This window comes from Marinomonas sp. 63XJN7_9_ISO-PGPR-S23-217, from assembly GCF_056173515.1.
This window is the reverse complement of the sequence record NZ_CM149678.1, coordinates 5,105,001-5,160,101: the sequence shown is the minus strand read 5'-3', so window position 1 is coordinate 5,160,101 and position 55,101 is coordinate 5,105,001. Positions and strand designations below refer to the sequence as shown.

At 45.4% G+C, this 55,101-nt stretch carries 66 protein-coding genes and 1 pseudogene (2 of these 67 running past the window's edge); 29 read left to right on the top strand and 38 right to left on the bottom strand.

Features of this window, described 5'->3' with window-relative positions; translation table 11 throughout:
- Positions 1-1,060: pseudogene (locus AC0VYI_RS23990) on the bottom strand (IS110 family RNA-guided transposase) (it extends 94 nt beyond the left edge of the window).
- 143 nt (positions 1,061-1,203) lie between these two features.
- On the opposite strand from AC0VYI_RS23990, the gene AC0VYI_RS23985 reads away from it, so the two are divergent.
- The 4 genes from AC0VYI_RS23985 (at position 1,204) to AC0VYI_RS23970 (ending at position 5,426) form a co-directional block, all read left to right on the top strand.
- Positions 1,204-3,054, top strand: a complete 1,851-nt coding sequence (locus tag AC0VYI_RS23985; RefSeq protein WP_475446102.1) for an ATP-binding protein — start codon at positions 1,204-1,206, stop codon at positions 3,052-3,054.
- A 33-nt stretch (positions 3,055-3,087) separates the two neighbouring features.
- Positions 3,088-3,873 (top strand): hypothetical protein, encoded by a 786-nt coding sequence (locus AC0VYI_RS23980; protein ID WP_475446100.1) that lies wholly within the window; start codon positions 3,088-3,090, stop codon positions 3,871-3,873.
- A 135-nt stretch (positions 3,874-4,008) separates the two neighbouring features.
- Positions 4,009-4,644 (top strand): AbiV family abortive infection protein, encoded by a 636-nt coding sequence (locus AC0VYI_RS23975; RefSeq protein WP_475446098.1) that lies wholly within the window; start codon positions 4,009-4,011, stop codon positions 4,642-4,644.
- Positions 4,645-5,150: 506 nt separating this feature from the next.
- A complete protein-coding gene (locus AC0VYI_RS23970) occupies positions 5,151-5,426 on the top strand; it encodes a hypothetical protein (protein WP_475446096.1) in 276 nt (91 codons plus the stop codon).
- Between the two features lie 12 nt (positions 5,427-5,438).
- On the opposite strand, the gene AC0VYI_RS23965 is transcribed toward AC0VYI_RS23970, so the two are convergent.
- The 5 genes from AC0VYI_RS23965 to AC0VYI_RS23945 all read right to left on the bottom strand — a co-directional run bounded on the left by AC0VYI_RS23965 (position 5,439) and on the right by AC0VYI_RS23945 (position 9,223).
- Positions 5,439-5,825 (bottom strand): hypothetical protein, encoded by a 387-nt coding sequence (locus AC0VYI_RS23965; protein ID WP_475446095.1) that lies wholly within the window; start codon positions 5,823-5,825, stop codon positions 5,439-5,441.
- 52 nt (positions 5,826-5,877) lie between these two features.
- Complete coding sequence (locus AC0VYI_RS23960) at positions 5,878-6,486, bottom strand: metallophosphoesterase (RefSeq protein WP_475449844.1); 609 nt, start codon at positions 6,484-6,486, stop codon at positions 5,878-5,880.
- 150 nt (positions 6,487-6,636) lie between these two features.
- The gene (gene istB / locus AC0VYI_RS23955) at positions 6,637-7,359 is read right to left on the bottom strand and encodes an IS21-like element ISVch3 family helper ATPase IstB (RefSeq protein ID WP_475443426.1); all 723 of its coding nucleotides are present in this window, start codon (positions 7,357-7,359) and stop codon (positions 6,637-6,639) included.
- 10 nt (positions 7,360-7,369) lie between these two features.
- A complete protein-coding gene (gene istA / locus AC0VYI_RS23950; protein ID WP_475443424.1) occupies positions 7,370-8,902 on the bottom strand; it encodes an IS21 family transposase in 1,533 nt (510 codons plus the stop codon).
- Positions 8,903-9,031: 129 nt separating this feature from the next.
- Positions 9,032-9,223: a hypothetical protein gene (locus tag AC0VYI_RS23945; RefSeq protein ID WP_475446094.1), complete on the bottom strand. Its 192-nt coding sequence runs from the start codon at positions 9,221-9,223 to the stop codon at positions 9,032-9,034.
- A gap of 128 nt (positions 9,224-9,351) precedes the next feature.
- On the opposite strand from AC0VYI_RS23945, the gene AC0VYI_RS23940 reads away from it, so the two are divergent.
- From AC0VYI_RS23940 to pyrB, 3 genes are all read left to right on the top strand, one after another.
- Complete coding sequence (locus AC0VYI_RS23940) at positions 9,352-9,630, top strand: helix-turn-helix domain-containing protein (RefSeq protein ID WP_475446093.1); 279 nt, start codon at positions 9,352-9,354, stop codon at positions 9,628-9,630.
- A 538-nt stretch (positions 9,631-10,168) separates the two neighbouring features.
- Positions 10,169-10,957, top strand: a complete 789-nt coding sequence (locus AC0VYI_RS23935; protein ID WP_475446091.1) for an SGNH/GDSL hydrolase family protein — start codon at positions 10,169-10,171, stop codon at positions 10,955-10,957.
- A 366-nt stretch (positions 10,958-11,323) separates the two neighbouring features.
- Positions 11,324-12,376, top strand: a complete 1,053-nt coding sequence (pyrB, locus tag AC0VYI_RS23930; RefSeq protein WP_475446089.1) for an aspartate carbamoyltransferase — start codon at positions 11,324-11,326, stop codon at positions 12,374-12,376.
- 23 nt (positions 12,377-12,399) lie between these two features.
- On the opposite strand, the gene argE is transcribed toward pyrB, so the two are convergent.
- The 5 genes from argE to AC0VYI_RS23905 form a co-directional block, all read right to left on the bottom strand.
- Positions 12,400-13,545, bottom strand: a complete 1,146-nt coding sequence (argE, locus tag AC0VYI_RS23925; protein WP_475449843.1) for an acetylornithine deacetylase — start codon at positions 13,543-13,545, stop codon at positions 12,400-12,402.
- 16 nt (positions 13,546-13,561) lie between these two features.
- On the bottom strand, positions 13,562-14,236 hold the full coding sequence (locus tag AC0VYI_RS23920) for a DUF1028 domain-containing protein (RefSeq protein ID WP_475446087.1): 675 nt from the start codon (positions 14,234-14,236) through the stop codon (positions 13,562-13,564).
- A 13-nt stretch (positions 14,237-14,249) separates the two neighbouring features.
- A complete protein-coding gene (locus AC0VYI_RS23915; protein WP_067342213.1) occupies positions 14,250-14,666 on the bottom strand; it encodes a RidA family protein in 417 nt (138 codons plus the stop codon).
- Between the two features lie 11 nt (positions 14,667-14,677).
- The gene (locus AC0VYI_RS23910) at positions 14,678-15,937 is read right to left on the bottom strand and encodes a flavin-containing monooxygenase (protein ID WP_475446085.1); all 1,260 of its coding nucleotides are present in this window, start codon (positions 15,935-15,937) and stop codon (positions 14,678-14,680) included.
- Between the two features lie 170 nt (positions 15,938-16,107).
- Positions 16,108-17,022: a LysR family transcriptional regulator gene (locus AC0VYI_RS23905; RefSeq protein ID WP_067020041.1), complete on the bottom strand. Its 915-nt coding sequence runs from the start codon at positions 17,020-17,022 to the stop codon at positions 16,108-16,110.
- Between the two features lie 396 nt (positions 17,023-17,418).
- Here AC0VYI_RS23905 and AC0VYI_RS23900 point away from each other — a divergent pair, with 396 nt between their 5' ends.
- The 4 genes from AC0VYI_RS23900 to AC0VYI_RS23885 all read left to right on the top strand — a co-directional run bounded on the left by AC0VYI_RS23900 (position 17,419) and on the right by AC0VYI_RS23885 (position 21,542).
- Positions 17,419-18,939, top strand: coding sequence for an amino acid ABC transporter permease/ATP-binding protein (locus tag AC0VYI_RS23900; RefSeq protein WP_475446082.1), 1,521 nt, complete (start codon positions 17,419-17,421; stop codon positions 18,937-18,939).
- 22 nt (positions 18,940-18,961) lie between these two features.
- Positions 18,962-19,834 (top strand): phytanoyl-CoA dioxygenase family protein, encoded by an 873-nt coding sequence (locus AC0VYI_RS23895; RefSeq protein WP_475446081.1) that lies wholly within the window; start codon positions 18,962-18,964, stop codon positions 19,832-19,834.
- A gap of 27 nt (positions 19,835-19,861) precedes the next feature.
- Positions 19,862-20,713 carry an ABC transporter substrate-binding protein gene (locus AC0VYI_RS23890; protein ID WP_199478015.1) on the top strand — a complete coding sequence of 284 codons (852 nt, stop codon included), beginning with the start codon at positions 19,862-19,864 and terminating at the stop codon, positions 20,711-20,713.
- A gap of 484 nt (positions 20,714-21,197) precedes the next feature.
- Entirely contained in the window at positions 21,198-21,542 is a 345-nt protein-coding gene (locus AC0VYI_RS23885; protein WP_475446079.1) for a hypothetical protein, read from the top strand.
- Positions 21,543-21,568: 26 nt separating this feature from the next.
- Here the strand turns inward: AC0VYI_RS23885 and AC0VYI_RS23880 are convergent, their stop codons facing one another.
- The 23 genes from AC0VYI_RS23880 to AC0VYI_RS23770 form a co-directional block, all read right to left on the bottom strand.
- A complete protein-coding gene (locus tag AC0VYI_RS23880) occupies positions 21,569-21,763 on the bottom strand; it encodes a phage holin (RefSeq protein WP_475446077.1) in 195 nt (64 codons plus the stop codon).
- An 8-nt stretch (positions 21,764-21,771) separates the two neighbouring features.
- Positions 21,772-21,912, bottom strand: coding sequence for a hypothetical protein (locus tag AC0VYI_RS23875; protein ID WP_199478196.1), 141 nt, complete (start codon positions 21,910-21,912; stop codon positions 21,772-21,774).
- Positions 21,909-22,391 (bottom strand): structural protein, encoded by a 483-nt coding sequence (locus tag AC0VYI_RS23870; protein WP_475446075.1) that lies wholly within the window; start codon positions 22,389-22,391, stop codon positions 21,909-21,911. The genes AC0VYI_RS23875 and AC0VYI_RS23870 overlap by 4 nt, the downstream gene beginning before the upstream one ends.
- Positions 22,391-22,744 (bottom strand): phage tail fiber protein, encoded by a 354-nt coding sequence (locus AC0VYI_RS23865; RefSeq protein WP_475446073.1) that lies wholly within the window; start codon positions 22,742-22,744, stop codon positions 22,391-22,393. Before AC0VYI_RS23865 ends, AC0VYI_RS23870 begins: the two co-directional genes overlap by 1 nt.
- Before the next feature lie 47 nt (positions 22,745-22,791).
- Entirely contained in the window at positions 22,792-23,187 is a 396-nt protein-coding gene (locus tag AC0VYI_RS23860) for a hypothetical protein (protein ID WP_475446071.1), read from the bottom strand.
- Positions 23,184-23,978, bottom strand: a complete 795-nt coding sequence (locus AC0VYI_RS23855; protein WP_475446069.1) for a hypothetical protein — start codon at positions 23,976-23,978, stop codon at positions 23,184-23,186. The genes AC0VYI_RS23860 and AC0VYI_RS23855 overlap by 4 nt, the downstream gene beginning before the upstream one ends.
- The gene (locus AC0VYI_RS23850) at positions 23,975-24,568 is read right to left on the bottom strand and encodes a hypothetical protein (protein WP_475446067.1); all 594 of its coding nucleotides are present in this window, start codon (positions 24,566-24,568) and stop codon (positions 23,975-23,977) included. Before AC0VYI_RS23850 ends, AC0VYI_RS23855 begins: the two co-directional genes overlap by 4 nt.
- Positions 24,555-24,941: a hypothetical protein gene (locus AC0VYI_RS23845; RefSeq protein ID WP_475446065.1), complete on the bottom strand. Its 387-nt coding sequence runs from the start codon at positions 24,939-24,941 to the stop codon at positions 24,555-24,557. The genes AC0VYI_RS23850 and AC0VYI_RS23845 overlap by 14 nt, the downstream gene beginning before the upstream one ends.
- Entirely contained in the window at positions 24,938-25,171 is a 234-nt protein-coding gene (locus AC0VYI_RS23840; RefSeq protein ID WP_475446064.1) for a hypothetical protein, read from the bottom strand. Before AC0VYI_RS23840 ends, AC0VYI_RS23845 begins: the two co-directional genes overlap by 4 nt.
- Positions 25,172-25,254: 83 nt before the next feature.
- Positions 25,255-25,401: a hypothetical protein gene (locus AC0VYI_RS23835; protein ID WP_475446062.1), complete on the bottom strand. Its 147-nt coding sequence runs from the start codon at positions 25,399-25,401 to the stop codon at positions 25,255-25,257.
- A gap of 1 nt (position 25,402) precedes the next feature.
- Positions 25,403-25,738 (bottom strand): hypothetical protein, encoded by a 336-nt coding sequence (locus AC0VYI_RS23830; RefSeq protein ID WP_475446060.1) that lies wholly within the window; start codon positions 25,736-25,738, stop codon positions 25,403-25,405.
- 8 nt (positions 25,739-25,746) lie between these two features.
- Positions 25,747-26,535, bottom strand: a complete 789-nt coding sequence (locus AC0VYI_RS23825; RefSeq protein WP_475446058.1) for a major capsid protein P2 — start codon at positions 26,533-26,535, stop codon at positions 25,747-25,749.
- 273 nt (positions 26,536-26,808) lie between these two features.
- Positions 26,809-27,501 carry a hypothetical protein gene (locus AC0VYI_RS23820; protein ID WP_475446056.1) on the bottom strand — a complete coding sequence of 231 codons (693 nt, stop codon included), beginning with the start codon at positions 27,499-27,501 and terminating at the stop codon, positions 26,809-26,811.
- Complete coding sequence (locus AC0VYI_RS23815) at positions 27,498-27,995, bottom strand: hypothetical protein (protein WP_475446054.1); 498 nt, start codon at positions 27,993-27,995, stop codon at positions 27,498-27,500. Before AC0VYI_RS23815 ends, AC0VYI_RS23820 begins: the two co-directional genes overlap by 4 nt.
- Positions 27,992-28,417: a hypothetical protein gene (locus tag AC0VYI_RS23810; protein ID WP_475446052.1), complete on the bottom strand. Its 426-nt coding sequence runs from the start codon at positions 28,415-28,417 to the stop codon at positions 27,992-27,994. Before AC0VYI_RS23810 ends, AC0VYI_RS23815 begins: the two co-directional genes overlap by 4 nt.
- The gene (locus tag AC0VYI_RS23805; protein WP_475446050.1) at positions 28,410-28,628 is read right to left on the bottom strand and encodes a hypothetical protein; all 219 of its coding nucleotides are present in this window, start codon (positions 28,626-28,628) and stop codon (positions 28,410-28,412) included. The genes AC0VYI_RS23810 and AC0VYI_RS23805 overlap by 8 nt, the downstream gene beginning before the upstream one ends.
- A gap of 14 nt (positions 28,629-28,642) precedes the next feature.
- On the bottom strand, positions 28,643-30,409 hold the full coding sequence (locus AC0VYI_RS23800) for a replication endonuclease (protein ID WP_475446048.1): 1,767 nt from the start codon (positions 30,407-30,409) through the stop codon (positions 28,643-28,645).
- The gene (locus AC0VYI_RS23795; RefSeq protein ID WP_475446046.1) at positions 30,406-30,618 is read right to left on the bottom strand and encodes a hypothetical protein; all 213 of its coding nucleotides are present in this window, start codon (positions 30,616-30,618) and stop codon (positions 30,406-30,408) included. The genes AC0VYI_RS23800 and AC0VYI_RS23795 overlap by 4 nt, the downstream gene beginning before the upstream one ends.
- A gap of 205 nt (positions 30,619-30,823) precedes the next feature.
- Positions 30,824-31,219 (bottom strand): hypothetical protein, encoded by a 396-nt coding sequence (locus AC0VYI_RS23790; protein WP_475446044.1) that lies wholly within the window; start codon positions 31,217-31,219, stop codon positions 30,824-30,826.
- Positions 31,216-31,386 carry a hypothetical protein gene (locus AC0VYI_RS23785; protein ID WP_475446043.1) on the bottom strand — a complete coding sequence of 57 codons (171 nt, stop codon included), beginning with the start codon at positions 31,384-31,386 and terminating at the stop codon, positions 31,216-31,218. Before AC0VYI_RS23785 ends, AC0VYI_RS23790 begins: the two co-directional genes overlap by 4 nt.
- 2 nt (positions 31,387-31,388) lie before the next feature.
- Positions 31,389-31,709, bottom strand: a complete 321-nt coding sequence (locus AC0VYI_RS23780) for a DUF3850 domain-containing protein (protein WP_475446041.1) — start codon at positions 31,707-31,709, stop codon at positions 31,389-31,391.
- Entirely contained in the window at positions 31,706-32,005 is a 300-nt protein-coding gene (locus tag AC0VYI_RS23775; RefSeq protein WP_475446039.1) for a helix-turn-helix domain-containing protein, read from the bottom strand. Before AC0VYI_RS23775 ends, AC0VYI_RS23780 begins: the two co-directional genes overlap by 4 nt.
- Before the next feature lie 9 nt (positions 32,006-32,014).
- The gene (locus AC0VYI_RS23770; protein WP_475446037.1) at positions 32,015-32,260 is read right to left on the bottom strand and encodes a hypothetical protein; all 246 of its coding nucleotides are present in this window, start codon (positions 32,258-32,260) and stop codon (positions 32,015-32,017) included.
- Positions 32,261-32,385: 125 nt separating this feature from the next.
- On the opposite strand from AC0VYI_RS23770, the gene AC0VYI_RS23765 reads away from it, so the two are divergent.
- The 6 genes from AC0VYI_RS23765 to AC0VYI_RS23740 all read left to right on the top strand — a co-directional run bounded on the left by AC0VYI_RS23765 (position 32,386) and on the right by AC0VYI_RS23740 (position 39,996).
- Positions 32,386-33,024: a S24 family peptidase gene (locus AC0VYI_RS23765; RefSeq protein ID WP_475446035.1), complete on the top strand. Its 639-nt coding sequence runs from the start codon at positions 32,386-32,388 to the stop codon at positions 33,022-33,024.
- A 9-nt stretch (positions 33,025-33,033) separates the two neighbouring features.
- Positions 33,034-34,035: a phage integrase gene (locus AC0VYI_RS23760; RefSeq protein ID WP_475446033.1), complete on the top strand. Its 1,002-nt coding sequence runs from the start codon at positions 33,034-33,036 to the stop codon at positions 34,033-34,035.
- 175 nt (positions 34,036-34,210) lie between these two features.
- Positions 34,211-34,792 carry a DNA endonuclease SmrA gene (smrA, locus tag AC0VYI_RS23755; RefSeq protein WP_199478016.1) on the top strand — a complete coding sequence of 194 codons (582 nt, stop codon included), beginning with the start codon at positions 34,211-34,213 and terminating at the stop codon, positions 34,790-34,792.
- Positions 34,793-34,965: 173 nt separating this feature from the next.
- Positions 34,966-37,887 (top strand): insulinase family protein, encoded by a 2,922-nt coding sequence (locus tag AC0VYI_RS23750; protein ID WP_475446031.1) that lies wholly within the window; start codon positions 34,966-34,968, stop codon positions 37,885-37,887.
- 240 nt (positions 37,888-38,127) lie between these two features.
- A complete protein-coding gene (locus AC0VYI_RS23745) occupies positions 38,128-39,237 on the top strand; it encodes a 1-acyl-sn-glycerol-3-phosphate acyltransferase (RefSeq protein ID WP_199478018.1) in 1,110 nt (369 codons plus the stop codon).
- A gap of 18 nt (positions 39,238-39,255) precedes the next feature.
- Complete coding sequence (locus tag AC0VYI_RS23740) at positions 39,256-39,996, top strand: lysophospholipid acyltransferase family protein (protein ID WP_199478019.1); 741 nt, start codon at positions 39,256-39,258, stop codon at positions 39,994-39,996.
- Positions 39,997-40,112: 116 nt separating this feature from the next.
- Here the strand turns inward: AC0VYI_RS23740 and fabB are convergent, their stop codons facing one another.
- Positions 40,113-41,327 carry a beta-ketoacyl-ACP synthase I gene (fabB, locus tag AC0VYI_RS23735; RefSeq protein WP_199478020.1) on the bottom strand — a complete coding sequence of 405 codons (1,215 nt, stop codon included), beginning with the start codon at positions 41,325-41,327 and terminating at the stop codon, positions 40,113-40,115.
- 26 nt (positions 41,328-41,353) lie between these two features.
- Positions 41,354-41,869, bottom strand: coding sequence for a bifunctional 3-hydroxydecanoyl-ACP dehydratase/trans-2-decenoyl-ACP isomerase (fabA, locus tag AC0VYI_RS23730; protein ID WP_067020020.1), 516 nt, complete (start codon positions 41,867-41,869; stop codon positions 41,354-41,356).
- 298 nt (positions 41,870-42,167) lie between these two features.
- Here fabA and AC0VYI_RS23725 point away from each other — a divergent pair, with 298 nt between their 5' ends.
- Positions 42,168-43,097: an alpha/beta fold hydrolase gene (locus AC0VYI_RS23725; RefSeq protein WP_475446029.1), complete on the top strand. Its 930-nt coding sequence runs from the start codon at positions 42,168-42,170 to the stop codon at positions 43,095-43,097.
- A gap of 62 nt (positions 43,098-43,159) precedes the next feature.
- Here the strand turns inward: AC0VYI_RS23725 and ispB are convergent, their stop codons facing one another.
- Positions 43,160-44,140, bottom strand: a complete 981-nt coding sequence (gene ispB / locus AC0VYI_RS23720; protein ID WP_199478022.1) for an octaprenyl diphosphate synthase — start codon at positions 44,138-44,140, stop codon at positions 43,160-43,162.
- 281 nt (positions 44,141-44,421) lie between these two features.
- On the opposite strand from ispB, the gene rplU reads away from it, so the two are divergent.
- The 5 genes from rplU to AC0VYI_RS23695 all read left to right on the top strand — a co-directional run bounded on the left by rplU (position 44,422) and on the right by AC0VYI_RS23695 (position 47,869).
- Positions 44,422-44,730, top strand: coding sequence for a 50S ribosomal protein L21 (gene rplU, locus AC0VYI_RS23715; protein WP_067020013.1), 309 nt, complete (start codon positions 44,422-44,424; stop codon positions 44,728-44,730).
- Between the two features lie 35 nt (positions 44,731-44,765).
- Positions 44,766-45,023, top strand: coding sequence for a 50S ribosomal protein L27 (gene rpmA, locus AC0VYI_RS23710; protein WP_012071897.1), 258 nt, complete (start codon positions 44,766-44,768; stop codon positions 45,021-45,023).
- A 107-nt stretch (positions 45,024-45,130) separates the two neighbouring features.
- Positions 45,131-46,318, top strand: a complete 1,188-nt coding sequence (gene cgtA, locus AC0VYI_RS23705) for an Obg family GTPase CgtA (protein WP_199478023.1) — start codon at positions 45,131-45,133, stop codon at positions 46,316-46,318.
- Positions 46,319-46,353: 35 nt separating this feature from the next.
- A complete protein-coding gene (proB, locus tag AC0VYI_RS23700) occupies positions 46,354-47,478 on the top strand; it encodes a glutamate 5-kinase (protein WP_199478024.1) in 1,125 nt (374 codons plus the stop codon).
- Between the two features lie 28 nt (positions 47,479-47,506).
- Complete coding sequence (locus tag AC0VYI_RS23695; protein ID WP_199478025.1) at positions 47,507-47,869, top strand: diacylglycerol kinase; 363 nt, start codon at positions 47,507-47,509, stop codon at positions 47,867-47,869.
- A gap of 81 nt (positions 47,870-47,950) precedes the next feature.
- On the opposite strand, the gene rpsT is transcribed toward AC0VYI_RS23695, so the two are convergent.
- Complete coding sequence (rpsT, locus tag AC0VYI_RS23690) at positions 47,951-48,214, bottom strand: 30S ribosomal protein S20 (RefSeq protein ID WP_199478026.1); 264 nt, start codon at positions 48,212-48,214, stop codon at positions 47,951-47,953.
- Between the two features lie 228 nt (positions 48,215-48,442).
- Between rpsT and murJ the strand changes: the two genes are divergently transcribed.
- The 6 genes from murJ to ispH all read left to right on the top strand — a co-directional run.
- A complete protein-coding gene (gene murJ / locus AC0VYI_RS23685) occupies positions 48,443-50,026 on the top strand; it encodes a murein biosynthesis integral membrane protein MurJ (RefSeq protein ID WP_199478027.1) in 1,584 nt (527 codons plus the stop codon).
- 131 nt (positions 50,027-50,157) lie between these two features.
- Entirely contained in the window at positions 50,158-51,087 is a 930-nt protein-coding gene (gene ribF, locus AC0VYI_RS23680; protein ID WP_475446026.1) for a bifunctional riboflavin kinase/FAD synthetase, read from the top strand.
- Between the two features lie 32 nt (positions 51,088-51,119).
- Entirely contained in the window at positions 51,120-53,942 is a 2,823-nt protein-coding gene (gene ileS / locus AC0VYI_RS23675) for an isoleucine--tRNA ligase (RefSeq protein ID WP_475446024.1), read from the top strand.
- Positions 53,942-54,448 (top strand): signal peptidase II, encoded by a 507-nt coding sequence (lspA, locus tag AC0VYI_RS23670; protein ID WP_199478030.1) that lies wholly within the window; start codon positions 53,942-53,944, stop codon positions 54,446-54,448. Before ileS ends, lspA begins: the two co-directional genes overlap by 1 nt.
- A complete protein-coding gene (locus AC0VYI_RS23665; RefSeq protein WP_475446022.1) occupies positions 54,445-54,876 on the top strand; it encodes an FKBP-type peptidyl-prolyl cis-trans isomerase in 432 nt (143 codons plus the stop codon). The genes lspA and AC0VYI_RS23665 overlap by 4 nt, the downstream gene beginning before the upstream one ends.
- A protein-coding gene (gene ispH, locus AC0VYI_RS23660) for a 4-hydroxy-3-methylbut-2-enyl diphosphate reductase (protein WP_199478032.1) crosses the window boundary here: on the top strand, positions 54,873-55,101 show its start. Its footprint extends 722 nt past the window's final position; only the first 229 of its 951 coding nucleotides appear in the window; it begins with the start codon at positions 54,873-54,875; its stop codon lies off the right edge, out of view. Before AC0VYI_RS23665 ends, ispH begins: the two co-directional genes overlap by 4 nt.

The following is a 55,101-nucleotide window of genomic DNA, read 5'->3' as shown; positions in this document are numbered from 1 at the left end:
GCTATTGCGATTACCACTAGATTGTAATGTTTGCCTTTTTTAATGAGTCGTTGATAGCGTTTACATAGCCTTAACTGTGCTTGCCAAGCGATATCGACAACTTCTTTTGGAAGCCCTTCTTGCCGTATTTGTAAATCCGTAGAGATATTTGCTGGGTAGCGATAAGAGTGAGCCCCTTCGACGAGAAGGCGCCTTGCTCGTCCACTTCCACATTTTGTAATGGCTCCAATATGGCGTTTACCACCGCTGGAATATTCAGAAGGAACCAGTCCCAGATAGGCCATAATTTTTCTTGGATGATCAAAACGGTTCAAGCCGCCTAGCTCAGCAATCACGCCTGTTGCAACGAGCATTCTCACACCACGAAGAGCTTGTATCGCTTTAACAACAGGATAATACCGCCATGTTTTTACTTGATGAGATAGCTCATTATCTAATCGCTCCAACCTTGACATACGTTCAGTGATGGTTTGTATGGCTTCTTGTAAAACGATTTGCTGGGCGGGGTGAGGTAATACCAGTTCTGTTAACCATCTTAGGTGTTTCAAAGACCAGTTTGCTGTCCCTTCATAATGAATATTGTGCGCAGGAATAAGGCTTTGAGTTGATACTTTGCATCTTTTAAATCTTTCATAGAAGTTTCCCGAGCACGAGAGAGATCTCGAACCGCTTCGTCTTCAGGTTCGGGAACGTAGATAGGCGTTAGGTCTTCTGATTTGAGCAACTTTGCTAACTTGATCGCATCACGCTTATCCGTTTTTATCTTTTCACCGGGCTTTTTAGGGATAAGAGAAGGGGCCACGACGTAACAGCAGTGTCCTAAGCTGGTCAGCAGTCGATAGATCCAGTATCCACATGGCCCCGCTTCATAAACAAAATGGAGTGTGGCAGAGGGATACTTAGCTTGAAATTGGCGGGCAAACTTTTTGATAGTCACCTTAGAGCTTGATATACGCCCGAAATGAATAGGTGTCGCTCCGCGCTGATCCTCGATATAGGCAATTTCAATAAACTCTTTATGAGTGTCCAACCCAATAAAAACTATGCTATGTTCAATCATGCTAGCCTCCATGATTTAGTTGTTGACACACTAATTATGGCTCTGGTTTTACACTAACCCACGGAATTGGAGGCTAGCCTCGTGGGGAGTCATTATGTCTAACACTGTAGTTCACACGAGAGCATTGATTAAGGATTCAATGGATGAAACTAGAACAAGTAAAAATAAAGAATTTCCGCTGCTATAGAGAAAAAATATCAATACCTTTAACTGACTTAACAGCTCTAGTAGCAAAAAATGATGTAGGAAAGTCTTCTATCCTTGAAGCGCTAGATGCGTTCTTTAATGCTGAGAAGCTAGAATCTGGTGATCGTTCCGCAGGCTTAAGTAATACAGAAAACATAGAAATAACCTGTATTTTTAAAGAAATTCCAGAACAGTTAATAATAGATACAGACAACCTTATATCGCCAGCAAATGAGTATCTTTTAAATACTGATGGCAAGCTCGAAGTTAAGAAGGTTTTCCAAGGTGCGACTCCAAAGTGTGAGGAAATTTTTATTCGCGCCTTTCATCCAACGGCTGAAAACTTTAATGACTTGTTTTCATTAACAGTCGCACAACTTAGGACAAGGGCTAGATCTTTAGGGGTCGGCCTGGATGAAGTGAATGAAACCATAAAGTCCGCTTTGCGCCATGCTATATGGCTAAGTGTTCCTGACATAGATTTAGACAAGCAAGTAGTTGAGTTAGAAGTAAAATCCAAAATTTGGAAGCATATTCAGAATATTCTTCCTCTTTTTCAACTATTTAAATCAGATCGCCCTAGCTCTGACCAAGACGCCGAAGCGCAAGACCCGATCAAATTTGCTATTAAAGAAGCTCTTAGGCAAAAAGCAGATGAACTAGAAATTATAGGTGAGCATGTAAAAAGACAGGTTGAAGAAGTCACTAGGCTAACCATTGAAAAGATTAGAGAAATGGATCCTGACTTGGCAAGCCAGCTAAATCCTAACTTCTCTAGTTTCAATTGGGGTAAGGTGTTTTCAGTATCGCTCACGAATGAAGATCAAATACAGCTGAATAAGCGTGGTAGCGGAGTAAGACGTCTTTTCTTGATAAACTTCTTTCGAGCTAAAGCAGAGCAACTAGCAGATGAACGTGAAGTGCAAGACGTAATCTTTGCAATTGAAGAGCCAGAAACATCTCAGCATCCAAATAATCAATTGTTACTACTTGATGCGATTAAAGAGTTAGCACTTGAAGATTCAACCCAAGTAATTTTTACAACTCACAATCCAATCCTCGCAGGTAGGATTGACCGAGGTTCAATTAGGTTCATTGAGAAAGCAGAAGATGGAACACGCGTCTTAGCAGAAAATGATGACGACACTTTGCTAAGAATTAAGGCAAGTCTTGGGATATTTGCAAACCACAACATTAAGGTCTTTGTAGGCGTTGAAGGGCCTAATGATATTGAGTATATCAGCGGGATATCTTCACGCTTATCACAAGAAGACCCCAGTATTGTAGATTTACGAAATGCTGAGCAGCAAGGTGAGTTGGTTTATATACCTATGGGTGGTTCGACTCTTGAACTATGGACTAATAGGCTTGAAGGACTTCAAGTTCCAGAAGTTCATGTGTTAGATAGAGACAACCCTCCACCTGAGCCAGCTAAGTACCAAGATGCTGCTGATAGGGTAAATGCCCGGGGTGATAATTGTTGTTCTTTAATCACCAATAGAAGAGAGATGGAAAATTACATTCATTTCGAAGCTATTAACGAAGAGTTCGGAATTATTCTAAATGCGAATTTCCAACCTTTTGATGATGTACCTACGTTAGTGGCAAAGGCTGTTCATGAGGCTTCAGGATCACCAACAGCTTGGGAAGAGCTAGATGAGAAGAAGCAAAGTAAAAAAGAGAGCAGGGCTAAAAAACGCCTAAACCGTGGAGCTATTGAAAATATGACGTTAGAGCGGCTTAATAATGTTGATTCAGACGGGGAAGTTTTATCATGGATCAATACAATAAGCGCCCACTTGCGGTAAAAGTGTTAACAAGTCAAAGCACTTGGACGCAGCGTGGCTGCACCGATGTTTGAAACGTTAGAATTTATGAGAAACGTTATGACGTATAGAATAATTAGAAAAAATCTGGATGATAACGAAATATTGTGGCGCTATATGGATTTGCCAAAATTTTTATCATTGTTATCTAGTGAAAGCATATGGCTGGCTCGCTCAGACACTTTCAAAGATAAGCGAGAGGGGCTATTTCATTCTGTAATGAGGTCAGAATTGGATAGAATATACGCAGATCTAGAGAGAAAAGGTGAAATACCAAGAGATGCTCAAATAAGAAACACGTCGGACTATCAGCGATATCTGAGCGACAATACATATATTTCATGTTGGCACAAAAACGCTGCTGAAAATATGGTTATGTGGGAAATCTATGGTCAATCTGAAAATTCGGTAGCAATAAAGACAACCGTTGAACGTTTAGAAAGTTCCTTTGATTTAACTAATGTTTATGAATACGCGTTGGAGTTTGCACTTGATGAGGTTCAATATATAGAACATGATACAGCCCCATCTGAAAGCAGCCCCAGACAACCATTTTTTCTAAAAAGACCGCATTTTTCATTTGAGAAAGAAGCAAGGCTATATTTATTCGCAAGAGACCGAAAATCGAGAGGAGAATCACCATCTGGGTATAATATAAAAATAAATATTAAAAAATTAATTGAAAGTGTATATGTTCATCCTGACTCTGAAGAGTGGTTTTTAAATTCAATAAAAAACCTTGTTGTTAAATATAATTTAGAAGTTCCTGTTAAACGTGGAAATTTTGGTAATAAATTATAACAAACAATTTAAGAGTGATTCGGCACGCGTGGCATTTTTACTATGCGTCGGTTTTAGTGATAAAGGTTGTATGCGACGGCATAGGTATTGCGCGCTTCACACCTTAATTGGGCGTTAACTTCACGGAGGCAGCAAATGTCGCTAAATATCACTCAAATTGATGAGTACATGGCAGCGTTAGTAACTAACGCAAGAGGGCTTATCCGAGAATCTGAGCTACTTTTTAAGAAAAAGTCATATGCACGCTCTTACACACTGTCTCATATAGCGAGAGAAGAATTAGCAAAATGCCAAATTCTATACGGGGTTGGTCGTAGAATGATTGCTGGGATGGACGTTAATTGGAAACAAACTATGAAACGTCTCAGAGATCATAAGTCCAAATTGAACCAAGAAACCATAAATAATGCAGCATTGTGCTTTATTGGTGGAAATGAACAGGTTTACAATGATGCAATGCAGTCAGTAAAGGTATCTTCAGACCTACGTAATGACTACAAAAACAACTCGTTATATGTAGGAGTGTCCGATGAAGGCAGCATTTTGTGCCCAAATAATGTAATAGATCAGGCAAGGGCTCAACGTAATTTAGAATTAGCCCGTTTTGCGCTTTCAGAAGAAGTTAACTTTCAAAGCAAGGTTGGGAAAATATCTAAAATGGATCCCAACAAATTGCCAGACATTTCTAAAGTGGATTCAATGACAAACGATGAGTGCAAAGCGGTACTAGAGCAAGCCGCAGATACTTTCCGGAACACGTGTAAAAAGTGAATTTAACAAGCAATTTAAGAGGGATTCTCAACGCTTGGCATTTTTGCCTCTACTTCAATCTAGTGTTTATGGCACAATGTTTTAGGTTGGGTGGAGGCGTTGTTCATCCATTAATTGGGCGTTATATGTAAAGGCATTGGTAGCCAAATATTGAAAACTGTTATTGAACTTGCGTACCAAAAGTCATTGCCTATATAAGCTTTGTTACTTGCAAGGAAACCGAGTGGGGCAACTGTATAAAAGGTTAGGCTTTGAGCGAGTTCTTTGGCTATGAAAACGCAAGCTACATTAGTGGTTTTTCTAAGCTCCTTACCGCTAATACACGTATATCTTACGTAATCAACAACACAAAACTGATTGACGAAATTGCTATAATCAAACGTCAAACAGGAGGGCTTACATCAGACACAACAGAGAACGCAATCTACCGAATTCTGCAATCCTGCGCATTTGATCTACATTTACGACGTTAGCGTAGTAGATTGGATATATGTAGAGGACAAGTTTTGCAATGGCTCAAAGCAAATGGGTTTGAACCTCAAGTTAAGTATTCGTCAGGTCTTTTCTTGTGGGTAAAAAGTCCTGTACCCCCTGAGCTATTTGCAGAAATGGCATTGGAAAAAGGTATTATCCTTGCCCCAGGGTCTATGTTCAGCGAACACCCTGAAGATCAGCAATGCATGAAGTTCAACATTCCTCATACAGTCGGCGATGAGATTCAAAATGCATTGAGCCTGATTCTAGAGAAGATGCAAGATATCTTATCAACACAACATATTTAGCTATATCTATGTTTATTCCGCCTCTGGAGGCCTATAGTAAATTTTAACTTTACCTCTAACTACAGAGTAGACCCATGCTCCATCACTGAATTTTCGTTTTGCTTCGCTCATAGAAAATTCTTCAGCAGATGTCCATTGTTCACGAGCACTGGCTAACGCATGTTCAAACTCATCACGGTAAGCACCGAGTTTACCCTCTTTATTATGGTATAGAACAGTGTCTACGTTTGGTTCGCTATTCCACATAAATTCTTCGGGCCCATATTTAACATTCTTCTTAATATCTACCTGTGACCAATACGCATTGCTATCAGTACAGATAAAAATTCTATATTCCTCGTTATTATCATTGTCCATCAATCTGGCTAGAGCCCAGCCATTGGTTAGCTTAAATGGCATGTGTTTACCTCTCCGAATGGTTCATAAATAAATCTACTGTGAGTTGTAGATTTCATACTGCTATCATTAATCGGTCATCAAACCTGTTATTCCATTCGGTAGGATAACCTCTAGGGTTGCACACAACTCGACATTGACCAATTTCATAATCCGATGAGTTATGAATATGCCCATGCAGCCATAGATTTGGTTGATGTCGTATAATGAAATTATCTAGGTTGCTGACATATGCGGGAGTTAGCAGATTTCCATGATATTTCATTGGCACCGAATGCATGCTAAGAGCGTGGTGGCTGATGATGACATTTTTTTCTCCACGGTGTGCCTCTAACATATTCGCGAAAAACTCTATTGAATTACTGTGGATCGTTGCTGTATCTATCGAGCGTATTTTACTGTACCTAGGTTCGATATGAACCCGTTTGTAATCATTCAAATACTCCTGACAATGCCCTCCTGCTATTCTAGGATCACCGTACAGTTCGAAATTTGTCCATAACGTTGCACCTATAAAATTCACCCCATCAATTGTGATTAGGTCGTTTTCCAGAACATGAACATTTGTTCCCTGAGTAAATTCTTTCAGTTTTCGAACAGCTTTTGGATAAGATGTTCCATAGAACTCATGATTCCCTAGAACATAGATAACTGGGGTACCCAGAATGTTTTCTAATGCCCAAATCGCACCATGTTTTTTAGTGTGTATGTCTCCAGTGCGTATTTCGGTGATTGCGAACGCTCATTTCGGTTTATTCCGAACACCTGAACCTACTTTTTTTCTCTTTCCTTATTTTTACTCTAACTGTTCGGATTACGCCAGTTTTCTCATTGACTCACCTCCTAATTCTATTCGATGACTATTGTGTACCAATCGATCCATTAGGGCGTCTGCTACAGTGGCGTTGTCGATCATGCTGTACCACTCTTTTACAGGAAGTTGACTGATGACGATGGTGCTGCTGTTTTGGTAACGATCCTCAAGCACTTCCAGCAGATGACCTGAGTGCTCTTGAGTCAGTTTTTCCATCCCCCAGTCGTCGAGGATCAGTAAGGTTTTTTTAGCCAGAGACTGAAGCTGTTTTTGATAGCTGCCATCGAGACGACCTGCACTTAGGTCATCAAGCAAGCGAGTTAATCGATAGTACCTAACGGTGTGTTGTTGATCGCAGGCACTGGTTGCCAGTGCACAGCCTAGATAGGTTTTGCCTGCGCCCGTTGGGCCTGTTATCAAGATGTTCTGATGTTTGTGTAGGTAGCTGCCAGTGAGTAATTCGCTCATTTGTTTTCGGTTAAGGTTTCGCCTTTCTTTATAGATAAGTTGACTCGGTTGTGCGTCCATTCTTAGCTTGGCTTGTCGTTTTAAGCGTTGGATTTTGGTCTGGTTACGATTCAATATCTCACTTTCTAGAAGCAGACTTAACCGTTCCTCGAAGTTCAGTTCTGCGTAGGTGGTCAGTTGCTCTTGTTGCTGCTCTAGTGCTTTCGCTGCATGGCTCAAGCGGAGGGTTTTTAGTTTCTCGTCGAGTGCGTTCATTTATCTTCTCCTAGTGATAACAGTTCGGGCCACGGACATTGCTATGAACAAGGTTAGGTGTGCTCGTTTTGCCTTTATCCAGTTGTCCTTCGCGGTTGTTTTTAAGCAAGTTACTGATGAAGGTGTAGTTAGGTTTTGTTAGCATCAAGGCATCGTTACAGGCTTGCTCTAAACGCGACTCTCCATGCACTTTACTCAGATTGAGCAACCCCAGACTGGAACGATAGGATTGCTCTGGATGAGGCTTGGAGTGGAGCATTTTGTTAATGACTTCTCGGGTCGCTGGTCCTATGTTCGCTCCCCAGTTGAGCAAGCGCCCAGGTGACCACTTTTGATATTGATGATGACTTGGCATGTGCTCGGGTTGTGTGCTGTTTCCGCGCTCCCTTTGACTGCGTGGGTGCTGAGCCACCAAGTTACCTTGGTGGTAGATCTGCACTAGACGATTAGAGGCTTCCAGTTCAACATGATGGCCGACCAGTTGATGGGGAACGGAGTAATAATGGCGGCGATATTCGATGTGATAGTCCGGCCCAACTTTGGCGCGTTTGGTTTCGGTATACAGATAACGCTGTTTGGGCAATGGTTTTAACGCTGGCTTATCGAGTTTGTTGAACAATGCTTGGCGACTCGCACCGTACTGTTTCATCTCTCGCTGATTTAGCTCATTCATAAGTTCGCGGATGGCTAGGTTCAGTTCTTTGAAGGTATGGAAGGTTTGGTGACGCAATCGCATCATGATCCAACGTTCCACTAGGAGCACGGCATTTTCAGCCTTGGCTTTGTCTTTTGGTTTGTAAGGGCGAGCTGGCATCACCGCGGTTTGATAATGATTCGCCAGTTTTTGATAGCTGTCATTAAGCCTTGGCTCATAGCGGTTCGCTTTGGTGACCGCGCTGCGCAGATTATCGGGGACTAAAAGTTGGGGAACACCGCCGAAGTGTTCGAACGCATTGGCATGGGCTTCTAGCCAATAGGATTTACCTTGGCTTGGGAAGGCTTCAACATAAGTGTAATTGGACGCACCTAAGGTCGCCACGAACACTTCCGCTTCTCGCACTTCGCCTGTGTCAGGGTTGACCACCTGAAGCCTAGGTCCACAATAGTCAATAAACAGCTTATCCCCCGCCACATGAAGCTGACGCATGCTGCGCTTTTGGGTTTTGAACCAGCGAATGAAGTACTCGCAGAACTGAGTGTAAGCGTAAGCTTGCTCTTGATATTGTTCATGATATTCCTGCCAGAGCAGCATCTTCGTCATGCCTTTACGCCTGAGTTCGACAGCGTACTGAACGAAGTCCGGCATGACTTTATGACGACTGGCTTTCTTTGAGTGATAAAGCGCTTGATTGAGATCGGTATCGCTACAGTCTTCTGGGAGGGGCCAACCTATCTGACTTTGCTTAAAGCGCGCGATAAGTTCTGAGACAGTTGCAAGGCTGACATTGAGGCAACTAGCGATATGACGATAGGACAGACCGCAGTCGTATTTGAGTCGTAATATCTCTTTGATTTTTTTCATTGGAGTTCTCTTTTTAGCCATGGTCGCTTCCTTACCTTCTGATTTGAGAGATAAAGAATAGCGAGTGATTGATTTAAAAGAGAAAAAATTAGGATTTCGGACATTCCGAACGGGCTTTTCGCTATTCCGAACGCTGATTTCGGAGTTCGCCTAAAAGTGTTCGGATAATCGCGGAATGTGCGTTCGGATTAAACCGAAATAGGTGTTCGGTTCATTCCGAAATGGCTGTTCGGAATGCTCCGAAATATGCACTCCAGCGAGCACTACAACATCACAGTCTGTTGGCTGGTATTCATAGGACTCAAATTCTAGGTGCAAATTGCTCAGCAACTGGATTTTCATTGAGCAACTCCACAACTAGTCATAAGCTTCCTCTCAACGTTTTAGCCATAAATTATTTTTGTCATATATTATGTTGAATAATTATATGAATTTAGTTGGGTGGCAATTGTCCCTAAATTGGGGACAAAATGCAATGGCTTCATAATGCTGAGATGATTAAACATATTAACGACCAGCGTTATGAGGCACTGATAAAATGGCTTATAAACGCAAGAAAGCAGCAGGGGCTAACAGTACGTCAGCTCGGAGAAGCTATTGGCGAATCGCATCAATTTGTGAACAAAATAGAGACATGTCAGCGAAAGCTGAATGTTTATGAGTATGTGCAGTACTGTGATTTTTTAAAGCTTGACCCAGAAGACGGTCTGAAACTTCTAAAAAAGAAAAAAGCTAAGCTGTCTGGTTAGGGGGGCTGCGCTGAGAGATATACTTAAGTTTAAGGGGGCTCAAAATTATTACGAGCCTTTTGTAATTTCTGATTTATGCGTTGGATAGCTAGGCGGCTGCTAAGTAAGTTACAATAGAAAGTAGTTCTATTATCTTATGAGTGTCAAGAATTCCCACTAAACAGCATAAAACTTGACTAAATAGTTTACGTTTTATGTTTATTTTTTTGTTTATTGCCATGAATGCAAAGAGTTTCACTCACTCACTTGGTTACACTAAATAGTCTCAGGTAAAATTAACCTTTTTAGCGTTTGCCTGAGATCAAAAGTGCAAAATTAAAATTGTTTAAAAATTTGATTGGAGGCCGCTATTTTAGCGGCTTTCTTTTTAGCGTAGCTTCATTAGATCGCGTGATATACTTTATTATCGTTTTGTTTTACTTTGTAGAGGGGGCGCTTGGTTTGTAGCAAAGTACGTAGCTATCTCTGCTCTATCTGTTTGCTGTTTCGCTCCAGTGGTATATAAAATCTAATTGAGTCAGTGATGAGATACTGTTCAATGTTTAAGAAATCGCTTCTGGTACTTGCCCTGCTGCTACCTTTTGCATGTTATGGGCAGGGCGTTATGGCATCCGCTCCCAATGCACCCATGGTGGGGGATAATCATCAGGTTATTTTCTTCGGGGACTCTTTTACCTTTTTCAATGACAATATAAATAACCGTCTTCGGGATTTGGTGCGTTCTTTAATGCCTCTGGTGTCCAAAGATTACCATTTTCGGGCGGCAACTATTTCCAGTGCTCATTTGGGAGATCTGAAACCGATTTTAGTCAGTGAGAATAAATTGCGTCACTGGGATACGGTAGTGTTACAGGGGAATTCCACTGGGCCGATTTCCCGTAAGGATGCTGTGCGGCGTCGGTTTGTTCATTCGGCCATTGAAATGGCGAAGATTGCCCATCAAGCAGGGGAAAAGGTAGTGTATTTTATGACCTGGGCTTATCGGGATCGTCCTTGGCAGACAAAAAAATTGGCCCTTGCCTATAATCGCATCGCCAAACACACAGGTGGTTATGTGGCACCAGTTGGCTTGGCTTTTGCCAACGCTCGCCAAGCGTATCCTAAGATTAACCTTTACTATGTGGATGGCAAACATCCGTCACTGGCTGGAACCTACTTGGCCGCTTGTGTTTTTTACAGTGTTTTGTACCACCGCTCGCCGGAGGGTGCTGCACCGCCTGTTGGTGGCTCCATGCCAAAAAGTGAAGCACTAGCTCTGCAAAAAGTAGCCTGGCAAACCGTGCAGGCTTATCAAAAAGGTTCACTTGACCATGTGTTCAGCGCTTAATAATGATTAAGACTGTTGGTCGTCAATGGAAGGAGATATGGATATCGTTTTTCGACGAAAGGGATGACAAGGCATACCTCTATTGATCGAAGCGTTAACGTATGCCTTCTTTCCGCTGATGACTCAGTTAAAAGAGCAAGGCCATTACTCATACATTTTATTTTAATGAAGACTTTAAGATTGCCAGCTTTCACTTTTCCATTACTGACCTAAATTTACTCTAGCAACCAGCTGGGAGGGGATAACGCGATCAGGTTGTGATGATTATGACATGGTGCGAATGCTCGTTTCCCCGTATTATTCCACGCTAATGAGCTTTTGCGTGTGGCTCTAACATTGACTTATAGCGCTGATAAGGAACCTAAGATGTTAACGGGTAAGCATATTCTGAGTTGTGACTGTATTGATAATGACGATCTTCATCGATTGTTCGAGCTGGCGGATCTCCTTCAGCCAGTAGCGAAGGGGTTAAAGTATACTCGTATATTGGAAGGGGCGATGTTGTGCAGTTTGTTCTTTGAGCCAAGTACCCGTACTCGTCTTAGCTTTGATTCGGCTTTTATGCGCCTTGGTGGATCGGTTTCCAGCACAACGGGCTTTTCCTTTTCTTCCATTGCCAAGGGGGAATCCCTTGAAGATACCAGTCGTGTCGTGAGTGGCTATGGGGATATTCTCGTTGTTCGCCATCCTGAGGAGCAGGCAATTTATGACATTGCTGCACAAACCTATGTTCCCGTAATCAATGGCGGTAATGGTGCTGGTGAACACCCCACGCAAGCCTTGCTTGATTTGTATACGTTAGAGCGGGAGTTGCAACGAACAGATCGTTGTTTGCAGAAAAGCGTGATTGTGTTGGCAGGGGATCTGCGGTTTGGCCGTACGATTCATTCTCTGGTGAAGCTATTGGTGCGTTTTTCGCCTCGCAAATTGATTTTTCTGTCGCCAGAAAACTTGCGATTGCCGGAGAACCTTAGAGATATGCTCGCAAAGCAAGCCATAGACGTGGAGGAAACTCAGAAAGTGGGTGAGGCGTTGAGGCAAGCGGATGTGATTTACACAACCCGAGTGCAAAAAGAGCGTTTTCCTGAGAATGAGTTAGCGGAAAACTACTCCAGCGACTTTCGCATTGATGCGGCGTTGTTTGAGCGCTTTGCCTCACCCAATACCTTGATCATGCACCCTTTGCCCCGGGACAGTCGTGACGGAGCAAACGACTTATCGGCTGACCTGAACTTCGATTCACGTCTAGCCATCTTTCGTCAGACCGATGCCGGTGTGCCGATTCGTATGGCGCTTTTCGCCTCCGTGATGGGCGTGGCTGATCACGTGCAGAATAGCTTACAGGAAGCTAAGTGGTTCACTCCTCGTTACACGGGCGTCCAGGATGCGGCTTTTTATGAGCGAAACCCTGCTAAGTAATAGGGTTATATTTGATGTTTTGTTTAAAGTGTTTGGTCACTCATCCATTCACACAAATTGGTGAGCATGTTTTTACACTGTTCTAATTGATCAATTTGAACAAACTCGTCTGGTTTGTGGCCTTGCTCCATACTGCCTGGGCCACATACCAGGGTGGCAACACCCGCTTCATCAAATAGCCCGCCTTCTGTACCAAATGCGACGGTATCGAATTCAGCGCTGTTACTCCATTGCGCTAACCATTGGGCAAAGTCGGATTGTGGGTCTGTCAGTAAAGGGGGGTAGGTCGCAAGCGTTTCAAACTGGATCTTGGACTTCCCATGGATGCGTTGCATCTCAGGCTCTAAACAAGAGGAAGCGTAGTGCTGTAGTGTCTCAAAAGTGGCTCTGGCATTGCTTTCTGGTAGATAACGCATTTCGACATCAAATTGGCAGAACTCCGGCACAATATTGAGTGCGGCTCCCCCTTGAATCAGTCCTGTTTGTAATGTGCTATAAGGTGGATCAAAGCGCTCATCTTGCTCCTCTTTTAACGGAGTAGAAAGTTCGGTTACTTTATTGATGAGCTTAGCCGCATACTCAATGGCATTGACGCCCGCAGGGGCATAAGCGGAATGGCAAGCATGGCCATGTACTTTACAGCGCATGGCGATTTTCCCTTTGTGACCATAAACGGGCTTCATGTTCGTGGGTTCACCAATAATACACATAGCGGGTTTATCGGGAGACGCTCGCAAGTGTTCAATAAGGCTGCGAACCCCTAAGCAGCCGACTTCTTCGTCGTAAGAAAAAGCCAGATGAAGGGGGAGGGTGAGGTGACTTTCTTGGAATAAAGGGATGACATGCAGCACACAGGCAATAAAGCCCTTCATGTCAGCACTGCCTCTGCCAAAGTATTTATTGTCCTGCTCGGTGAGTTGAAAAGGCGGAACAGACCAATTCTGCCCATCAACAGGCACCACATCCGTATGACCTGATAACATAACGCCGCCATTTCCAGGGGGACCAAGGCGAGCGTAAAGGTTCGCTTTGGTGCCCTCAGTGTTAAAAATCAGCGTCGAGTCAATATTCAACGCGTTAAGATAGTGTTGAATAAATTGAATGAGCTCGATATTCGACTCTCGGCTGGTGGTATCAAAGCGGAGTAATTGACTCAGGATATCCCGAATAGAGTGGGAGGCAGGACTACTTATCCCCCGGTACTCCGTAGCTAGGGGCCTGTCTAGGGTCTAGTGCTCGAGTAACATAGGCTTGCATTTGTGGTTCGTAATCTTGCCACAGCTTGCTAAGTTCCCCGACAGGGTCTTCGTCTGCCCAATCGACACGTAAATCAACAATTGGCCATGTATAGTCATCCACCACTTTTACGGCAGCAGAATGTTCTGGTCCAGCCTCGCCACCTTGATTGACACCAGCCGTAAGTGCGTCAATTAAACGGGTTGTTAATTCGCCGGAACTGGCTTCAAAGGCCTGTATCATAGCGTCAATTACATTTGACTGAGACAGCATATTACCCGCCGCCACGCAGTGGTGACCTTTTGCCATATGATGGATGCCTAGGGTTTCGGTGCCGCTAAAACAGGCTGTTTGTCCATGGGTATCAATGACGGCTACTTGACGATAAGCGCTGAACTTATCGTCTGATAGTGAGGCTTTTAAGGCTTGATCTGGTGTGAGCCCTGTCTCCATGCGCGCTAGAATTTTTTGCCCTAGTGCAGGCAACGTGATGTTTTGGCTGGAAACGGCCCCCACTCCAGACAACAGCCAGGGGCAGCGAGCTCCTACTGCAATGCTGGAAGAACTGATTGCAATACCCAGTTGTCCGCTCTCTGGGCAGAACGCGGTAATAGATATAGTCATATTCTCTCCTTAGTTACTTCTTCTCTGGTATTACGGCAATGACATCGATTTCCATAAGCCACTGTGGTTGCGCCAAGCCAGCCACTACCAAGCCTGTTGAAATGGGAAAAACGCCTTTTAGCCATTTGCCCACTTCGCGATAAACGGGTTCGCGGTAGCGTGGGTCGGTAATGTAGGTGGTGGTTTTTACTATGTGGGACAAATCACTGCCCGCTTCTTCGAGCAGCTGCTTGACGTTTTTCATGGCTTGTTCCGCTTGTGCTTGCGGATCCCCTAGGCCAATGAGATTACCTTCAAAATCGGTACCGACCTGACCGCGAACATAGACCGTATTACCCGCCACAACGGCTTGACATAAATCATTATCAAGTGATTGATTAGGATAGGTTTCTTTGGTGTTAAACATGCGAATTCGTGTGTGTGTCGGCATGATGCTGGCCTCTAAACGTTATTTGGATAGTACTGGTATTGGCGTTGAATCACGATTTGGTCTGCGATGTATTTTGCATCGTGCCAAACGCCCCAGATAAAGGTAGAACCACGACGTGATAACCAAGGTAAGCCTAAAAAGTACATACCTGCTTCGCTGGAAACACCGCGATGGTGTTTAGGTTGATGGTTCTCATCAAAGGCATTAACCTTCAGCCAGCGGTAATCCGTGGCGAAACCTGTAGCCCAAATAATCGTATTGATGCCCGCTGCTTTCAGGTTAAGCTTGGCGGTAGGGTTGGTCATGCACTCAGGATCCGCTAGGAAGTGCCGAGCGTCTGGTTCCTCAGGTAAGTCCAGACCGTGTCGAGCGACGTATTCATCCGCGCGGTCTAGCAGAGAAAGGTAGTTATCATCACCTGCACGAATATTCTTTGCCAAATCACCATCAAAGTATACGTCGCCATTTTCAAATGCACTGGTGCGACCAACAAGGTTCAGCCCCTGTGATGCTAACTCTCGAAAGTCGATGGTTTTGCCGCCTTCTGCACCGCTTACGGCAATGGTGACATGCTCTTTGCCTGGCTCATTGGCTGCCGCATCCCATAACCCCAGTACGCCAAGCCACCAAACAAAGTCACGGCCTCGATAGCTACGAGGTGGTCGATCATGAGGGCCTACCGAAAGAAAGACTTGTTTGCCAGCACGGTTTAGTTCGTCTGCAATTTGTACGCCGGAAGACCCTGCTCCCACGACCAATACGGCGCCTTCAGGTAACTGCTCGGGGTTATAATATTTTGCAGAATGAATCTGGTAGAGCTCAGGGTCGGTCGGCGCAATGGATGGAATGATCGGAATTTGAAACGGTCCGGTGGCGCTGACAATACGTTGCGCTTTAAAGGAGCCTTCTGATGTTTCGATGATGAAACCGCCGTTACCTTCATCGCGGACCGCACTAAAGACTTCAACCCCCGTTTTGACAGGAGCATCAAATTTCTGGGCATAGGCTTGGAAATAGTCAGCGACTTTGTCTTTTGAGACAAAGCTGTCTGGGTGAGCCCCTGGGAATGTCATGCCAGGGAAGCGGTCATGCCATGCGGGGCCATTTGCAACAAGGGAGTCCCATCGATGGCTTCGCCATGCTTCGGCAATACGGTTTTTCTCGAGTACGATATGCGGTACTTCTTGGCGAGTTAAGTGCTCGCTCATGGCAATACCTGCTTGGCCTGCCCCGACAACCAGTGTGTCGATGTCTGTAATAGTCACTGTCATGTGTAAATGCCTTTATTGCCGGATGTTAATTGCCCAAAAGGGATGAACTCAGCTTATGGCAGTGAATAAAGACAGTAAAATATTATAAATATACGATCTAAATAGAAAAAATATCGATGGCATAAAATGTTTTTAATTTGTTCATCGAATTATGTTTAAGTTTGTTCTATTTACTCTTCTTTATTATCAAGATCGACACTGCGGCAATAATCCATAAATAAGCGCGCAGGATGCGTCGGTTCATTGGTTTTCAAATACGCCATGATTAAGGTTGAGCTTTCCATTTCATCTTCAATATCAAGATACGCCAGTTCTTGACCGTCGTAGGTAATATTGGTGCAGGGCTTGGTAACCAGCACAGAAAATCCTTGTCCCTGGCCCACCATACAGCGGACCATTTCTATAGAGGGGGAAGCGTATGCAATCTCTGGATGCAGACCTTTCTCGGTAAACAGGCTTAAAAAATAATTTCGGCTGGGGATGACATCCAATATAACCATCGGTTCGCGACTTAGCTCAGCCAGTGTTACCGAGCGTTTTTGTGCTAGTGGATGCTTGGCAGGCAGAAGTGCATAAGGCTTATGTGGCGCATTTAAGGTTTCTTTGCGAATCGAATTATCCAGTTGCAGGTCATATAAAAAAGCAAGATCGAATTGACCCCGATGTAATCCCACCATGATTTCATGTTGTTCACCATCGTGCAGTTGAATTTCTATATCCGGGTACTGCTGTTTAAAACCTGCGATCAACTTTGGAATGTAAAGAGGCGCAACCGATTCAAAACTCCCAATGGAGATTTTGCCACTGGCGATGTCGCTTGCCGCCAGTGTATTTTGTTCAAACTCATGGGAGAGTCTGAGTAGTTCTCGCGCCTTATCATAAAATCGTCGCCCGCTGGGCGTCAGCGAAACCCCTTGTGCGTGATGTCTGATCAAAAGCTGCTGCCCGAAGGAGTCCTCAAGATTTTTGATAGCAATCGAAATAGAGGGTTGGGCGATATGCAATTTACGAGACGCTTCTGCAATGCTTTCGGTTTCGACAACCGTTGCAAAATAGTAAAGCTGCTTTAAGGTGAAATACCGCATGGAAAAGTACCTATAGAGAAATTATTGTTTGTTTTGATTAGTTTATAGTCTTTATATTGCAAGCGGTATGCCATCCGCTTGTTACCTTTCTATTTTCCAACAGATAGAAGGCCCTCTTGAGAAAGTCATTAAAAAAGTAACGTAGATAAATTAAATTTATGCACCATTTTGGTGTGATTTTTTGTTTGTGTTTGGTGCGATAAATAAAAGTACTTGTATTTATTTAAGTTAGTAGATGAAAGGGTGCTTTATTATGAGGCGAGTGGCTTAGATAGTTTTTTTAAAACTAGAAGAGAAAAAAATAATAATTGCTAGGCGTCTAGATCTCCCTACATAGTGATGACACACATTTTGAGAGTTCGCTCTTATTCACTTATGAAGACAGGTCGCCATTCTATGACGTTTGATTGGAATTACTTTTTCAGCTTATTTCGCTTAGCGGATTTTTGGTGGGCAAGCTTGACGGTGATAAAACTCAGCTTGGCCAGCTGGCTATTAAGTATTGTATTCGGCTTTGTTTTAGCACTTGGAAAACAGTCTCGTTTTGTACTTTTAAATGTTCCAGCGAAAATTTATATATGGTTTTTTCGCAGTTTACCGCTCCTTGTGTTGCTCATTTTTGTTTACAACATGCCGCAGATTTTTCCCGCTAGCAGCACGGTTCTGGCGAGTCCTTTTTGGGCGGGATTGATTGCCATGGTGCTGTGTGAAAGTGCCTATATTGCTGAAATTCATCGTGGTGGCTTGCTCTCTATTACGAAAGGGCAGGGGGAAGCGGCCAGAGCGTTGGGCATTCGCTTTGTCGGGATTCAATGGCTGGTGGTGATTCCGCAAGCTATCAGAGTTGCCTTACCCGCTTTAACAAACGAATACATTTCGATTGTGAAGTTGACGTCTCTGGTCTCAGTGATTTCCTTAACCGAAATTTTAATGGTAGGCCAACGTCTCTATACCCAGAATTTTTTGGTATTGGAAACCATGGCGGCGGTAGCGGCTTATTACGTCATGATTGTGACAGTGTTTGATTTCTTATTAAAACAACTCGAAAACTACTTAGATGTGACAATGGGGAAAAGTGCTCGTCAGCCATCGGTTGAACTCATGGAAAGTGTTCGTCGTGCCCCTGCCCATCCAGTGGTGCCACAGGCGGAGTTTGATGGACCCGCTCTGAAAGCGTCAAGACTGCACAAAAGTTATAACGATATAGAAGTGTTGGGCTCAGTCAACATGAGCGTGAATAGTGGGGAGGTCGTCTCTATTATTGGTCCTTCTGGCTCTGGTAAGACCACTTTGATCCGCTTGTTGAATGGGCTTGAGCAGTTGGACAATGGGGAAATTGATATTAATGGCAGTCCATTCTTGAAGCTATTGCGTCATGGCGCGGATAAATCGCGGTTTATTGAGCATTCAGAGCACAGAACCAAGATAGGAATGGTGTTTCAAAGCTTTAACTTGTTTCCGCATTTAAAAGTCATCGACAACCTATTACTTGCGCCGCGCTATCACAAAATGGGGAGCCGTACTGATCTGGAACTTCAGGCGTATCAACTGCTCGATAAGGTAGGCATGCTGGAGCACGCTTGGAAATATCCGCACCAATTATCCGGCGGTCAACAGCAGCGTGTCGCCATCGCGCGAGCTCTAATGATGCGGCCGCAAATCATGTTATTTGATGAACCCACTTCCGCTTTGGACCCCGAAAAAGTCAACGAAGTGCTGCAAGTCATCGAAGACTTGGCCCGCGAAGGCATCACGATGGTGATTGTTACCCACGAAATGAACTTTGCCTTCAAGGTTTCCGATCGAATTGTCTTTATGGAGCAAGGGCGAGTGGTGTGTGATGACGCGCCGCAGGTCTTGAGGGAAGGGAGAAATCCTCGGGTAGAGGCCTTTCTGAAAGATGTCTCTTTGGCTTGATTGCATACTGACGGAGTCGCTCGTGATAGAACAATGGCAAATAGATCAGTACCACGAACAGGGTTTTCTCGTGGTGGATAACGTAGTGTCTGAATCGGAAGTGGCTGCCCTTCAAGCAGACTTTGATGCATGGGTTGAAGACAGTCGCCACTATGCAGAGCCTTGGGGAGAAACCTTAGACGGGCGGGCGCGGTTTGATATCGAAAGCGACCACCGCTCAGATCATCCCTCATTGCGTCGCGTTGCATCGCCAACTGAAATTTCAGCGGCATTCAAGCACACGGCGTTGGCGTCTAAAGTGGCACACATTGCGGGGCAATTAGTCGGCCACCGTGGCACCCGTTTGCATCATAGTAAAATCAATTCTAAGTTGCCGCACACGACAACTCAGGTGAAATGGCACCAAGATTTTCTCTTTACGCCACACAGTAATGATGACTTGGTAACCAGTCTCTTAATGATAAGTGATGTCACCCCTGACAATGGGCCATTACAAGTAATTCCAAGAAGCCATAAGGGACCACTTTTCTCACATTGGGATGGTGAGCGTTTTATGGGTTCAGTGAGTGCTCAAGTGGAGCAAGAAAATTGCCAGGCCCCCGTCGCCTGCTACGGCAAAGCAGGCTCAGTGTGTTTTATGCACACGCGCTTGTTGCATGCCTCTAGTCCCAATGAAACGGAATTTCCTCGAACTTTATTCATCAGTGTTTATGCCGCAGAAGATGCCTTGCCTTATGGTGACAATCCTTTGCCAAGCATTCATACCGGAACGCTTGTTTGGGGGACCGGTAGCGGTGAAATTCGCAGTACCGCGAACCAATTGAAATTGCCACAAAAACCCAAAGGTGCCTCCTTCTTTGTCCAACAAGCAGGAAAAGACCTTATCGGCGCTTGATCCATTAAACTAACGAGAGGATTTCTTATGACGTTATATACCTGTGTTAAACGCTCGACTATTCGTTCTGTCGTAACTGGTGTCGTGGGAGCGAGCATCTCTTTTGCTTCCTGCAATGCATTGGCTGATTTCAAAGAGCCTGGAAAGTTAATTGCGGGGTCGGATATGACTTTCTATCCCTATGAATACATGAAAGATAACACCCCAAAAGGATTTGATATTGAGTTTCTAGCCGGCCTTGGCAAAGTGATTGGTCGTCAGGTCGTCGATGTGGATACTCGTTGGGCGAACTTGATCCCGGGGTTACGTGGTGGCCGTTTTGACATTATCAATTCTTCAATGTACATCACAGCCGATCGCTTGAAAGTCATTGATATGATTCCCTACCTAAAAAGTGGGGATGCTATCTTGTCCATTAAAGGAGCGGCCTATCAACCTAAAGTGCCTGAAGATTTTTGTGGGCATAAAGTTGGCTCCATGGCGGGGACTGCGTGGCTGAAACCGCTTAAAAAACTGTCAAAAGACTATTGTGAAGCGAAGGGTTTGAAACCCATTTCAATCAGTGAATACCCAACGGACCCTCAGGCAACCCAAGCTATGTTATCTCATGCCGTTGAGGCACAAATTACCGATGCCGCTGTGGCGCGAGGCGTAGTAGAAAAAACGGGTAATAGAGTGGTGATTTCTTCCGATACTCTGATCTACCCCGTGTTAAATGGTTGGGGGGTGAAAAAAGGCAACGAGGAGGTTCGTCAAGCCTTAATCAAAGGCTTAAAGGCGTTCAGTAAAACGCCTGAGTACGCTGCTTTGCTGAAGAAGTACCACTTCCAAGCGCCGACTGCAGAAGATATTGCGCAGTTAATGCCGAAACAGCCTTAGAACCACAATATAAGAGGGCATGATTCCCTCTTATGCGTGACGGTATCACTGATGGATTCGTCTCGCCTTCATCCGCTTAATGTTCATCATTGAGCGGGTACTTCCTCTGTTTATCATAGATAAAGCGACCGATCACGTTGTAGAACTATCCACATTTCCGTAAACTCCTACCTTTATTTAATAGGCTTATAAGATGTTTTTAGGCATCTTCTCTATGGACAGGCACCAAAATAAGCAATTTTTTGAGCGTTATCGTAACAAAGGCTCCTAATCGGGGCCTTTCCCTAGCCAGTAAAAACGCTGTATATAGCGGTTTTACTGGCTTTTTTGTTTTTATTTAATGTCTTTTAGCGTCTATTAATGTGGTCTTTGTGGTCACTATATGGACACTAAAATGCTCTTATTTTATTTAGTGTCAACATTTTGTAATTCTTATGTTTTAATGCGTTTTCTCAATGACAAAAATTAGGGACGTTAGGACGTTATGAAGAAGATATCCATTTTACTAGGAACCTTCATTCTTGGTGGTTGTGCTCAACAACCTATCCTTGGAACTGTTACACCGATGAAAGAAGGTTACACAGCCGAAGCAAGTGTTGATGATGGTGATGTGGCAACCGCTAAAAAGATTGCGCTAAACACTGCTAAGCATGAGTGCATGAAATACAACAAAGGCTTTTATGTGATCGATGAGAAGACGGACGCTAAGAACGATTATGATGTTGACGACGACACATCAAGCATGGCCAACACGGCCTCTAATTTCTTACTTGGTCACTCAGTCTTGGCGCAAAATAGAACAGTAACACTTACGTTTGATTGTAAGTAACCAAGACACAAAAAGGGCTGATTAATTCAGCCCTTTTTTTCTGCTTCTTGCTCTGCGTTTCGCCTGGCGATTTTTAGATGCTCCCGTTTGAAGTAACAGTTTACAGCGAATGTTGCTACGCCGACCATCAAGCCGCCGATCATTGCTACATCGTTTGTCGTCATGCCGCCAAATAGTGCCACAAATGACGATCCGTAAGCGGTTGTTGTCAGTCTATCCATGTTACCTCTTAATCTACTAAGTCTTGAGATTGATCACCAAGCCAATTAGCAATAGGGGCGATTGCGACACTAGGTAATGGTGTGTAAAAGCCTAGAGCAACGGTAACAACCGCCGCTACGATTGAGCCTACGATACCTTTCTTTTTCATGCTAATAGTTCCTTTACGCTGTTTTTGATGTACCACGTTGAGAACGGCACCGCGCCAATCTCAAAATGAATTATTGCCTTACATAGCTGTACTAAGCTGCCTTGCACGTCTAGCGGTTGTGTTGGCGATACGCCTAGATAATCCGCTACGTGCTGCACATAGGCTGTGGTCGGGTTGTCGTCACTTGGTGGCGCGTAACGATTGATTAAGCCCTGTACCGTGTTTAAGCCGTAAAGCTTGTTATAGTTCACAAGCAATTTCGCACCCGCTCGGATACCGTCCGAGTAGTGTTTAAATTCCTCAAATACGGGGTCGAGGTTTTGGCCTGTCTCCCCATTCCACAAAATAGACGAGTCTTTCACGTTCATTGGGTTGTGGTTGCGCATGCCGCGCACGTTATCGACTGCTAACATTCTGCTTGTCCTGTATATTGCGTAAGCCAGCGCTAGACCGCCAGCGGCCAGCACTAGCTTGTTCATTATGCCGCGCCTTGTGTTTGTGTTACTGGCTCGTAGTCTGGCGCTTCAATTTCGACATCAAAGCGAAGCGTTAACGCGCCGATGATGTCACACGGTGTTTGTGTACCACGCTCAAAAGTGCGAACGATAACCCCGTCGTCTACTTTTTCAGTAGATAGTGAAATGGTTTTATCACCGTTTGCGTCTTCTTTGATGCTTGTCGTCCATCCTTCGGACGCTAAGCCGAGCACCACACCGCCAACCTTGTACACGCCCAATTCTTGGCGAGTGGTCGTCATTTGTGGCTCAGTGCTGTCTTTGTTTGTGCCGTCAGCTAACAAGTTAAGTGCGGCGGTTTTTTGAATTGTTGCCATGTTCTAAAGTCCTGATTAATTAAAAAGTTGATCTAGTAAAGCAGCGGCTAAGCTGCTTTGATAAAGCCGTTTGCGTCTGTGATTGTGTTTCTATCTGTCAGCAGCGTTGTATGTGTATCGCCGTTTTCGTTCGCTTCTCTTGTTAGTATCGAGACACGTCCGCCCCATGCTACAAATAGACCAGCATTCCACTCTGGCCCTTGTGGGAATTGCATATGCATCAACATACCGTATGAATCAAATGGAGCATCGGAAACAGCAGGATAATTAACATGATAAACACCGCTTGGGCGCGGGTCGTGTACACTACCAGAGCTTAAATTCCCAGTTTCAATTTGTGAGACTTCACCAACTTTGATGTTTTTTGCTTCTTCGATTTTCGCTTCTAGACTGATTTGTAAGTCGTTCAAATCATTAAGCGTTGATTGTTTTCCTATGTTCATTTGGTTACCTCAGTTATTAAAATTTTGTCGTCAGCGGCCACGGCTTGAGCCGTTACCGCCCCTATAAAGTTATCTAAGCCAACATACTGACCAGCGCGAAGAGGAACCCCTGCAGCTGTCACCACGTCGGTGTTTTTTTCTGATGCCGTGATAGTGATATCGCGGCGGTTTGTGTTGGTTGGGATCGTGAACGATTCGCCAGCCGTGAATGTCTTTTCAGACGTTTTTATACTCGTCGCGGCTTTTTCTTGCGTACTGACTAGCCCCGCAATTTGCGCCGTGACTGTATTCATCACGTTTGTTTCAATCGTTTCCGTGATCTCTCTAATGTTCAGCGTTTCCGTGATTTGTCGTGTGTTCACCTCCCCTGTGATTTGCGCCGTGACCGTGTTTTCAATATGAGTTTTTAACGTCTCTGTGATCGTTCGAATATTCAGTGTTTCTGTGATTTTTCGAATGTTGAGCACAGAACCAACGAATGATGTCAACGCGCTAACGATTGGATTTGTGATCGACAGCGGGTTGTCAATGCTGGCACGAACGTTTGAGCCATTCGTGTGTGATTGATAAATGCCATCGACGACGAGTACTTCAAATTCAGCACGGATAGTGCCCATGTTTTGCAGTGTCACAGATTCAAATGGCTTGAACGTGTTTTGAGACTCTGGCGGAATCTCAGCGCGCCGACCATCAGCCGTAATTAACAGCGGTTCGCTACCGGACAGATAAACAACGGTTTCACCGCGAGCGGGGATAGTCGTCTCTTGCAATGGCTCTAATACAATTTTCATCGTTTACGACTCCCCAGCATTAATACAAAGCCCAAAACAACAACGGCAAAGACGGCCCCCATTGTGTACACCATTTTTGTTGATTGATTTGCCACATCAGACGCACCGCCTGTTGCCAGCGACTTGGCTAGATCCTTGATGGCTAACGTGGTATTCGCTGAATTTGCCGTGTTTTGATCAACAAGCGTTTTCGACAAATCAAAACCGGACTCAATTGCGTTATCAGCAAAATCGACAGTCCGACCAGCGAGCTTGCTATTTTTATCAATCGCGTACTTTGAGACGTTCTCGTTCGTGTCTAGCGCTTTTTTCGTTACGTCTTTGTTTGAGTCAACAACTTTATCAGCGAGCTCAAGTGCGTTATCACCAAAGCCAAACGCTCTCTTACTTTGATCCTTTGCGAAATCTAATGATCTTTTGCTTTGATCACTCGCAAAATCCAGCGCGCCCTTAACTGCTCCGTGATCCGTGGCAGTCACTGTATTATTGTTACCAGCAATAACTGTCCCGTCGGACTCGATACCTTGTAATGAGTAGTTCGTGACATCGTTTTTGGTTGTATTTGAACTGCTTGAACTACCGCCCATCATTCACCCCCTTGGGCACTACTTGATAGACCCTATCAATCTCTTTTCCACCAAATTGACGATAAAGACGGTCAGTCACTGGGTTTTGTACGTGATAGCGAATAGACACAAAACCAGCTTTAAGGGCGTTATCAATCAAGAATTGCCCCGCTGCTTTAATGCCTACACCACCAATGCACACCACCACCAACTCACGACCCCGTGTTGTTTCTTCGCCACGAGTAGCCATGAGCAAATCAACGGTTTCAGACTCAAATTTGTACAAGTGGCAAATGCCATCCTGTACTTGATTTCGGATTATTTCGAAGTCAGAGCCACATGCCTTAAGCAGCTTTTCTGGTACGTCATAAGGCCAGTTAACACGAGTTACTTTCATCGTCTTTTCTTCCCTTTTGTCATGTACCAGACCACCGCCAGAGCCACCGCGCCGATAATCCACGGCGTGTAGTTTGGGGCGGCGTAGTAGTTACCGAACTTGAAGCCGCCTAGCGAATTATTGCCACCTTTGTTGCTCGCGCTTGACCCCAAATCGGGCGTGATCGCGCCGCCGCCTGAGTTGATACCCAAGCCACCTGCTAATGCTGCTTTTGCAATATCGTCAGCCATCTACAACAACCCCACTTTTTTAGAGACGAAAAACGAGACCACCGCAACAATCAAAGAGCGAAGTAAATAAGGGATCAACTTCATTAGATCACCCCCATTTTATGCGCCGCGAACCAAGCCAGAGCCGCAATAATGAGCCACTTAATCCAGCCAAATGACGAGCCAGCCCACCAACCGCCGACGAATCCAACCGCCCCAGATAAAAGAGGGGCCAATAAAACCAATGGCATGTTATTTCCCCCTCATCATGACAAACAGCATCAACAACACGACTAACAGCACACCGCCGCCAATTAAGTACAGCGGTGTTGAAGAGCTAGCGGTGTATCCTGTCTTTGTGACTGTTGCACCTGTGTTGTTTTGCGCTGTTTGTCGCTGTGGCAGTGCTGAACCCTCGGCCAACTTTTCAGCCGTGGCTTGTTGCTGGTACGTGCTTGGTGCGGCTTCATTGTCTTCTGTAGAGTTCCACCACTCGGATACTGTCCCCGCCGCGCTGTCGTAAGCGCTACTAATGGTGTTTGTTGCACTATCAACAGCACCCGTGATACTTCCCCAGATACCAGACATAAGACCCCCTAAGCTGTTACAGCCACTCGCTCGACTGACTCAACAAGAATAGGAATAGCCCCCGATACACCAACTTCTGCACGAAAAACAAACTCTGAGTTGTGGCCAGTGTTTAGCACGTCAGCCTGCTCATACCCGTACATTGTCGGGTCGAACACAAAGACGCCATCTTGTGGGAAACGTTTAAGTCTGCGTTGTTGGAATGCCTGACCATCTGCTTTTGCGTCAAACAAAATCAGATTGTCTCGCTCAACTTTTAGACGGTTTACAGCCCCTTTAAAGAAAACACGGCGTAGGTTGATTGCAACGCCAGTGGGAAGTGTTGAAAAATCATTCCATCCGTCAGCGTTAGCTTGCATTGTGTGTGTACGAATACGAGTTAACCATTCGCGCTGCGCTAAAGCGGGAGCCTGATAAGTGACTACATCAATTTTCGGCACACCTTCACCGTCCCCGATTTCAATTTCTAGTGTGATGTTTTCACCCGGCACCGTGACTAAACCGCCAAATAAACCACCCGTGTGGTTTTTCGCGTTAGGATTAGTAAACGGAATAACAAAAACACCCGCTTCTACATAGTTCCCTTTGTATCGCTCTAACATTTCCAAGTCTGCACCGCTAACTTGAATAATGGTGTCACCGTTCAATGTGATGGACACTTGGCGTACTTGCGCAGCTGTCAGCGACGTAATCAAATGGATTTCGTTATAAGTCGGACCAGGGGGCAAAGCTAAAGACGCTTTTGCACCAAATGCCACACCATTTAACGAGTTAGCAGGTTTTCGAATTAACAACATAAAAACCTCCTAATTAATCGCCTAAAATGTTTTCGACGGCGTCTACATTGTTAGTTGCCCATACGACGGCGGCAGACACTAGAAGTGCGACCACGATCATAGGAACGTATTTTTTTGTGTTCATAAGTTTTCCTGTTCGAGTTAATGAATAAATGCGTTGAACAGGACGAAATATACGAAAACCGTTTAGGTATCCGTCAAGACGCAAAAAAGCCCCGATACCTAAAGGTATATTGAGGCTATTATTTACACTTTCTTTACATTAGAAGGGCGTTAGGCGGCCAGTTTTCTAAGCTTGCCTTGATCAAATTGGCCTATGTTGTGGTCGGCGGTTTTCATTAGGTAGTGGTATCGCGGTAGCTTGATAATGCTATCAACGGGTAAATCTAATTCGTCAGCCAAATACACCGCGTCTTTTTTGCGCTCTTGGCGGCCAACCCATTTAATCGAACATTGCCCCATAACTGTTTTTGGTACTTCTTGACCACGTTGGAAAATACAAATGGCATGAATACCAAATTTACGGCCACCCGTTAGGATTTCACCAAAGGCACCACGCGCCGCGCCGCTGGTCGTCACACATTTGGCGAGTTCTTCAAAGACGACTTTCAAAGGTTTCTTGTGATTACCATCACCCGCCCCCCAAATCACCCTAGAAAATGCCTCTAGGTTCTTCGCGTTGGCACCATCTTTAGGTGAGTAAGCAATCTTAAAGCCTCTGCCTGTCTCAGTCCTACGAGCAGAAAACAGAGCGCGAGCAAAGGCCGCTAATGACGTGTAGCGGCGTACCTCTCGACCACAAAGCACTTCATAATCACAATAGGGGTCAAACAAGGCGACTTGATCCGTTGCTTTGATCACGCCCACCTGTTTTACCCCTGTGGTTTTACCAGAGCCAGACGAACCGACAAAAAGCGCGTGTTCAGCGCTTAGTCGGTTGTTAGGGTTTTTAGGTTGTAGAATCATGCGGCCACCCGTACACGCTCTTTTTCTTGTGGTTCATTACGGTCTTGGCTGGCATCTTTGGCGGCTTCTTGAGCCTTTAGGCTTTTAGCCGTATCCATGCCCTCGCTTACAAGTTTACCCACGGCCATAGCCGCTTTAATTTCGGCATCGTATGCGCTCAACCATTCCGGCAACAAAGCCCCGTACTTGATCAAGACGGGGCTTAGATTCTCTATGGCGTATTCCTTGGTGCTGGAGGTAAACTCAAACTCAGGGTGAATAACACGACGTAACGCAAACTCAATCATCCCCAAACCGCCCGTTGCTGTTATTTTTGCGGTTTGTGCATCCGTAGCCGCTTGTTTTTCGGCTTCCATTTCCTCCGCTTTTTCTTGCTCAGGGTCGGCACTTTCGGCGGCCTCTTCTGCTTCCAAAGATTTTAAAAAGTCGGCTTGGTCTTGTGGTAGTTCGCCTGTTTGTTGATCATCAATCATGTCTAATTGTTCTTCACTCATGCTGTTTGTCCTTTAGGTTTATTAGATGGCTTACGAGTGGCAAAAATTGCCGTAATTAATGCCGCGATTAACGCCAAAGCACCCAGCAAAACAGGTGGAGCGGTTGGGGTGCCTTTAGGTATATCTTTAGGCTTCTCTTTAGGTATCGTTTCGGTATTGTCCGAAACGCTGGAAGCCGCTTGTTCACTTGGTATAGCGGCGGTTTCTTCGGTATCGGTTTTAGGTGCCGTCTCCAATTCTTCGCGAGTAGCCTTTAGGTTATCCGCTAGGTATTTTTGACGGGCTACGCCGTGCCCTTGGTTAGTGCCACATGCAGGACAAACGGTATAAAGCGATTGACGCTTGCCCGTTGCTTTGCGCACTTCTGCCACTTCGTTACAGTGCCGTTCCGAGCACTGAATAAATCCAATAGTATTAGCCATTTTCTAGGGCCCTCGTTGCTAGTTCAGTGATCACCAGATCATTAAGGTGCGCCACGCTTTCAAATTGCGCGGCCACACCACCAAGGCTTTTAAAGCCGCCCGCCATCAAAGCCATAGGGCTAACCCCGCTTAATCCCTTTAAGGCTTCGGATAGATTGACTTGCGCCTCGGTTCGTTTTTTTAGTAGTGCTTCTAACTCGCTGTTTTCCATTTTTAGTCCTTTCGTTATTGATAAGTTGGTTGGTAATTCCCGCCCCCAAAGGGCGGCGTACAGTTATTGACACGAGTCCAAGAAGATCCAGAACCAGACCCAGACAAAGACCCCTTTTGTATGCGCTGAACAGTCCATTCGTAGAGTCGAGTTTTTACAAACTCACCTGTTAGGGCCGCAAGAACGCCTTTTAGCTTTGGCACAGCTTCGCCAAATTGGTTTTTATCTTCTGTGGTGTAAGAAGGCTTTAGGGTTTGCTGTCTACCCGCAAAAACACCGCCCATTCTTTTGACGAAGTCTTTCCAGTCCGCACGGTTTGCAGCGTGATAAATATCAAGGCAAGCAGTAGGGGCGGCACTCATACCCAAGCGGCGCAATTCGCGCCAAACGGTTACGGAAACACCGCCGAAGAATTGAAACTGTCTAATGCGGTGCATACGCGCCCACGCAATGGCACGAGCGGCACCTTCTTTACCAGACACCGCGCCTTCATGATCTAGGTCTATGTATTCGCCTGTTAGGTTTTTTTGAACGTACTTGAGCAAATAACCGATAATCGAACCTTTGGCCGGATCATCTTTTACAGCCGTAAAACGGTGCTTTTCTGCCCCGTATTCTTCACCGTCTTCTTGTAATGCGTATTCCTCAAACTTATCTAAATAGGCTTGTGCATCATCTGGACGAAGCCAGACAACAAAATGCCAATGCGGACAACCGTCAGCATGAGGCTCCACGGTTCTCAATCCATAGAAAGGCTTATCTTCGCGCTTACACCACGCCCTAAAGCGTCTCCAAACACCATTTAGATACTTATGAGCTTCACGAGGGGAAGGACAACCAGCGGCGTAAAACTTAGGGTTTCTTTTGCCGCCAGTGGTGGCGTGATATTTTGATGGAGCGGTTAGCGTTAGTAGATAGCCAACATGCCCCATATCCTCAGCCAATTCACTAAGGCCACGACTACGAACGGCCATTTCAGCAACTCGGTTTTTAGGGTTTGAAACACCTTTATCTGAAAGCTGCTTTAGTGTGAAAGACTGGCCGCAATCATTAACAGCTTCCCAGCTTTCTAAAAAATTAAGATTATTATGTTGTTGCTGCCTGAATTTATTAATCGCCCATGATGAAACGTAAGGCGATTTGTATTTTTTGACTTCCTGACATTCTCTTAAAATATTCTCTACGGTCATCCACTGTTTTTTAACTTGCCTAACCCACCATTCTTTGGTTTTCATGCGCTTAGACATGGCTTCCTTAATCGCCAAGACATCAATCGTTTTTATCTGATAAGCCAAGTCTTTTAAGTAACCTTTAAAATCGACCCCCGCTTTTTCTATTTCTACTTCCATATACTCAAACGCCGCAGCACTACCAAAGCTGGCTCTTAAGTCTTCAAAGCTACGCATAAACTCGGCGCTTTTTTTATCCGCAAATTGTGATAAATCATCGCCTGATAATTCGGTTATCAGAGAATCCATGTAATGCAGTCTATTAACGGTTTTACGCAACCAGTTCAGCGCCGCTTGCTGGTCTTCTTCCGATCCTGAAAAGCTCATACTTTTGTATTCGCGCTCTATCACAGGACGCAACATAGAAAGCTTATTAAGCAACCGGTAAGCGGGTATCTCTTTTCGCAGCCATGTGTTCGATAAAACATAACCTTCACTTTGGTCTAACTCGTCAAGACGCGAGCGCAGAAAGCCCACGTCTTGAGGGCTTACACCACCTAGTAATTCAGAGCGCCACTTTATGCACTGCGGGGTTGGAGTAGATAAAATCATTTAGCCCACTCACTACAAAAAAACGGCTCCACCAACCACTTACGAATTATCTTTATCTCTCTTTCGTCTAGCTCTTTTATTGCTATGAAGAAATCAAATCCTGACAAGTCGGTACTGCCAAACCACACACCCATGAAGAAGCGCAACATTTGCCCCTCGGTTGCTGGCAATCTAAGCAAGTGCGTTTGTAGGCTTTTCATTTTTGCCATTCGCTCCTCTTGATCCCAAAACCTTTTAAGATCAGGACAGAGAGCCAGCATGTTAAAAAATCGATTTTCGTTGTCTTGGTCTGTCATTTGGCACCCTTAAAATTCATCAACAAATAGGACTGCGATAGATGAGTAAAAACCCGCTCAGGCATGTTAGGCAGAGATAGCAGCACTAAAAGCTGCTTTCTTTGTTCTTCTAGGGCGGTCAAAGTAATTTACTCTCAAGTGAAATTCTCAAAGAGTGCGCCTCTCGACAATTCCGCATTAACTTAAGTTGATGCGTTGCAAGCTCTACTTCTAACGATGTTAATTCTGGATTGAAATTATTTTGCTGGAGTCTTTGTTCAAGCCCCATAATCATTTCGTCCAGATACACCAATTCGCGCCACGCTCTATCATTCTCTTTTACGTCCACAGCGCCTTTCAACTCATCCGCAACAACTTCACAATCAGCAACATAAGCCCTCAAATCGATGCCATTAGGGACAGCAAAAACATAACAAAAAGGATCTTGAGTTATGTTTACCACTTCGAAAATGGCTCCTTTCACAGCCCCATAACATTCATCAACATCCAAATCCCTTAATAGTTTAATTTTCAAAACGGCACCCCCTCGCTTTCGTTCATCTCGTCCAGTTCATCACCGCTTACTAAAAACTCTGCTTGGTGACACTTTGGGCAGACGTGCCAGCCGTCTAAAAAATGATGCTCTGATTCCGCGCCTTTCCAGCCGCAATCAATGCAAACTGACTCGTAAATAGTGTCCATACTTACCCCCAAAACACGTATTTAACGTTGATCCCAAAAACAACAAAGCCGTCTTTTTGCTCAAAGTCGGTTATGTATGTAATTTCGGCTATGCAATACCTACCCGTATATTCTTTTGGTTGTGGTTGCCACTCCCTCAGAATCACCTCATCCCGTGAGCCAAAACTGCGATCATTGCGGCGTATCTCAAACTGCTTTACACCGTTAGCTATATCCTCAAAAAAGACCCTAAATATTTTCAGGTCATGCCTCTGTGGCAGATATCCGAACTTACGCAATCCATCTTCTACAGCCATGAAATATTCATCAAAAACACCACTCACAACCCACCCCCACAACCAAAAAGACACGGCTGATTGTTCTCATAAATATAAAAAGTCACACCACCGCACTCATTGAATTTAATGGAGGCGCGAACCCTAAGAGCTTCAAAAAACATAGCCGCGCGCTGTATCGTTACCGAAATCTCACCACGCTCTATCCTCGCTAACGCCTCAGTCGTCATACCAACTTTTTGAGCCAGATCACTACGACTAACACTTTCTAACCCCCTCACTGTCATCAAGAACAGACCAAACTCTTTTTTAGACCGATCCGCTCGCCCGAATTTGATTTGCATACTTACCCCTTAATACGTTTTCGCTTCGAGTGCTTTTTTCATTTCTGCGATCACGTTAACGAAGATCGTGCCGCCTTCTTTTGGCTGGTAACGAGCAATTTGCCCATCATTCAGACGCAAGCGAACGGCTTCTTTAGTAAGCCCCGTACATTCCGCCCACTGCGCTTGGGTCATGTATGGCGCATTAATCATTAACGGCATGCCTCCAATAATTGCTTGCTTATGTGAATTAGTGTCTTTTGATGTTCTTGCCATTGTTATAGACTCCACTTGTCCTATAAATAATGTCATTTGGTGTTATTTGATCCAATTGGAATAAAACGGATGCTATAGGACATTTTTCTAAAAGTAAATGCCAAAAGTATAAAAGGATGTGAAAAATGGATTCTAATGATGTGATTGAGCGTCTAAAAAGTGTCTACAATTGCCGAAATAACAGTGAATTAGCTGAAGCTTTAGGGATTCTTCCTGCAAATGTATCCAAATGGAAAATGCGAAACAGCACGCCTTATAAAGAAATCTGTGAAACTTCTGTTAAAAAAGGAGTCAGTGTTAATTGGCTTCTTACTGGAGAGGGGGAGGCTAGAGAAGGCGGAGCGGAATATATAAACGTACCGGAATACAAGATTGAAGCGAGCGCCGGACACGGGGCATTAGTCGAAGACGAAACCCCAAGCCAATACATAGCTATCAAGAAAAGCAGCTTAGCCGCTAGCGGTGTAAACACTTCTAATCTGATCATCATGTATGCTCGTGGTGATTCCATGGAACCAACCATTTACAGCGGCGACCCGTTATTTGTAGATAGAACTGTCACCAACATTGCCCCCGACGGCGGCATATACGTTTTCAGCTATGGCACAGAGGTCTTTGTTAAACGCCTACAAATGACTTTCACAGGTGACGTACTGGTGATTTCAGATAATGCCAAATACCCAAGCCAGACAATCCCCAAAACCGACCTTGATCAAATGCGTATTGCTGGCCGTGTCGCGGTATATGGTCGTATCTGCGTGTAAGGGGGAAATATGGCAGCGAAGCAAACAAAAGACGGTTGGAAAGTCGATTTTAGGGTAGGGGGGGCAAACGGTAAGCGCTATCGTAAGACCTGCGCAACAAAAGCCGAAGCGGAACGCTATCAAAAATTCGTTGAAGCCCAACACATCGCAACGGGTAAGCCTTGGAACGACAAACCGACTGACCCGCGCACATTGTCAGAGCTTGTCGAACTGTGGGCGGAGCATTTCGGGCGGCGCCTGATTAACTACAAAAAACGTCGCCAAAAGCTAGACAGAGCCGTCGAACGGCTAGGCAATCCTATTGCATCGAAACTAAACCGCATAGATTACAGCTCATACGCAACGCAGCGAATTGATGAAGGCATAAAACCCGAAACAGTCAACGAGACGCTCAAGTTTCTCAACGCTGTTTATAACGGTTTATACCGTCTTGGTGTTATCGACTATGAAAACCCGCTGAAAGGCACCAGTCGCCTCAAACAAAAACAGACGGAACGACCTTTTTTAACTGTCGACCAAATGAAACGTATTATCACCGCCCTTGAAAGTAGCAAACACCCCGAGGTTGCTTTGATTGTTCGTATTTGCCTATCAACGGGTGCTAGATGGGGTGAGGCTGACAGCATAACCAGTAGTAATCTAGCAAACAACAGTATTACATTTGTTGGCACCAAGAACGGAAAAAACAGAACACTACCACTCAACCCCGACCTATATGCCGATTTACAAACACGAGCAAAAGAAGTAGGCGGCGGTAAACTCTTTAGATTAAAACAGTCATTTGGCCAGTTTAATAAAGCGCTTGAGGTGTCAAAAATTGAGCTTCCTAAAGGGCAAAAAACACATGTTCTTCGACATTCGTACGCCAGTCACTTTATGATGAATGGGGGAAATATACTGACATTGCAAAAGATACTCGACCACTCAGATATTAAACTCACAATGATTTACGCTCACTTAGCCCCCAATCACCTTCAAGAAGCGCTATCATATGCGCCCTTGAATAATTGAATGGTCAAAAAGTGGACTAATTTTTTATGTTTTGTAATAATTTTAATAAAAACAAATGCTTATATTTGTATATAGACCCCTAATCGGGGCCTTTGTTACAACTGAAGGGTGCTGTTAGTCGCCCCTATGAGAATTAAGCTATGCTACAAGCAAGTGGTAAGAAGAGGATAAGACAGTGAAAGACGAAGATGATCCATCTTTGTTTGCTCAAGAAGTAGCGGGAATTAAGCCGCTGGAGAAGGGCGAGGTGTATTTAGGCAAAAAAGGCCCAGCTGTCGATTTTCAGGCTAGAAAACGGGCTGCGGTCATAGCCCAAGAAGCGGATAGTAACCATTTGTCCCACGACTATGTGCAGAAGGTGTCGCCTAATGACATGCTGGAGTATAAACGCCCTGGGGTTCAAGATGGTGTCTTTAAGCGCTTAAGACAAGGCAAATACGCTATCGAGTCGCGGTTAGACTTGCATCGTCGTACGGTGGCTCAAGCTCGAGAACTGGTCTATCAGTTTGCGGAAGATTGTTTGCGTAACGACATTCGTGTGGCGGTAATTGTTCACGGTAAGGGAGACCGTACCCCAGATCCTGATAACCAAGCGACGATTAAGAGCTATATTAACAAATGGTTGAGGGATTTAGACATGGTGATGGCCTTTCATAGCGCGCAACGTCATCATGGTGGCCTCGGCGCCGTGTATGTTCTGTTTAAAAAGAGCGAGAAAGCCCGTCTAGAAAACTGGGAAAAACACCAAAAACGCTAAACTGATCACCTACATCATGGGGCGTTAGCGTCAGTAAATAGAAAAGCTTTGTGTGAAGTTCGTGCAGTAAAACTGACATCTTTGCTATAATTTCAGCATTTTGCTGCCTTGAGTCTTGTCAGGCAGCCCCAAACATTATAAGTCATCGTATTCTAATTCAATCGAGGTAGAGAATGACAAATCGTACCGCGCACCATCCTGCGTTTACCTATTTGCGCAGTGAGTTTATCGAGGCCTTGAACGTGACCGTTCAAGAGTTCGAACATACCGTAACCGGCGCTAAACATTTTCATATCGCATCGGACAACGATGAAAACGTCTTTTTGGTTGGATTAAAAACCGTACCAACAGATTCTTGCGGTGTGGCGCATATTTTAGAGCATACCGTGTTGTGTGGCTCTGAGCGTTTTCCTGTACGTGATCCATTTTTTATGATGATTCGTCGCTCGTTGAATACCTTCATGAATGCGTTTACCTCATCTGACTGGACTGCGTATCCTTTTGCCAGTAAAAATAAAAAGGACTTTCATAACCTGCTAGGGGTTTATCTGGACGCAGTCTTTTTCTCACGTTTGGATGAATTGGACTTCTCCCAAGAAGGTCATCGTTTAGAATTCGCGGAGCCAACTAACTCTGAGTCAGAGTTGACCTTTAAAGGGGTTGTGTTTAATGAAATGAAAGGCGCGATGAGCTCTACCACCTCTGTGCTGTGGCAAACACTGACCAAATATCTGTTCCCCAATAATACCTATCATTTCAACTCTGGTGGTGAGCCGAGTGATATTCCTGATTTGTCTTACCAAGATTTGTTGGCGTTTTACCGGACCCATTATCACCCATCCAATGCGGTATTTATGACCTTTGGTGATATTCCAGCAGAAACGCTACAAGCGGAATTTGAGGAGAAGGTCTTAAGCCGTTTTGAGCGTTTGGATACGCAAGTGAGTGTGCCGAACGCGAAGCGCTATTTCTCTCCTATTCGAGTAGAAGAAGGCTACGCAGCAGACGAAGTGAAAGAAGATGGTAGTCACGTTGTTGTAGGATGGTTGCTGGGTGAAAGCATCGATCTGACGCAACAATTTGAAGCACAGTTATTGTCCAATGTGTTGTTAGACAACAGTGCGTCGCCCTTGCGTCGTGTGTTAGAGAACAGTGACCTTGGTCGCGCGCCGTCGCCTTTTTGTGGCCTAGAAGACAGCAATAAAGAAATGAGTTTCATGTGCGGTTTAGAAGGCGTGAAGCGCGAAAATACGGCCAAAGTGGAAACGTTGATTTTGTCTACATTGGAGGAGATTGCTCAAAAAGGTGTGCCGCAAGAAACGGTCGATGCCATGTTACACCAACTGGAGTTGAGTCAGCGTGAAATCGGCGGTGGCAGCTACCCATATGGCTTGCAATTGATTCTAGCTGGCTTGTCGACAGCCGTGCATTCTGGGGATGTGATCGCGCAATTGGATTTGGATCCGGTGATCGAGGCCATGCGAGAAAAAGTGCGCGACCCGCAATACATTCCAAACTTGATCCAGACTTTATTATTGTCTAACGCCCACCGAGTCACGCTCACGTTAAGTCCTGATGATGCACTGGAAACACGTCGAAATCAGGCGGAAAAAGACCGTTTGAGTAAAATTAAAGCGGCGTTAAGCGATGAACAGAAAGCGGACATTGTCGCCCGTAGTGAGGCGCTCAAAGCCCGTCAGGCACAGGTGGACGATATGAGCATCTTGCCAAAAGTAGGGCTAGAAGATGTACCGGCCAGCTTGCCAGTGTATGACAGCGAGGAAGTCTCAGGCGATTTGCCCATTACTTTTTATCCTCAGGGAACCAATGGTTTGGTTTATCAGCAGTTGGTAATTGATTTACCCGAGCTCGACGAAGAAGAGACGGAGCATTTGCCGCTATTCTCATCAGTATTGACGGAGCTAGGTATCGGCGATCAAGATTATCTTGCCGTCCAAGAGCGTCAGTCCCAGGTATGTGGTGGACTGGGGGCATCAAATTCGATCCGTGCGACCATAGAAGATCGACAAAATATTAATGGCTATTTCATTTTGTCCAGCAAAGCATTGGTGCCAAATGTCAAAGCCATGAGTGAATTATTAAAAGACACCATGATGAATGTGCGCTTTGATGAGGTTACTCGGGTGAAGGAGTTGGTGGCACAGCGTCGAGCTCGTCGAGAACAGTCTATTACGGGCCAAGGGCACTCTCTAGCCATGACAGCCGCCTCGGCAGGCGTGTCAGGGTTGGCAGCAAGACAAGAGCAATGGGGTGGTATGTCAGGCATTCGTTCTGCGATTGCCTTGGATGAAGCAATGAAAGCCGATAACGCCGCTGTTGAAAACGTAATGACTGTGTTCAAACGTTTACATGGTAAATTGCTTACTGCGAAAAAACAGCTATTGTTGGTGGCAGAGCCACAGCACGAAGCAAATGTGTTAGACGATGCGAAGACGGTGTTTGCTGACTTGCCACAAGGAGATCATCAGACAGCGTTTGCTTTAGCGCCTGTGGATAGCAAGGTGAAAACGGCATGGTTAACGGCTACGCAGGTGAGTTTCTGTAGTAAATCATTCCGTACGGTATCGGGGGACCATCCTGATGTGGCAGCGCTCAATGTCTTAGGTGGCTTTTTGCGTAATGGCTTCTTGCACCGGGCTATCCGAGAACAGGGTGGCGCTTATGGCGGCGGTGCGAGCTTTGATGGTAGTAGCGGAGCATTCCGTTTTTATTCATACCGTGATCCACGTTTGACCGAAACGTTAGCGGATTTTGATGCTTCTATTGAATGGATGCTGAATGAAGAGCATTCAGAGGCGGCCCTTGAAGAAGCCATTTTGGGCGTGATCGGATCCATGGATAAGCCAAGCTCCCCCGCAGGAGAAGCACAAAATGACTTTTATGTTAAGTTGCATGGGCGGTCTCTTGAGTATCGAGAAGCTTTTCGTGCCAGTATTTTAGCGGTGACCATTGACCAGTTAAAAGCGGTGACGAAAGCGTATTTGACCAAAGACAATGAAAGCGTTGCCGTTGTCACCTCTAACACGCGACGTGCAGAGCTTGAAAAACTTGGGTTTGCTATTCAGACCTTATAGAAGGCGATGATCGTATTACCAATTATCACAACATTGCTAGGACAATGATAATGGACCTAGTCTTTGGGCTAGGTTCGAAATAAAAAGTTAAATGCCGTTGGCTCGCAAAAAGACTCAAAATACGCAAAGATTGTCTATAAAATCGGTTTTTTGGGTCTAGTTTACTGCCATTTTGGCTATTGGCTTCGAATAAATATTTAAACAACAAAAACGTTATCGTTTTTATTAGCGGAAAATTAAATGGATCAGTTTCATGATATACGCCCTTACAACGACGATGAAGTCGCCGGGGTGTTGCAAAACTTGTTAGAAACACCGGATTTTATTAATACCATTATAGGCTTTCGTTTTCCAGGTTGGCCGACATTCCTTAGAGGGCCGTTATCGCTGTTGGTGAAAATGGCTCTTAAGCGGCAGTTTTCAGGCATTCGTAATGTTCGTGATTTTCAGATGGGTGTAGCGAATTACATGGAACGTATGATCAAAAATACGACCACTGATGTTGAGTACCGAGGCATTGATAAGCTTCAAAAGGATGTGGGGTATTTATTTTTGTCGAATCATCGAGACATTGCGATGGACCCAGCGTTTGTGAATTACGGTTTATACATGGCAGGTCTGGATACTGTCCGGATAGCCATTGGGGATAATTTATTACGTCGTCCTTTTGTTTCTGATTTAATGCGTCTGAATAAAAGCTTTATTGTGAAGCGCTCTGCCAATGGAATTCGTGAAATGATGGCGGCTTTTGGGCAGCTATCTTCCTATATCACTCATTCAATAACCAAAGAGCACTGTAATATTTGGATTGCCCAGAAAGAAGGTCGAGCGAAAGATGGCTTGGACCAAACGGATCCCGCGATCATTAAAATGTTTTACATGAGTCAGAAGAAAGACAAAGTGGCTTTTCCTGAAGCCATGGCCAATCTTAATGTGGTGCCTGTCTCAATTTCCTACGAATACGACCCTTGTGCGTTTGATAAGGCGCGAGAGTTGCATCAAAAATCGACCACAGGTAATTATGAAAAAGCAGAATTTGAAGACATTGATAGCATCAAAAATGGCATTGTGGGGCAGAAAGGTAAAGTGGTTGTCACCTTTGGTGATGTGATTACCACAGAAGGCATTGAGACTCCTGAAGATTTTGTTGAGGAGGTCGACCGTCAGATACTCTCTCATTATGCAATTCAACCAAGTAATGAGTCGGCGTTTGCTATGCAGCAAGGAATGCCCGCGACAGACAGTGCGTTTGAAGTGTATATGCAAACTTGTCCAGAGGCGCTGCGTGAGACGGTGTTGGCTATGTATGCTAACCCGCTAAAACAAAAGCAAAAATATGTAAATGTATAATCAGTAAGGTAATGACTAATGAATATCGGGACGTTGTTAAGATCCTGGGTTGGTTCCACCGTGTTTTTTGTTTATTACGCGTTATCAACCATACTATTTGGGTTGATGGCACCATTCGCTACCATCATCTTGCCTAAGGATGTGCGTCAACCAGTGTTGAATTTGCATAATAAAGGCTTGCTATTTGTTTTTCGGGTTCTATGTGGGGTGAAGATTGAAATCATAGGACGAGAACACATCAACAAAAATCGCCCAGTTGTATTGGTGGCGAATCATCAAAGTGAATGGGAGACATATGTTTTACAGGTTTTGATGGCTCCTGTGTCTACTGTCTTGAAGAAAGAGCTGTTATCTATGCCTTTTTTTGGTTGGGGGCTGCGTATGGTACAGCCAATTGCCATTGATCGATCTAAACGTACTAATGCGTTGAAACAAATTATGAGTCAGGGCAAAGAGCGGTTGGAAGATGGCCGATCAGTGTTGATTTTTCCTGAGGGAACTCGAACTAAGCCAACGGAAGTGAAAGAATTCAATAAAGGGGCTGCTATGCTGGCAACCTCTGCGAATGTGCCGATTTTACCCGTAGTGCATAATGCAGGATACGCTTGGCCAAGTAAGAGTTTTTTGAAAAAACCTGGGGCGATTCGTTTGGTGATTGGGCCTGTGATCGAGTCGGAAGGTAAGAAAACGGGACAATTACATGATGAGATGACCGCTTGGATGCGCGCCGAGATGGCGAAATTGCCAAAAGGGGCATAGACAGTCCCATCGTCATTCTTCTTTTGTTATCACTTTGGTCATTAAAAAAGCCGCAGTCTTACTTCTTAATAAGAAGGAAGACTGCGGCTTTTGTGTATGAGCTTAGCGTTCGGCCGCTATGACTGATATTTCTTGAATACCAAGCTGGCGTTTGTACCACCAAAGCCAAAGCTGTTAGACATAATCAGGTTCAAATCCACATTGTCTTGACGTGTGGTCACGACAGGGATGTGGCCTGCTGCTGGGTCAAGTTCGTCAATGTTGGCGGAGGCCGCAATGAATTTGTTTTCCATCATCAATAAACAATAGATGGCCTCATGAACACCCGCCGCACCGAGGGAATGACCAGATAAGGACTTGGTTGAGCTGACCGCAGGGATATTTTCACCAAAGGTTTCATTCACTGCTTGTAGCTCTTTCATGTCACCCGCTGGTGTGCTGGTACCATGAGTATTGATGTAATCAATTTTGCCATCAATGGTGCTCATGGCCATTTGCATACAGCGAACGGCACCTTCGCCAGACGGAGCGACCATGTCGTAACCGTCCGATGTGGCACCGTAGCCAACGACCTCAGCATAAATTTTTGCGCCACGTGCTTTTGCGTGCTCTAGCTCTTCAAGAACGAGAATACCGCCACCCCCCGCGATAACAAAGCCATCACGGTTTGAGTCATAGGCGCGAGACGCAATTTCAGGAGTGTCATTGTACTTAGACGATAAGGCACCCATGGCATCAAACATACAGGTTTGCTCCCAGCTCTCTTCTTCGCCACCGCCTGCAAACACTACATCCTGTTTGCCTAGCTGGATAAGTTCCATGGCATTACCAATACAGTGAGCACTGGTCGAACAAGCGGAGGTGATGGAGTAGTTTACGCCTTTGATTTTAAAAGGAGTCGCCAAACATGCTGATACCGTACTTCCCATGGTTTGCGTAACACGGTAGGGGCCCACGCGTTTTACGCCTTTTTCTCGTAGGGTGTCTGCCGATTCCACTAGGTTTTGTGCCGATGCACCACCAGACCCTGCAATTAAGCCTGTGCGGACATTAGACACTTGTTCTTCGCTTAAGCCTGAGTCCGCAATCGCTTGCTGCATAGAAACATAAGCATAAGTTGCGGCATCGCCCATGAAGCGACGCGCTTTACGATCAATACTATCGCTATCTAAATCGATACGACCGCAAACATGGCTGCGAAAGCCATGTTCTTTGTAATCTTCAGCGAAACGAATACCAGAACGGCCCTCGCGCAAGGAGTTTAAAACGCTCTCTTTGTCATTGCCAAGACAACTGACAATGCCAAGACCTGTTACTACTACACGACGCATATAATGTGCCTCTTTACCCTTAATCTTTAAAAGTTATCAGTGGTTGTGAACAAACCAACGCGCAAATCTTTTGCAACGTAAATTTCTCGTCCATCAACGGATACGCTTCCGTCAGCAATACCCATCACCAATTTACGTTCGATCACACGTTTCAATTGGATATTGAAAGTGACTTTTTTCGCTGTTGGGAGAATTTGTCCTGTGAACTTAACTTCACCACAGCCCAATGCGCGCCCACGGCCCTTGTTGCCTTTCCAGCCAAGGAAGAAGCCAACAATTTGCCACATTGCATCTAGGCCTAAACAGCCAGGCATGACTGGGTCGCCAGGAAAGTGGCATTGGAAAAACCAAAGGTCGGGATGAATATCCAACTCGGCAATGATTTCACCTTTGCCGTGTTCTCCGCCTTCGGCTGAGATACGTGTGATGCGATCCATCATCAACATGTTGCCTACGGGTAGTTGGGCATTACCTTCACCAAACATTTCGCCGTAGCCACATTGCAATAGTTCGTCTTTTTCAAACGAGGAAGCTCTAGTCATTATAGTCCTATTCCACCTACAGCGAATAACGCGATGGGTTATGCTGAGTTATGTGGTCCTGTTAGCAGTATAAAATCTAGCGGATTATATCGGTTTGAGCGCTTAATATGAATGATTGAACAGAAAAAAAGCGCTAACCTTGCTTAAGAAAGGCATATTTTTAGGTTTGTGTACTGAAAATTGATGCTTTTTTACGGAGCAACATACCAGAAACCGCAATTGGTCGATGGACTAGGGATGTTTTTTCTCGCTCTCAAGACTCATAATGTGACCGATAAAAATAAATTAGAGTAGATGTATGATAGATATTGGTGGCAAACTTTGTGCCCCTTGGCAGTATAGTGTTGATGATAATAAGAATGATTTTTTGGTGGGCTATCAATCGCAGACTGATCATTCGTTAGCCTCGCTGCATTTTCTTCATGGAAACGGCTTTGCTGTGGGGTCCTATCGGCATTTTTTAGCGCATTTCGCCAGTGACTATAATCTGCTTTTGCAAGATGCTGCTGGTCATGGTGAGTCCTCACCGGGTGAGACGTTTGTTGGCTGGAATGAAACGGCTAGTCGATTTGTTCGCTCGTTGCAGTCGCGCTTACCTCAATTGCCTGTGACCGAAAGAATTGGTATGGGACATAGCTTTGGTGGTTGTTTGACAGCTCTCATGAGTGTTCAAGAGCCTGGCTTATTTGATCGGATTGTTCTACTTGATCCCGCAATGTATCCACCCAAAGTGATCTGGATGATGCGTGGTGTGCGTGTTTCTGGGTTGAAACGACGCTTACCGATGGTGCGAAAGGCCTCTCGTCGCCGTACACATTGGGAGAGTCTCGCTAAGGTGAAGGCCAGTTTTAAAGGTCGTGGTACTTTTAAGGGGTGGCAAGATCGATGCTTGGATGACTACATTCGCTATTCTATTCGAGAAGACGAAGATGGGCAATGTTATCTGCGTTGCCCTCCTTGGATGGAGGCCGCCATTTTTTCCTCTTACCCTAAAGGTTTATGGCGACTGATTCGTACGGTAAAGGTGCCAACCTATATTATTCAAGGGGAGTCATCTTATGGCTTTTTTCTCGAGGCCCATCATTTGGCCGCTCGCTTGAATCCGAATATTAAGGTCGTGACGGTAAAAGGGGGGCATTGTTTTATGCAAGAAGACCCAGCTGCCGCTGCACAGCAGGTGAAGGGTTGGTTGGATTCATTTGATCGTGCTACTGAGCATGGCTCTTGAGTATATGGGCAAGCAATAAAGAGCCACTCAGCGTGGCTCTTTTGTTTCGAGGCGATTTGACATCAGTTACGGCGTTTAACGGAGGCGTGAGCTAAGTTAATTAACGCTTCTTTATATTCTGAATCACCGAGAGGGGCTAATGCTGCAATGGCTAGATCAGCCTGTTCCTGAGCGCATTGTTCTGTGTACTCAATGGCGCCACACTCTTGGACATCTCTAATGATGGTGTCTAGCTGTTCTAAGCCTCCGGTTTCAATGGCGTGTCGGACACGGCTCACAGCGTTAGGGGTGCCATGTTGCATGGTGTAGATTAAAGGGAGGGTTGGTTTCCCTTCTGCCAAGTCATCGCCTACGCTTTTACCCATTTCCTCGGCGGTACTGGTGTAGTCCATAACATCATCAATCAATTGAAAAGCGGTGCCTACGTACATGCCATAGTTTTTGAGTGCCGTTTTGATGTCATCATTGGCCTCCGCGATAACTGCGCCACATAGCGCGGCCCCTTCGAATAGCTTTGCCGTTTTGTATTGGATGACTTTCAAATAGTTTTCTTCGGTCGTATCTGGGTCGCCACAGTTAATGAGCTGTTGTACTTCCCCTTCCGCGATGATGTTGGTGGTTTCAGCGAGAATGGCCATACATTCCATGCTCTGAATGCTCACCATTAATTGAAAGGCGCGTGTATAGAGGAAGTCACCGACTAATACGCTGGGGGCGTTACCCCATTCTTCATTGGCGGTTTTTTTGCCGCGACGCATATCGGATTCATCCACCACATCATCATGCAGTAGCGTTGATGTGTGAATAAACTCAATAATGGTGGCCATTTTGATGGCTTTATCGAGCTTGTTATCATCCAAGTGTAGGCTTGCTTTGGCAGCAAGGAGTACCATGAGAGGGCGAAGACGTTTACCACCGTTACTGATAATGTAATAACCGATTTGTTCAATGAGAGGGATGTCACTTTTCAGTTGTGACACTATATATTCGTTTACTCGGCCAAATTCGTTGGCCACAACATCATGTATTTTTGTGGGTTGCATACGATTTCCGAAGCTAAAAAGTACTAAGCTGTAAAGCAAGTCTGTCCCATGCTAGGTAAGCCTTGTGTCAGGGTCAACCCAAAAGATGAAAAATACATAAACACCGTGCTTTTTACTTGTATTGGCTGGTTTGATTTTGTACAATCTCGCGTCCGATTTACCTACATTTTGCTCCCTATCATATGGTAAGTGGATTTTTGTTGTGATCGACAGAAATTTGGTGCCACTAGAAGTAGGTCAAATCCAATTCAGTAGCCGGGTAAATCTCATTGGAGAAGAACATGTTTGCAGTAATCAAAACTGGCGGTAAGCAATACCGTGTGCAAGAAGGCCAAACCCTTAAGGTTGAAAAACTTGCAGTAGAAGAAGGTGGCGTGGTTGAATTTAACGACGTACTTCTTGTTAGCAATGGCGACGACGTTAAAGTTGGCGCTCCAGTTGTAGAAGGCGCTAAAGTAACAGCAGAAGTAGTTACTCATGGTCGCGGAGACAAAGTGAAAATTTTGAAATTCCGTCGTCGTAAGCATTCTATGAAGCGTATGGGGCATCGTCAGTGGTTCACAGAAGTGAAAGTCACTGCGATTAACTAATAAGCGCTAACTAAAATACATTTAAGGAGTAAGTCATGGCTCATAAAAAGGCGGGTGGTAGTACTCGTAACGGTCGCGATTCCGAGTCGAAACGATTAGGTGTCAAACGTTTTGGTGGTCAAGTTGTGATCCCAGGTAACATTCTTGTTCGTCAGCGTGGAACTCAATTCCACCCAGGTGTTGGTGTTCAGATCGGTAAAGATCACACCTTGTTCGCTGTTGTTGAAGGTCAAGTAAAGTTTGAAGTGAAAGGTAAACTTAAGCGTCGTACGGTTTCTGTCGTAGCGGCTTAATTACTGCTAAAAACTTAAAAAGAGCTCCGCGACGCGGGGCTTTTTTTTTGGAAAAATCTTATAATTAGAATCTGTTGATTCTGATAATCCACCGAAGAGGTGAATCTGTGAAATTCGTTGATGAAGCCAGTATCTATGTAAGAGCGGGTAAAGGCGGTAATGGTTGTTTGAGCTTTTGGCGGGAAAAATTTGTTGCCAAAGGCGGTCCCGATGGCGGTGATGGCGGCAATGGCGGCAGTGTGTATTTGGTTGCTGATGAGGCTTTAAATACGCTGATCGACTTTCGCTATACGAAAAAATACATCGCTGAAAGTGGTGAAGGCGGCCAAGGGCGAGACATGACTGGCTCAAAAGGGGCCGATCTTGAGGTTAAAGTGCCGATTGGTACAACAGTGATTGATGAGGACACTGGTGAAACCTTAGGAGATCTGGTGCGCGATGGTCAGCGCTTGAAAGTGGCCCAAGGTGGTCACCACGGTTTAGGTAACACGCGCTTTAAATCCAGTACTAACCGTGCCCCTCGCCAAACGACGAAAGGAACTGTTGGAGAAGAGCGGACTCTAAAGCTGGAGATGAAAGTGCTGGCGGATGTGGGGTTGCTTGGTTTGCCTAATGCGGGTAAATCCACTTTTATCCGTGCAGTCTCGTCGGCTAAGCCAAAAGTCGCAGATTACCCCTTTACAACCTTGGTGCCGAATTTGGGTGTGGTGAAGGTGAAAAAACACCAGAGCTTCGTTGTGGCAGATATTCCAGGCATCATTGAAGGTGCGTCGGAAGGGGCAGGTCTGGGGATTCGTTTCTTAAAACACTTGGTTCGTAACCGTATTTTGCTTCATGTTGTCGATTTGGCTCCTTGGGACGAGATTACGCCAGCGGAAGCGGCACTTATTGCGGTGAATGAATTGCAGCAGTTTAGCCCCACTTTGGCAGAACGTGATCGCTGGTTGGTTCTGAATAAAACCGATATGGTGCCGGAAGACGAGTTGGAAGAGCGCTGCCAGAGTGTTATCGATGCGTTGGGCTGGCAAGGAAGAACATACCGTGTCTCGGCAATTTCTGGCGAAGGGACGGAGGTGTTGTGTTTGGACTTGATGACGGCGCTTGAGACTCAGCGCGAGTTATTGGCAGAAGATCCAGAGGCTCGAGAAAAAGAGAAAGCGATGCGTGCCTTGATTGACGAAGAAGGGCGTCATCGTATTATGGCGTTGCGTGAGAAGCGTCGTTTAGAAGGTAAAATGCTGGATGACGATGATTTTGATGATGACGATTATGATGTCGAAGTAGAATACGTTTAAGCATTGGCTAATTTTGTGGGTGGGTAAGCGGAAGTATGGAAAGGCGAGAAAAGATTGCGAAGGCGCAGCGGCTGGTGGTGAAAATCGGTAGCGCTCTGTTGACGAATGACGGTCAGGGTTTGGATGTCGAGCGCATCGGATTGTGGGTTGAGCAAATAGCTCAATTGCGAGAGCAAGGTAAAGAAGTGGTGTTGGTGTCATCTGGCTCCATTGCCGCTGGTATGAAACGTCTTGGTTTTTCTTCTCGACCGACTCAAGTGAATGAATTGCAGGCTGCTGCCGCGGTCGGTCAAATGGAGCTGGTGGGGGTGTATGAGAGTCATTTTGAAAAGCATGGCCTTTGTACAGCGCAAATTTTACTCACCCATGATGATTTATCTAATCGTCGACGTTATTTAAATGCGCGTTCATCATTACGCACGTTGCTTAGTTTGGGGGTTGTACCCATTGTTAACGAAAACGATACAGTTGTAACCGACGAAATTCGATTTGGTGACAACGACACCTTAGGGGCGCTGGTGGCGAACTTGGTGGAAGCCGATGTGATGATTATCTTGACGGATCAGCAGGGGTTATTTGATAAAAACCCAAGAGACCACAAAGATGCCACCCTGATCTCTCATGTTTCAGCGACCGATGAGCGTTTAGAGTCTATGGCCAGCGGTGGGGCTGGTTTGTTGGGCAGTGGCGGTATGTTGACGAAAGTGCGTGCGGCGCGTTTAGCGGCGCGCTCTGGGGCTGACACTTTGATTGCCTCGGGTCGTGAGGAGAGTGTTATACTGCGGGTAGCTTCTGGCGAGCATTTGGGGACCTGGTTACAGCCTGAACATGGGCGGCTAGCGGCCCGTAAACAGTGGTTGGCTGGGCAGTTAAAAAGTCGTGGGACGCTGGTGCTGGATGAGGGTGCGGTTAAAGCGTTGCGCAAAGGTAGTACCAGTTTGTTGGCTGTAGGGGTGAAAGATGCGCAAGGGTCTTTTTCTCGTGGTGATATGGTGCTGTGTTTGGATGAGCAGGGTGCTCTGGTAGCGCGTGGTTTGATCAATTATACCGTGGCAGAAACCTTAAAGTTGCTTGGTCGTCCTTCCTCCGATATTTTGAGCGTGCTGGGTTACGAGAGTGAGCCGGAGCTGATTAACCGAGATGATTTGGTCATTATTTAACGCAATTTAATGTGCTTAGGAGAGTGGCATGGCAAAACCGGGGCAGTCTGGTTTGGCGCGAGTTATTAGTGCAACGCGTTATTCTTATCAGGGGTTAAGGGCGCAATGGAAGCATGAAGCGGCTTTTCGTCAAGAAACCTGCTTGTTTTTAGTGGCCTTGCCATTGGCGCTTTGGTTGGGCGATGGTGGCATGGAAAAAGCATTGCTGATTTTTTCTGCTGGTATGGTATTGATCGTTGAAACGATTAATTCCAGTGTAGAGGCGGTTGTTGATCGAATTAGTAATGAGCAGCATGAGCTGTCTGGGCGGGCTAAAGACCTAGGGTCAGCGGCTGTGATGCTGTCTTTGGTGTTGGCGGCCGTTGTGTGGGCGCTGGTTATTTTCTCATAGAGTCAATCTTGCCGCTTTGATGGCAGTGCAGCAATGTGAAAGACATAAAAAAACCGGCAAAAGCCGGTTTTTTTATGGGTATTAGGCCAGTGCTTTGATTTTAGCACTCAAGCGGCTCTTATGACGAGCTGCTTTGTTTTTGTGATATAGGCCTTTACCAGCTGCTTTGTCTAGCTTAGAAGTGGCTAGAGTATAAGCTGCTTGTGCATCAGCTTGATTACCTGCTTCGATAGCTGCATCTACTTTTTTCAAGTAGGTACGAACCATAGAGCGCAGGCTACCATTATGAGCGCGACGTTTGATCGCCTGGCGCGCACGTTTTTTTGAACCGGCGGAATTTGCCACAGTCTGGCTCCTTTCAATTATATTAGGAAACGGCACAGCACTGTGCTGCGTCGTGAAATTAATGTCAAGTTTGACTTGAGAATCTCGCGGCGGATTTTACCAGTTTTTTTGCGTGTCACAACCCCATTATACAAATAATCACCAAATCTAGTGGCTTATTTTCCTGCCTTGTCGGTCAATCTGGTGGTATTCTTGCTCCAATTGCTTGGTATGGTTAGTAAAATTATAATGTCTGAAGAAAATGTGGTGTCTAAAAAAGAATCAAAAGAAATAGCGCAAAAGAGTTCTTTATTACGTTCCGGTGTCTTAGTTTCCATCTGTACTTTTTTGTCACGTATTCTAGGGTTGGCTCGAGATTCGGCGTTGGCGTATGTATTAGGGGCCAGTGCCGGCGCGGATGCTTTCTATGTGGCGTTTAAAATCCCTAACTTTTTTCGTCGACTTTTTGCAGAAGGCGCTTTTGCGCAAGCCTTTGTGCCTGTTCTGAGTGATTATCGGGTCAATACCAGCAAAGAAGAGGTGAAAGCGTTAATTGCTGCTGTATCGGGCTCACTAGCCTTGGTGCTATTGGTGATGACGGCTTTGTTTATGCTCTGCGCGCCGTGGGTTATTTATGTTTTTGCGCCAGGCTTTGCTTCCGATGGTGAGCAGTCGCGTTTGGCATCTGAGTTGCTGACTATTACGTTTCCTTATTTAATGTTTATTTCGTTAACCGCACTGGCTGGTGGCGTGCTTAATGCTCATGGTGAGTATGCGGTTCCTGCGATTACGCCAATTTTTCTCAATATTACCTTGTTGGTTGCCACCTTGGTGTTTGCGCGTAATGCGGCTCAGTCTGAGATTTATGTGGCGTGGGGGGTGTTTTTCGCAGGATTGGTGCAGCTTGCTTTCCAAATGCCGTTCTTAGCTCGGCTCAAACTGTTACCCATGCCGACTCTGAATTTTCGTCATCCGGGGGTTAAGCGCATTTTATTGCTGATTGGTCCGGCACTATTTGGGGTGTCTGTGAGTCAAATCAACCTGTTATTAGACACTGTGCTGGCGTCGTTCCTGCAAACTGGCAGTATTACTTGGTTGTATTTGTCGGATCGTTTGTACGAACTACCGTTGGGGATTTTTGCTATTGCGATTAGTACGGTTATTTTGCCGTCATTGTCACGGAGTTTTGCTAGCAAAAAAGCAGACAGCTTCTCGTCGACTCTAGACTGGGGGTTGCGTGTATTATTGCTGATTGCCGTGCCTTCTTCTTTAGCGCTCTTTATGTTGGCAGAGCCTTTGATTGCCACCATCTTTTATCGAGGTGCGCTGACGGTTCATGATGTGGTGAAGGCTTCAGAAAGTTTGCAAGCTTATTCTCTCGGATTGGTTTCTATGATGCTGATTAAAGTGTTGGCGCCAGGGTACTATGCAAGACAAGACACAAAAACACCAGTGCGTATTGGTATTATTGCTATGGTGTCAAATATGGTGCTGAATCTGATTTTTGTTTGGCCGCTAGGGCACGTTGGCTTGGCGCTGGCGACCAGTTTATCGGCATGTATTAATGCTTTTTTATTATGGCGTGGCCTGCGTAAGCGAGGGCATCATGTATTTTCTGATCAGTGGAAGCGTTTGCTGCGTATTCTAGTGCTTGCAACATCTGCGCTGGGGGTGTGTTTGTATGTGTTCCTTCAGCAGGGTTGGGTATGGACCCAGATGAGTAATCTGCAGCGTATTGGTGATACCCTGCTAATCGTTGTTGTTGGGGTGTTTGTGTATGTGGGGGTCGCCATACTGGCGGGCCTGCGTTTATCAATGTTAAGGCACGGGTAAGTTCACTGCTTGTGATATGGCCAGCTGAAAGCGCGTTTGTGTAAGTTCTGGCCTACCGTCATCTAGTGAACTGCTATATAATCTTGGTTATTTTTTTCAGCGCTGGGTGGAATGGTCTTGAACGAGGCACTATGGAGTTAATACGGGGTATTCATAATATCCGAGAAAAGCATCAAGCAGGTGTGCTAACGATTGGGAATTTTGACGGCGTTCATTTTGGGCATCACGCTATTTTAAGTCGAGTAAAAGCATTGGCTGCCTATTATCGTGTGCCTGCGGGGATTATGATATTTGAGCCTCAGCCACGCGAGTTTTTTGCACCAAATACTTCGCCAGGGCGCATTAGTCGCTTGCGGGATAAGGTGGAATTGCTCAAAGGGCAGGGCATCGATTATGTCTTATGTTTGCCTTTCAATCCCAAGCTTCAGCAGCTTGATGCCTATACCTTTTGCCAGAGCATTTTGTCGGATGGCTTGTCTGTACGGCATTTGGTGGTGGGGGATGATTTTCGTTTTGGCTGTGATCGCCAAGGGGATTTTGAATATTTGCGTCAATTCGGTGAAACCCACGGTTTTGATGTTGAAAATACACCCTCCGTGCTCAATACATTGGGTGAACGAATCAGCAGCACGCTAGTGCGTCAAGCGTTAGAGCGGGGAGATATTAGCGCCGCTCAAGAAAACATGGGGCACCCGGTGATGCTAAGCGGTCGAGTGATCCACGGGCAAAAGCTGGGCCGTACTATTGGTTTTCCCACTGCCAATGTGCATTTGAAAGGCACCATGTCTGCATTATCAGGTGTTTATGCTGTGACGCTGGAAACAGAGGGCGTGCGCCACGAAGGTGTTGCCAATATAGGTATGCGCCCCACGGTTAATGGCAAAACCCCTGTGCTGGAAGTGCATTTGTTCAACTTTAATGGTGATTTGTATGATCAATATGTACAGGTCACTTTCTGTCGTTTTATCAGGGCAGAACGAAAAATGTCCGGCCTAAGTGAGCTGGAACAACAAATTCAACGTGATAAAGAAGAAGCACAACGCTTTTTTGCTAATCAGTGAAAAGATGATCTTTGAGGATGAATCGATAAACCATGAGTGATTATAAACCGACACTGAATTTGCCCAACACGGATTTTCCAATGCGTGGTGATTTGGCAAAACGTGAACCTGCAATGCTGAAGCGCTGGCAGGATATGGATCTATACAACAAAGTACGTAAAGTGAGTAAAGGCCGTAAGTCTTTTATTCTTCACGATGGCCCTCCATACGCGAACGGTAGCATTCACATTGGTCACGCGGTTAACAAAATCCTCAAAGATATTATTGTTAAATCGAAAACCGTCAGCGGCTTTGATGCCCCGTACATTCCCGGTTGGGACTGCCATGGTTTGCCAATCGAACACAAAGTTGAACAGTTGATCGGTAAAGCGGGCGATAAAGTATCGTACAAAGATTTTCGTGCGAAATGCCGCGAATACGCTTACTCGCAAATCGAAGAACAGAAAAAAGACTTTATCCGTCTTGGAGTGATGGGAGATTGGGACAATCCTTATCTGACCATGAACTTTGTAACCGAAGCGAACATTGTACGTGCGTTGGGTAAAATCGCTGAAAATGGCCACTTAGTAAAAGGTTTTAAGCCTGTTTACTGGAGTGTGGTCGGTGGTTCAGCCTTGGCGGAAGCGGAAGTGGAATACCAAGATAAGACCTCTTTGTCTTTGGATGTGCGTTACACACCAAAAGATGAAGCGGCGTTGTTGGCAAAATTCTCAGGTGTGGAAGGGGAAGGTAAAGTCTCGGTTGTTATCTGGACCACTACGCCTTGGACTTTGCCAGCCAGTCAAGCGGTCTCGATTCATCCAGAATTTAATTACGCACTGGTTGAAGTGGACATGGGAACAGGCAAAGAGCGCCTGATTCTAGCGGAAGACATGGTCGACGCGGTGATGAAGCGTTATGGCCAAGAGACATACCGCATCGTGGGGCGTGCTGTGGGTGCAGACCTTAATGGCATTCTGTTGGATCATCCGTTTGTTGAACGTGATATCCCAGTTATCTTAGGGGAACACGTAACGACGGAAGCGGGTACTGGTTGTGTTCATACGGCACCAGACCATGGGGTAGATGACTTTAACGTGGGCCGTGAAAATGGCTTAGGTACCATCAACCTCGTGCAAGATAACGGTGTTTACTCGGAAGCAGCAGGCGAATTCGCGGGCATGCACGTTTACAAAGTAGACGATGCTGTGTTGGAAGCACTAAACCGTAATAACGCTTTGGTGTTTCAGTCAAAAATTTTCCACAGTTATCCACACTGCTGGCGTACTAAAACACCGTTGATCTTCCGTGCGACACCACAATGGTTTATCAGCATGGATGAAAAAGGTCTATTGGATTCTGCGAAAGAAGCGGTCAAAGGTGTGAAGTGGACACCTTCTTGGGGTCAAAACCGCATGGAAGGTATGTTGAATAACAGTCCAGATTGGTGTGTGTCACGTCAGCGTACTTGGGGTGTGCCAATTGCTTTGTTTATCAATAAAGAAACGCAAGAGCTTCACCCAGAAACACCTCGTTTGATCGAAGAAGTGGCGCAGCGTATTGAAAAAGCCGGTATCGATGCTTGGTTTGATCTAGATGCGGCAGAGCTTTTGGGTGACGAAGCGGAGCAATACAGCAAGGTAACCGACACATTAGATGTGTGGTTCGACTCTGGTGTGACTCACTACTCTGTTATCGACCAACGTGATGAATTGAGCTTCCCTGCGGATCTGTACCTTGAAGGTTCTGACCAACATCGTGGCTGGTTCCAGTCTTCTTTGAAGACCTCTATCGCGATCCGTGGTGTACCGCCTTATAAAGGTGTGCTAACTCACGGCTTCACCGTCGATGGTGATGGTCGCAAGATGTCTAAATCACTCGGTAACGTGGTTTCTCCACAGAAAGTGATGGACACTCTAGGCGCGGATATTATTCGTTTATGGGTTGCGGCAACCGATTACACAGGCGAAATGACCGTGTCCGACGAAATCCTGAAACGTGTGGCGGATTCTTACCGTCGTATCCGTAATACTGCGCGTTTTATGTTGGCAAACTTGAATGGCTTTGATCCAGCAAAAGACATGGTACCTTCAAGCGAAATGATCGCGTTGGATCGTTGGATTGTTGATCGTGCAGCGCAGCTACAAAAAGATCTGGATGTGGCTTACGGCGAATATCAATTCCATACCGTCAACCAAAAAATCCAGAACTTCTGTTCGGTAGATTTAGGTGGTTTCTACTTGGATGTGATCAAAGATCGTCAATACACCACACAAGAAGACAGTTTAGCGCGTCGTTCGGCGCAAACGGCTTTGTATCATGTGATGGAAGCTTTCACCCGTTGGATCTCTCCCATCTTGAGCTACACAGCAGATGAGATTTGGTTGGCCCTTCCTGGGGAGCGTAGCGAGTCTGTGTTCCTAGAAACCTGGTACGAAGGGCTTGAAGAGCTGGCGGGAGACGAAGTACTTGGTCGCGAGTTCTGGAAACAAGTTCTTGAAGTGAAAGTGGCGACCAACAAGGTGCTTGAAGCGGCACGTAATGAAGGCAAAATGAAAGCCAGCTTGAGTGCGGAAATTACCTTGTATTGTGACGAGGCATTGCAAACCACATTGAATCGTCTAGGTGATGAACTTCGCTTTGTGCTGATTGCCTCTGATGTGAAAGTTTTGCCTCTTGACCAAACGGCTGAGGGGGCGGTTGCAACCGATCTTGCCAGTCTTAAAGTGCATGTCGAGTTAAGCAAGCGTGCAAAGTGTGTGCGCTGTTGGCATCATCGTGAAGAAGTGGGGAAACGAGAAGCGCACCCTGAGCTGTGTGATCGTTGTATCTCTAACCTACCTGATGGGGAAGGTGAACAACGCCTTTACGCTTAATGACCTTTCGATATATGTGGCAACAAGCCCAGCGCTGGTGGGCGCTGGCAATTGCAGTGGTGGTCTTGGATTGGATCACCAAACAAGCGGTTGTGGCGAATTTGTTTTATGGGCAGGAAATCCATTTGTTGCCCGTGCTTGATCTGACATTGCGCTACAACACTGGCGCGGCCTTTAGTTTTTTAGCTCAAGCAGGGGGGTGGCAGCGTTGGTTGTTCTCCTTGATTGCAATAGCCGTGGTGGTGGGGATTAGCTGGCGTTTAGTCAGGATTGGTCGTAAAAATCCTTGGGAGGCGGCTGCATTAAGTCTGATTATGGGCGGTGCTCTTGGTAATTTGCATGATCGTCTTGCCTATGGCCATGTGGTTGATTTTGTACAGGTTCATTGGCAGCAATCTTGGTACTTCCCCGCCTTTAATGTGGCCGATAGTGCGATCACAATAGGTGTTATCTTGATGCTGTTAGAAGGCTTATTTGTTAAGCCGAAGAAAGGTGAAAAAGAATGAGTTTAGTGACGGCAGACAGCCGAGTGACCTTGCATTTTGAGTTGTCTTTGGAAGATGGTCAGATTGTAGATTCCAATTTTGATCAAGCACCCGCTCAATTTGTGTTTGGTGATGGCAATTTGTTGCCTGCTTTTGAAGAAGTGCTAATTGGCATGAAAGCAGGTGATGAAGCATCGTTTGTGATGTCGCCAGAAAAAGCGTTTGGTGCACACAATGAAAACAATATCCAGCGTATTCCACGCTCTCAGTTCTCAATGGATTTAGAAGAGGGCATGGTCGTGTCCTTTTCAGATGCTGCGAACAATGAGTTGCCTGGTGTTATCGCAGAAATTGGTGATCAAGATGTCATTGTTGATTTTAATCATCCACTCGCAGGGTGCTCATTAACTTATCGAGTGCAAATTGTGGCAATTGAGGAGGCATCATGAGTTTTGCTATTCAGTTGGCCAATCCTCGTGGATTTTGTGCTGGGGTAGATCGTGCGATTGAAATCGTCAACCGTTGCTTAGATTTATTCGAAGCGCCTATTTACGTGCGCCATGAAGTGGTTCATAACAAATTTGTTGTGGAATCATTAAAAGCTCGTGGTGCCGTATTTGTTGATGAATTGGATCAAGTGCCTGATGACAATATTGTTATCTTTAGTGCCCATG

Bases quoted from the DNA above. Each gene is read 5' to 3' on its own strand.
- AC0VYI_RS23725 (WP_475446029.1), top strand. From the start codon at position 42,168: ATGATAGATATTGGTGGCAAACTTTGTGCCCCTTGGCAGTATAGTGTT.
- AC0VYI_RS23845 (WP_475446065.1), bottom strand. From the start codon at position 24,941: ATGAAAGTAACTCGTGTTAACTGGCCTTATGACGTACCAGAAAAGCTG.
- AC0VYI_RS23800 (WP_475446048.1), bottom strand. From the start codon at position 30,409: ATGATTTTATCTACTCCAACCCCGCAGTGCATAAAGTGGCGCTCTGAA.
- AC0VYI_RS23920 (WP_475446087.1), bottom strand. From the start codon at position 14,236: ATGACTATATCTATTACCGCGTTCTGCCCAGAGAGCGGACAACTGGGT.
- fabB (WP_199478020.1), bottom strand. From the start codon at position 41,327: ATGCGTCGTGTAGTAGTAACAGGTCTTGGCATTGTCAGTTGTCTTGGC.
- rplU (WP_067020013.1), top strand. From the start codon at position 44,422: ATGTTTGCAGTAATCAAAACTGGCGGTAAGCAATACCGTGTGCAAGAA.
- istB (WP_475443426.1), bottom strand. From the start codon at position 7,359: ATGAACGCACTCGACGAGAAACTAAAAACCCTCCGCTTGAGCCATGCA.
- lspA (WP_199478030.1), top strand. From the start codon at position 53,942: ATGACCTTTCGATATATGTGGCAACAAGCCCAGCGCTGGTGGGCGCTG.
- AC0VYI_RS23745 (WP_199478018.1), top strand. From the start codon at position 38,128: ATGGATCAGTTTCATGATATACGCCCTTACAACGACGATGAAGTCGCC.
- AC0VYI_RS23965 (WP_475446095.1), bottom strand. From the start codon at position 5,825: ATGCCATTTAAGCTAACCAATGGCTGGGCTCTAGCCAGATTGATGGAC.
- AC0VYI_RS23945 (WP_475446094.1), bottom strand. From the start codon at position 9,223: ATGAAAATCCAGTTGCTGAGCAATTTGCACCTAGAATTTGAGTCCTAT.
- AC0VYI_RS23855 (WP_475446069.1), bottom strand. From the start codon at position 23,978: ATGAAAATTGTATTAGAGCCATTGCAAGAGACGACTATCCCCGCTCGC.
- pyrB (WP_475446089.1), top strand. From the start codon at position 11,324: ATGTTAACGGGTAAGCATATTCTGAGTTGTGACTGTATTGATAATGAC.
- AC0VYI_RS23795 (WP_475446046.1), bottom strand. From the start codon at position 30,618: ATGGCAAAAATGAAAAGCCTACAAACGCACTTGCTTAGATTGCCAGCA.
- AC0VYI_RS23860 (WP_475446071.1), bottom strand. From the start codon at position 23,187: ATGAACATAGGAAAACAATCAACGCTTAATGATTTGAACGACTTACAA.
- proB (WP_199478024.1), top strand. From the start codon at position 46,354: ATGGAAAGGCGAGAAAAGATTGCGAAGGCGCAGCGGCTGGTGGTGAAA.
- AC0VYI_RS23850 (WP_475446067.1), bottom strand. From the start codon at position 24,568: ATGATGGGCGGTAGTTCAAGCAGTTCAAATACAACCAAAAACGATGTC.
- ileS (WP_475446024.1), top strand. From the start codon at position 51,120: ATGAGTGATTATAAACCGACACTGAATTTGCCCAACACGGATTTTCCA.
- murJ (WP_199478027.1), top strand. From the start codon at position 48,443: ATGTCTGAAGAAAATGTGGTGTCTAAAAAAGAATCAAAAGAAATAGCG.
- AC0VYI_RS23695 (WP_199478025.1), top strand. From the start codon at position 47,507: ATGGCAAAACCGGGGCAGTCTGGTTTGGCGCGAGTTATTAGTGCAACG.
- AC0VYI_RS23825 (WP_475446058.1), bottom strand. From the start codon at position 26,535: ATGTTGTTAATTCGAAAACCTGCTAACTCGTTAAATGGTGTGGCATTT.
- AC0VYI_RS23885 (WP_475446079.1), top strand. From the start codon at position 21,198: ATGAAGAAGATATCCATTTTACTAGGAACCTTCATTCTTGGTGGTTGT.
- ribF (WP_475446026.1), top strand. From the start codon at position 50,158: ATGGAGTTAATACGGGGTATTCATAATATCCGAGAAAAGCATCAAGCA.
- AC0VYI_RS23815 (WP_475446054.1), bottom strand. From the start codon at position 27,995: ATGAGTGAAGAACAATTAGACATGATTGATGATCAACAAACAGGCGAA.
- AC0VYI_RS23665 (WP_475446022.1), top strand. From the start codon at position 54,445: ATGAGTTTAGTGACGGCAGACAGCCGAGTGACCTTGCATTTTGAGTTG.
- istA (WP_475443424.1), bottom strand. From the start codon at position 8,902: ATGGCTAAAAAGAGAACTCCAATGAAAAAAATCAAAGAGATATTACGA.
- AC0VYI_RS23770 (WP_475446037.1), bottom strand. From the start codon at position 32,260: ATGGCAAGAACATCAAAAGACACTAATTCACATAAGCAAGCAATTATT.
- AC0VYI_RS23915 (WP_067342213.1), bottom strand. From the start codon at position 14,666: ATGCCGACACACACACGAATTCGCATGTTTAACACCAAAGAAACCTAT.
- AC0VYI_RS23905 (WP_067020041.1), bottom strand. From the start codon at position 17,022: ATGCGGTATTTCACCTTAAAGCAGCTTTACTATTTTGCAACGGTTGTC.
- AC0VYI_RS23900 (WP_475446082.1), top strand. From the start codon at position 17,419: ATGACGTTTGATTGGAATTACTTTTTCAGCTTATTTCGCTTAGCGGAT.
- AC0VYI_RS23910 (WP_475446085.1), bottom strand. From the start codon at position 15,937: ATGACAGTGACTATTACAGACATCGACACACTGGTTGTCGGGGCAGGC.
- AC0VYI_RS23835 (WP_475446062.1), bottom strand. From the start codon at position 25,401: ATGCCATTGGTTTTATTGGCCCCTCTTTTATCTGGGGCGGTTGGATTC.
- AC0VYI_RS23975 (WP_475446098.1), top strand. From the start codon at position 4,009: ATGTCGCTAAATATCACTCAAATTGATGAGTACATGGCAGCGTTAGTA.
- fabA (WP_067020020.1), bottom strand. From the start codon at position 41,869: ATGACTAGAGCTTCCTCGTTTGAAAAAGACGAACTATTGCAATGTGGC.
- AC0VYI_RS23830 (WP_475446060.1), bottom strand. From the start codon at position 25,738: ATGTCTGGTATCTGGGGAAGTATCACGGGTGCTGTTGATAGTGCAACA.
- AC0VYI_RS23785 (WP_475446043.1), bottom strand. From the start codon at position 31,386: ATGGACACTATTTACGAGTCAGTTTGCATTGATTGCGGCTGGAAAGGC.
- ispB (WP_199478022.1), bottom strand. From the start codon at position 44,140: ATGCAACCCACAAAAATACATGATGTTGTGGCCAACGAATTTGGCCGA.
- AC0VYI_RS23840 (WP_475446064.1), bottom strand. From the start codon at position 25,171: ATGGCTGACGATATTGCAAAAGCAGCATTAGCAGGTGGCTTGGGTATC.
- rpmA (WP_012071897.1), top strand. From the start codon at position 44,766: ATGGCTCATAAAAAGGCGGGTGGTAGTACTCGTAACGGTCGCGATTCC.
- AC0VYI_RS23985 (WP_475446102.1), top strand. From the start codon at position 1,204: ATGAAACTAGAACAAGTAAAAATAAAGAATTTCCGCTGCTATAGAGAA.
- AC0VYI_RS23760 (WP_475446033.1), top strand. From the start codon at position 33,034: ATGGCAGCGAAGCAAACAAAAGACGGTTGGAAAGTCGATTTTAGGGTA.
- AC0VYI_RS23880 (WP_475446077.1), bottom strand. From the start codon at position 21,763: ATGGATAGACTGACAACAACCGCTTACGGATCGTCATTTGTGGCACTA.
- AC0VYI_RS23765 (WP_475446035.1), top strand. From the start codon at position 32,386: ATGGATTCTAATGATGTGATTGAGCGTCTAAAAAGTGTCTACAATTGC.
- AC0VYI_RS23820 (WP_475446056.1), bottom strand. From the start codon at position 27,501: ATGATTCTACAACCTAAAAACCCTAACAACCGACTAAGCGCTGAACAC.
- AC0VYI_RS23775 (WP_475446039.1), bottom strand. From the start codon at position 32,005: ATGCAAATCAAATTCGGGCGAGCGGATCGGTCTAAAAAAGAGTTTGGT.
- AC0VYI_RS23890 (WP_199478015.1), top strand. From the start codon at position 19,862: ATGACGTTATATACCTGTGTTAAACGCTCGACTATTCGTTCTGTCGTA.
- AC0VYI_RS23865 (WP_475446073.1), bottom strand. From the start codon at position 22,744: ATGGCAACAATTCAAAAAACCGCCGCACTTAACTTGTTAGCTGACGGC.
- AC0VYI_RS23940 (WP_475446093.1), top strand. From the start codon at position 9,352: ATGCAATGGCTTCATAATGCTGAGATGATTAAACATATTAACGACCAG.
- AC0VYI_RS23740 (WP_199478019.1), top strand. From the start codon at position 39,256: ATGAATATCGGGACGTTGTTAAGATCCTGGGTTGGTTCCACCGTGTTT.
- AC0VYI_RS23870 (WP_475446075.1), bottom strand. From the start codon at position 22,391: ATGAACAAGCTAGTGCTGGCCGCTGGCGGTCTAGCGCTGGCTTACGCA.
- AC0VYI_RS23805 (WP_475446050.1), bottom strand. From the start codon at position 28,628: ATGGAAAACAGCGAGTTAGAAGCACTACTAAAAAAACGAACCGAGGCG.
- AC0VYI_RS23810 (WP_475446052.1), bottom strand. From the start codon at position 28,417: ATGGCTAATACTATTGGATTTATTCAGTGCTCGGAACGGCACTGTAAC.
- AC0VYI_RS23875 (WP_199478196.1), bottom strand. From the start codon at position 21,912: ATGAAAAAGAAAGGTATCGTAGGCTCAATCGTAGCGGCGGTTGTTACC.
- AC0VYI_RS23935 (WP_475446091.1), top strand. From the start codon at position 10,169: ATGTTTAAGAAATCGCTTCTGGTACTTGCCCTGCTGCTACCTTTTGCA.
- AC0VYI_RS23750 (WP_475446031.1), top strand. From the start codon at position 34,966: ATGACAAATCGTACCGCGCACCATCCTGCGTTTACCTATTTGCGCAGT.